46 protein-coding genes and 1 tRNA gene (1 of these 47 running past the window's edge) are annotated in these 48,582 nt (G+C 39.7%); 21 read left to right on the top strand and 26 right to left on the bottom strand.

The genetic code is table 11. From position 1 onward, the window contains the following. Positions 1-103 precede the first annotated feature (103 nt). Together ybeY and ruvX are read right to left on the bottom strand one after the other, a co-directional pair. Positions 104-532: an rRNA maturation RNase YbeY gene (gene ybeY / locus B3C94_RS06250; protein WP_293900643.1), complete on the bottom strand. Its 429-nt coding sequence runs from the start codon at positions 530-532 to the stop codon at positions 104-106. A gap of 48 nt (positions 533-580) precedes the next feature. Beyond that, on the bottom strand, positions 581-994 hold the full coding sequence (gene ruvX, locus B3C94_RS06245; protein ID WP_293900640.1) for a Holliday junction resolvase RuvX: 414 nt from the start codon (positions 992-994) through the stop codon (positions 581-583). 321 nt (positions 995-1,315) lie between these two features. Here ruvX and def point away from each other — a divergent pair, with 321 nt between their 5' ends. After that, positions 1,316-2,542 (top strand): peptide deformylase, encoded by a 1,227-nt coding sequence (gene def / locus B3C94_RS06240; RefSeq protein ID WP_293900637.1) that lies wholly within the window; start codon positions 1,316-1,318, stop codon positions 2,540-2,542. 120 nt (positions 2,543-2,662) lie between these two features. On the opposite strand, the gene B3C94_RS06235 is transcribed toward def, so the two are convergent. Continuing rightward, positions 2,663-3,652, bottom strand: a complete 990-nt coding sequence (locus B3C94_RS06235; protein ID WP_088163260.1) for an aspartate-semialdehyde dehydrogenase — start codon at positions 3,650-3,652, stop codon at positions 2,663-2,665. Between the two features lie 577 nt (positions 3,653-4,229). Between B3C94_RS06235 and B3C94_RS06230 the strand changes: the two genes are divergently transcribed. The 10 genes from B3C94_RS06230 (at position 4,230) to B3C94_RS06185 (ending at position 13,376) form a co-directional block, all read left to right on the top strand. Further along, complete coding sequence (locus B3C94_RS06230) at positions 4,230-5,177, top strand: NAD-dependent epimerase/dehydratase family protein (RefSeq protein WP_293900630.1); 948 nt, start codon at positions 4,230-4,232, stop codon at positions 5,175-5,177. Positions 5,178-5,179: 2 nt separating this feature from the next. Continuing rightward, positions 5,180-5,905, top strand: coding sequence for a YebC/PmpR family DNA-binding transcriptional regulator (locus B3C94_RS06225; protein WP_293900627.1), 726 nt, complete (start codon positions 5,180-5,182; stop codon positions 5,903-5,905). A gap of 121 nt (positions 5,906-6,026) precedes the next feature. Continuing rightward, positions 6,027-7,235: a hypothetical protein gene (locus tag B3C94_RS06220; protein WP_293900624.1), complete on the top strand. Its 1,209-nt coding sequence runs from the start codon at positions 6,027-6,029 to the stop codon at positions 7,233-7,235. A gap of 66 nt (positions 7,236-7,301) precedes the next feature. Beyond that, positions 7,302-8,045, top strand: coding sequence for a DeoR/GlpR family DNA-binding transcription regulator (locus B3C94_RS06215; protein ID WP_046673148.1), 744 nt, complete (start codon positions 7,302-7,304; stop codon positions 8,043-8,045). Between the two features lie 23 nt (positions 8,046-8,068). Next, complete coding sequence (locus B3C94_RS06210; RefSeq protein WP_293900621.1) at positions 8,069-9,529, top strand: lipopolysaccharide biosynthesis protein; 1,461 nt, start codon at positions 8,069-8,071, stop codon at positions 9,527-9,529. Further along, positions 9,530-10,402, top strand: coding sequence for a glycosyltransferase family 2 protein (locus tag B3C94_RS06205; RefSeq protein WP_293900618.1), 873 nt, complete (start codon positions 9,530-9,532; stop codon positions 10,400-10,402). A gap of 3 nt (positions 10,403-10,405) precedes the next feature. Continuing rightward, positions 10,406-11,320, top strand: a complete 915-nt coding sequence (locus B3C94_RS06200) for a glycosyltransferase (protein ID WP_293900615.1) — start codon at positions 10,406-10,408, stop codon at positions 11,318-11,320. A gap of 3 nt (positions 11,321-11,323) precedes the next feature. After that, on the top strand, positions 11,324-12,079 hold the full coding sequence (locus B3C94_RS06195; protein ID WP_293900612.1) for a glycosyltransferase family 2 protein: 756 nt from the start codon (positions 11,324-11,326) through the stop codon (positions 12,077-12,079). Continuing rightward, positions 12,079-12,294 (top strand): DUF3820 family protein, encoded by a 216-nt coding sequence (locus B3C94_RS06190; protein ID WP_293900609.1) that lies wholly within the window; start codon positions 12,079-12,081, stop codon positions 12,292-12,294. The genes B3C94_RS06195 and B3C94_RS06190 overlap by 1 nt, the downstream gene beginning before the upstream one ends. 95 nt (positions 12,295-12,389) lie before the next feature. Next, a complete protein-coding gene (locus B3C94_RS06185; RefSeq protein ID WP_293900606.1) occupies positions 12,390-13,376 on the top strand; it encodes a rhodanese-related sulfurtransferase in 987 nt (328 codons plus the stop codon). 126 nt (positions 13,377-13,502) lie between these two features. On the opposite strand, the gene B3C94_RS06180 is transcribed toward B3C94_RS06185, so the two are convergent. The 5 genes from B3C94_RS06180 to trmB all read right to left on the bottom strand — a co-directional run bounded on the left by B3C94_RS06180 (position 13,503) and on the right by trmB (position 22,005). Next, positions 13,503-14,198 (bottom strand): DUF937 domain-containing protein, encoded by a 696-nt coding sequence (locus B3C94_RS06180; protein WP_293900603.1) that lies wholly within the window; start codon positions 14,196-14,198, stop codon positions 13,503-13,505. Positions 14,199-14,322: 124 nt separating this feature from the next. After that, positions 14,323-15,849 (bottom strand): DUF5689 domain-containing protein, encoded by a 1,527-nt coding sequence (locus B3C94_RS06175; RefSeq protein ID WP_293900600.1) that lies wholly within the window; start codon positions 15,847-15,849, stop codon positions 14,323-14,325. A 28-nt stretch (positions 15,850-15,877) separates the two neighbouring features. Beyond that, positions 15,878-17,422: a SusD/RagB family nutrient-binding outer membrane lipoprotein gene (locus tag B3C94_RS06170; protein WP_293900597.1), complete on the bottom strand. Its 1,545-nt coding sequence runs from the start codon at positions 17,420-17,422 to the stop codon at positions 15,878-15,880. Between the two features lie 12 nt (positions 17,423-17,434). After that, positions 17,435-20,701 (bottom strand): SusC/RagA family TonB-linked outer membrane protein, encoded by a 3,267-nt coding sequence (locus B3C94_RS06165; RefSeq protein ID WP_293900594.1) that lies wholly within the window; start codon positions 20,699-20,701, stop codon positions 17,435-17,437. A 647-nt stretch (positions 20,702-21,348) separates the two neighbouring features. Then, entirely contained in the window at positions 21,349-22,005 is a 657-nt protein-coding gene (trmB, locus tag B3C94_RS06160) for a tRNA (guanosine(46)-N7)-methyltransferase TrmB (protein ID WP_293900591.1), read from the bottom strand. Between the two features lie 201 nt (positions 22,006-22,206). Here trmB and fcl point away from each other — a divergent pair, with 201 nt between their 5' ends. After that, positions 22,207-23,148, top strand: coding sequence for a GDP-L-fucose synthase (gene fcl, locus B3C94_RS06155; RefSeq protein ID WP_293900588.1), 942 nt, complete (start codon positions 22,207-22,209; stop codon positions 23,146-23,148). Between the two features lie 16 nt (positions 23,149-23,164). Here fcl and B3C94_RS06150 read toward each other — a convergent pair whose 3' ends face one another. The 3 genes from B3C94_RS06150 to B3C94_RS06140 all read right to left on the bottom strand — a co-directional run bounded on the left by B3C94_RS06150 (position 23,165) and on the right by B3C94_RS06140 (position 24,529). Then, positions 23,165-23,665 carry a hypothetical protein gene (locus tag B3C94_RS06150; protein ID WP_293900585.1) on the bottom strand — a complete coding sequence of 167 codons (501 nt, stop codon included), beginning with the start codon at positions 23,663-23,665 and terminating at the stop codon, positions 23,165-23,167. Continuing rightward, positions 23,655-24,074 (bottom strand): hypothetical protein, encoded by a 420-nt coding sequence (locus B3C94_RS06145; protein ID WP_293900582.1) that lies wholly within the window; start codon positions 24,072-24,074, stop codon positions 23,655-23,657. The genes B3C94_RS06150 and B3C94_RS06145 overlap by 11 nt, the downstream gene beginning before the upstream one ends. Positions 24,075-24,259: 185 nt before the next feature. Beyond that, positions 24,260-24,529: a YtxH domain-containing protein gene (locus tag B3C94_RS06140; RefSeq protein ID WP_075990249.1), complete on the bottom strand. Its 270-nt coding sequence runs from the start codon at positions 24,527-24,529 to the stop codon at positions 24,260-24,262. A gap of 235 nt (positions 24,530-24,764) precedes the next feature. Here B3C94_RS06140 and B3C94_RS06135 point away from each other — a divergent pair, with 235 nt between their 5' ends. Continuing rightward, entirely contained in the window at positions 24,765-26,309 is a 1,545-nt protein-coding gene (locus tag B3C94_RS06135) for a YifB family Mg chelatase-like AAA ATPase (protein WP_293900578.1), read from the top strand. Here the strand turns inward: B3C94_RS06135 and B3C94_RS06130 are convergent. From B3C94_RS06130 to rsfS, 4 genes are read right to left on the bottom strand one after another with little or no spacing between them, the layout of a single operon-like run. After that, positions 26,306-26,929 (bottom strand): rhomboid family intramembrane serine protease, encoded by a 624-nt coding sequence (locus B3C94_RS06130; RefSeq protein ID WP_293900575.1) that lies wholly within the window; start codon positions 26,927-26,929, stop codon positions 26,306-26,308. The two genes, B3C94_RS06135 and B3C94_RS06130, sit on opposite strands and share 4 nt — an antisense overlap. 7 nt (positions 26,930-26,936) lie before the next feature. Further along, a complete protein-coding gene (locus tag B3C94_RS06125; protein WP_293900572.1) occupies positions 26,937-27,584 on the bottom strand; it encodes a LutC/YkgG family protein in 648 nt (215 codons plus the stop codon). Between the two features lie 55 nt (positions 27,585-27,639). Continuing rightward, a complete protein-coding gene (ftsH, locus tag B3C94_RS06120) occupies positions 27,640-29,721 on the bottom strand; it encodes an ATP-dependent zinc metalloprotease FtsH (RefSeq protein ID WP_293900569.1) in 2,082 nt (693 codons plus the stop codon). A 43-nt stretch (positions 29,722-29,764) separates the two neighbouring features. Then, positions 29,765-30,139: a ribosome silencing factor gene (rsfS, locus tag B3C94_RS06115; RefSeq protein ID WP_293900566.1), complete on the bottom strand. Its 375-nt coding sequence runs from the start codon at positions 30,137-30,139 to the stop codon at positions 29,765-29,767. Positions 30,140-30,186: 47 nt separating this feature from the next. Between rsfS and B3C94_RS06110 the strand changes: the two genes are divergently transcribed. From B3C94_RS06110 to pfkA, 4 genes are all read left to right on the top strand, one after another. Further along, positions 30,187-30,957 (top strand): biotin--[acetyl-CoA-carboxylase] ligase, encoded by a 771-nt coding sequence (locus B3C94_RS06110; RefSeq protein ID WP_293900563.1) that lies wholly within the window; start codon positions 30,187-30,189, stop codon positions 30,955-30,957. 155 nt (positions 30,958-31,112) lie between these two features. Continuing rightward, positions 31,113-31,562 carry a protein-disulfide reductase DsbD domain-containing protein gene (locus B3C94_RS06105; protein ID WP_075990253.1) on the top strand — a complete coding sequence of 150 codons (450 nt, stop codon included), beginning with the start codon at positions 31,113-31,115 and terminating at the stop codon, positions 31,560-31,562. 86 nt (positions 31,563-31,648) lie between these two features. Further along, complete coding sequence (locus tag B3C94_RS06100; protein ID WP_293900556.1) at positions 31,649-33,355, top strand: protein-disulfide reductase DsbD family protein; 1,707 nt, start codon at positions 31,649-31,651, stop codon at positions 33,353-33,355. A gap of 193 nt (positions 33,356-33,548) precedes the next feature. Then, positions 33,549-34,523: a 6-phosphofructokinase gene (gene pfkA / locus B3C94_RS06095; protein WP_293900553.1), complete on the top strand. Its 975-nt coding sequence runs from the start codon at positions 33,549-33,551 to the stop codon at positions 34,521-34,523. A 107-nt stretch (positions 34,524-34,630) separates the two neighbouring features. On the opposite strand, the gene B3C94_RS06090 is transcribed toward pfkA, so the two are convergent. The 5 genes from B3C94_RS06090 to B3C94_RS06070 form a co-directional block, all read right to left on the bottom strand. Further along, the gene (locus tag B3C94_RS06090; protein WP_293900550.1) at positions 34,631-35,077 is read right to left on the bottom strand and encodes a hypothetical protein; all 447 of its coding nucleotides are present in this window, start codon (positions 35,075-35,077) and stop codon (positions 34,631-34,633) included. 300 nt (positions 35,078-35,377) lie between these two features. Then, the gene (locus B3C94_RS06085) at positions 35,378-36,517 is read right to left on the bottom strand and encodes a TlpA disulfide reductase family protein (protein ID WP_293900547.1); all 1,140 of its coding nucleotides are present in this window, start codon (positions 36,515-36,517) and stop codon (positions 35,378-35,380) included. 74 nt (positions 36,518-36,591) lie between these two features. Beyond that, entirely contained in the window at positions 36,592-37,347 is a 756-nt protein-coding gene (locus B3C94_RS06080) for a TPM domain-containing protein (protein ID WP_414712643.1), read from the bottom strand. A 212-nt stretch (positions 37,348-37,559) separates the two neighbouring features. Continuing rightward, positions 37,560-37,988 carry a TPM domain-containing protein gene (locus tag B3C94_RS06075; protein ID WP_293900544.1) on the bottom strand — a complete coding sequence of 143 codons (429 nt, stop codon included), beginning with the start codon at positions 37,986-37,988 and terminating at the stop codon, positions 37,560-37,562. A gap of 153 nt (positions 37,989-38,141) precedes the next feature. Continuing rightward, complete coding sequence (locus tag B3C94_RS06070) at positions 38,142-38,720, bottom strand: LemA family protein (protein WP_046673163.1); 579 nt, start codon at positions 38,718-38,720, stop codon at positions 38,142-38,144. 165 nt (positions 38,721-38,885) lie between these two features. Between B3C94_RS06070 and B3C94_RS06065 the strand changes: the two genes are divergently transcribed. Further along, the gene (locus B3C94_RS06065) at positions 38,886-40,430 is read left to right on the top strand and encodes an NAD(P)/FAD-dependent oxidoreductase (RefSeq protein ID WP_293900541.1); all 1,545 of its coding nucleotides are present in this window, start codon (positions 38,886-38,888) and stop codon (positions 40,428-40,430) included. Positions 40,431-40,489: 59 nt separating this feature from the next. Then, positions 40,490-40,562, top strand: a tRNA-Gly gene (locus B3C94_RS06060). 47 nt (positions 40,563-40,609) lie between these two features. Here B3C94_RS06060 and B3C94_RS06055 read toward each other — a convergent pair. The 4 genes from B3C94_RS06055 to sufB all read right to left on the bottom strand — a co-directional run bounded on the left by B3C94_RS06055 (position 40,610) and on the right by sufB (position 45,829). Continuing rightward, a complete protein-coding gene (locus B3C94_RS06055) occupies positions 40,610-41,833 on the bottom strand; it encodes an MFS transporter (RefSeq protein WP_293900538.1) in 1,224 nt (407 codons plus the stop codon). 359 nt (positions 41,834-42,192) lie between these two features. After that, the gene (gene sufD / locus B3C94_RS06050) at positions 42,193-43,500 is read right to left on the bottom strand and encodes a Fe-S cluster assembly protein SufD (RefSeq protein ID WP_293900535.1); all 1,308 of its coding nucleotides are present in this window, start codon (positions 43,498-43,500) and stop codon (positions 42,193-42,195) included. Positions 43,501-43,559: 59 nt separating this feature from the next. Next, positions 43,560-44,318 (bottom strand): Fe-S cluster assembly ATPase SufC, encoded by a 759-nt coding sequence (gene sufC / locus B3C94_RS06045; RefSeq protein WP_104383566.1) that lies wholly within the window; start codon positions 44,316-44,318, stop codon positions 43,560-43,562. A 59-nt stretch (positions 44,319-44,377) separates the two neighbouring features. Then, the gene (gene sufB / locus B3C94_RS06040; protein WP_293900526.1) at positions 44,378-45,829 is read right to left on the bottom strand and encodes a Fe-S cluster assembly protein SufB; all 1,452 of its coding nucleotides are present in this window, start codon (positions 45,827-45,829) and stop codon (positions 44,378-44,380) included. 332 nt (positions 45,830-46,161) lie between these two features. On the opposite strand from sufB, the gene B3C94_RS06035 reads away from it, so the two are divergent. Then, positions 46,162-46,632 (top strand): Lrp/AsnC family transcriptional regulator, encoded by a 471-nt coding sequence (locus B3C94_RS06035; protein ID WP_046673117.1) that lies wholly within the window; start codon positions 46,162-46,164, stop codon positions 46,630-46,632. 149 nt (positions 46,633-46,781) lie between these two features. Here B3C94_RS06035 and ung read toward each other — a convergent pair whose 3' ends face one another. Beyond that, positions 46,782-47,456: a uracil-DNA glycosylase gene (ung, locus tag B3C94_RS06030; RefSeq protein ID WP_293900523.1), complete on the bottom strand. Its 675-nt coding sequence runs from the start codon at positions 47,454-47,456 to the stop codon at positions 46,782-46,784. Positions 47,457-47,655: 199 nt separating this feature from the next. Here ung and B3C94_RS06025 point away from each other — a divergent pair, with 199 nt between their 5' ends. Continuing rightward, positions 47,656-48,195 carry a DUF2892 domain-containing protein gene (locus B3C94_RS06025; protein ID WP_293900520.1) on the top strand — a complete coding sequence of 180 codons (540 nt, stop codon included), beginning with the start codon at positions 47,656-47,658 and terminating at the stop codon, positions 48,193-48,195. A 70-nt stretch (positions 48,196-48,265) separates the two neighbouring features. Here B3C94_RS06025 and B3C94_RS06020 read toward each other — a convergent pair whose 3' ends face one another. Continuing rightward, positions 48,266-48,582 carry the 3' portion of a hypothetical protein gene (locus tag B3C94_RS06020; RefSeq protein ID WP_293900517.1) on the bottom strand. The gene runs 148 nt beyond the window's last position, so 317 of the gene's 465 nt are visible here — the last part of the coding sequence; the start codon falls outside the window, past its right edge; the stop codon is at positions 48,266-48,268.

Below are 48,582 nucleotides of genomic sequence, written 5' to 3'. Positions count from 1 at the left end.
TGTAAAGCGCTTTTTTTATGTATTGTTTCCTTCTCTCGAGTAAAATAGAACCTTCAGCCGGCTCACCGAACTGTGGGCCCTAATGAGTATACGAAGGAGTATGTTAAAAGTTTCTTTTACCGAGATACTCATCCTCCTTGGCGGTCATCTTGGCTTTATCTGCCGGTTTTTTATCGGGATAACCGCACAGGTGCATGACACCATGAATAATAACCCGATGAAGCTCGTCACGCACATCAACCTTAAATTTTTCGGCATTCTCCTGAATACGTTCCACACTGATAAAAATATCGCCGGCAATGGTGTCATCATCTTCGGAGGAATCAAAAGTAACGATATCCGTATAGGTGTCGTGATTTAAATATTGCTTATTGATTTCAAGTAAGTAAGCATCCGAGCAAAGGATAAAGCTCAATTCGCCTACACGTTTAAATCCTTCGCCTTTGATGGCATCAGCAATCCATTGACGGATTTTCCCCTTTTCTTTTAATTTGAAATCCGTATCCTCAGTAAAAAATAATATGCTCTTCATCCTTCTATTTTTTATTCATTCTTGTTTGAAGTATTAGTCGTTGTGTATCTAAAAATTACGGCTATCCATGTAGCTTTGCAAAATGATCGTTGCAGACACAGTATCAATCAATCCCTTTTGTTGGCGATCCTTTTTCTTTTTTCCGCTTTGCGCAATCGCTGCCGAAGCCATTTTAGACGTAAAACGCTCATCAATCTCTGCCACAGCAATTGCAGGATAAGTCTTTTTCAGCTTCCGAACAAAACCGACAACATGCTGTGCGGATTCAGAGTCGGTACCATCCAGCTGACGCGGCTTGCCGACAACAAAAGTTTCTACCTGCTCTGTCTGTAAATACTCTGCTAGAAATGTCCAGATATCCTGTGGGTGTACCGTCGTCAATGCCGTCGCAATAATTTGCATTGGATCGGTCACCGCAACCCCTATTCGTTTTGTACCATAATCGAAGGCCATCAATCTCATGGATATGCTTTTTTTCACAAAAGTACAAAGTACGACTGAGTATTACATAGGAAGATTTAATATTTAAGTTGGGCTGCGCTTTGTAATACATTCAATTCTCGTTTTTGATCTATTAATTTTGATCTTTTAGCCAAAAAAACTATAACTTTGATAGACTATTTAACAACAGCAAGCTAACTTGCTTTTTGGGCAATAGATCACCGAGTTCGCCCCGATCATAGCGGGACTATGGGCCTATCCTTTGGACAAACGGCTCAAAACAATACCAAAAGCGTTGTGGCATTTGGTTGTGTGAAATCGGGCAAATAAATATTTAAACAAATGAAAAAAACACTTGTCGCCAGTTTCCTGTTGGCCTTATGCTTGAATACGCATGCACAAACTAAATACGAGCAACAAATTACCACTCTTCGTGAAGAAAAAGCCGCTGAATTGGCGAAAGAACAATATGGCCCATTGAAATCAGATCAAGTGGCATTTTTGGATTACTTTCCAGTAGACGCAAGTTATAAAGTCAAAGCAAAAATTGAAATTTTGTTTGATGAACCCGTGTTCCGTATGCCGACCTACGACGGCACAAGCAATGAATACAAAAGATACGGAATTATAACATTTGTCCTTCACGGTAAAGAGCGTATACTGAATGTCTACCAAAGCGTCGCATTATTTCAAAATCCTGCATACAAAAAACATTTATTTTTGCCATTTTTAGATTTAACAAATGGCCAGGAAAGTTATAGTGGTGGCCGATATATTGATCTATCCACAGATGATATAAAAGGGGACAACGTTGAGATAGATTTTAACAAAGCATATAACCCCTATTGCGCTTATAGTAACGGTTACCGTTGTCCGGTTCCCCCAGTTGAAAACAATTTAGAAACAAAAATTATGGCAGGAGAAAAAGCATTTCATAAGTCAAAAAACGAAAGACCGGTCAATCTTAATGCGGGTCAGGAGTTTAGTGCTGCTGACAAAAAAATCATTTCATCAGGCGGTGAAAATGCAATTCTTCGTGTATTGCAGACAACGGACGAAAAAGATCTGAAAGTTTTAAAAGCGACAAGCAGTGATGTCAAATACAACGATCCATTGATTGAGTCACTTTCTAAAAGAATGTTTGCGACGGTACGTGATCCCAATCACCCGGGTGTAGGCATCGCAGCGCCACAAATTGGTATAAATAAAAATCTAATCTGGGTACAGCGATTTGACAAACCAGATCAGCCATTTGAATTCTATGTAAATCCTAAAATTCTATGGCGCTCCAAACTGAAACGAAAAGGTGCCGAAGGCTGTCTTTCTATCCCTAATCGTAAAGAGGATGTTTTACGGAGTTATGCGATCCGCCTGCAATACATCAATACAGAAGGGAAAGTTATCGAAGAAAATATCGAGGGTTTTACTGCTGTTATTTTTCAGCACGAAACCGATCATCTTTTCGGCATTCTATTTCCAGATCGGCTGGAAGAGCAAAGCAAAGAAGTATATGCACCGTTGAATGATAAGATTGAATTCGCCATCCAGCCCAAAACCTTGACTCCCTAATTTCTTCGAGATAACCTGTATACCTGGCAACCCATATAACTCAATGAGAATCTCTTCGGATAAAAAAAGAGCCCCCATGAACGAATTCATGGGGGCTCAATATTATGGAATCTACTTGAGTTAGATCAATCCTTTTTCAGCCAATAACTCCGCTACCTGAACTGCGTTTGTTGCAGCACCCTTACGTAAGTTATCTGCTACTACCCACATGTTAAGGGTATTTGGCTGAGATTCATCACGACGGATACGTCCTACAAAAACCTCATCTCTACCGTGCGCATCCTTTGGCATCGGATATTGTAGTGACGCGGGATCGTCCACAACAATACAGCCACTTTGCGCTGCTAAAGCTGCACGTACATCATTCAAATCAAAGTCATTCTCAAATTCGATATTCAATGACTCAGAGTGTCCGCCCATAACAGGAATACGCACTGTGGTTGCAGTAACTTTAATAGAATCATCACGCATGATTTTATTTGTTTCCAAAATCATCTTCATCTCTTCTTTTGTGTATCCATTTTCTTGGAAAACATCAATATGAGGAATAACGTTCAAATCAATCTGATAAGGATAAGCTTTTTCACCATCTTTTCCGGCACGTTCATCCATCAATTGGTTAACGGCCTTAACACCAGTACCCGTTACCGATTGGTAGGTAGAAACTACAACACGTTTGATTTTATATTTATCATGTAATGGCTTTAAAGCCACCACCATTTGTATGGTTGAACAATTCGGGTTCGCAATAATCTTATCTTCAGCAGATAACACATCACCATTTACTTCTGGAACAACCAACTTTTTCGTTGGGTCCATACGCCATGCCGAAGAATTGTCAATCACTGTAATTCCAGCTTCAGCAAATTTAGGGGCGAATTCTTTCGAGGTATCACCGCCAGCAGAAAATAACGCAACATCAGGTTTCAAAGCAATAGCCTCAGATGGTGTAACCACCTTATACTTCTTTCCCTTGAATTCAATTTCCTTACCCTTGCTACGCTCTGAAGCTACTGGAATTAATTCTGTTACTGGGAAATTTCGCGCCGCCAACACGGTTAGCATCTCAGTACCTACAAGGCCTGTTGCGCCGACTACTGCCACTTTCATTTTTGTCTGTGTTTAAATTGTGTATATAAAATTTGTTATTTGATTTTGTTTTTAGTTGATTCTCGAAGAATGAATTCTTCAAATTTAAAAAATATTCCCCAATTCCACTATTAAAATAACAAAATATTACTCCCTCTGCTAAAAATGTCACAACATTTGGAATTTTTCGTCAATAATTACTAAAAAAGGAATCTCCGCATCTTATAGCTGTTGCTAAAAATTAGGATTAAGGCAATTCAAAAAAAATAAAAATTTTCACTGCTTATTCAAAAAAAAAGAACAAACGATTGAAACAGTTTAAAATCTCATAAAAACAGCCCCAAGAGTCTAAAAATTAACGTTTTTTCCTTGCTCTCTTCAAGACGGCAAAGTTGTTAGATACTGAAAAGCCTTTATATTTGCATCATAAACCGCCATGGTTGAAATTTCATTTTTCATTACATGATGAAACGTAAATTATGTCAGGCTAGATCCTATCCTATCGATAGGAAGAAACGAGCGAAGCGATTCATTTATATTCTTGAGCATGGACACTCATTATAGTGAAAGCAGGAGCTTCATAAAATAAAACTTACAAATGAAAGAAAGCATTATTATCATTGGTGCAAATGGCCAGATCGGCACAGAATTAGCTATCGCCTTGCGCAAAAAATTTGGTGCAGAGAATGTTGTAACCACTGACATTAGAGAACCACAGATTAAAAGCCCTGACGAAAATTTTGAAATCGCTAATGTTCTTGACAAAAATGGACTTGAGGCATTATTTCAACAATATAAACCTACTCAAGTATACCTACTGGCTGCCATGCTTTCGGCTACCGGTGAAAAATATCCTGAAAAGGCCTGGGAATTGAATATGAATGGTCTATTGAATGTTCTTGACCTGGCTGTTAACTATAAAGTTTCAAAGATATTTTGGCCAAGCTCAATCGCTGTTTTTGGCCCTCACTCCCCAAAAACTAATACCGAGCAATATTGCGTAATGGATCCAAACACCATTTATGGTATCAGCAAACTTGCTGGTGAGCGTCTTATCGAATGGTATCAGGAACACCGTGGCTTGGATATTCGCAGTGTCCGTTACCCAGGTATCATCTCATGGAAAACTGAACCGGGAGGCGGAACGACGGATTATGCTGTCGATATTTTTTATGAAGCATTGAAAACCGGGACTTACGCCTGCTTCTTATCTGAAAACACAGCATTACCCATGTTATATATGGAGGATGCCATCCGTGGTACGCTTGAACTAATGGATGCACCTAAAGAAAGTTTAAGCATTCACCACAGTTATAACCTTGGCGGTATTACATTTACTCCGAAAGAACTTGCACAAGAAATTAAAAAAATTCTTCCTAATTTTGCAATCTCTTACATCGAGAACGATCCGAGACAACAGATTGCCGATTCATGGCCTGCTAGTCTAGATGATTCTTATGCAAGAAAAGACTGGAACTGGACGCCAGAATTTGACATCCAGAAGATGACAGTCGACATGATTGAAAATCTTAAAAACAAAATATAACAATGGGAAGAGCTTTCGAATTCAGAAAAGAGCGGAAATTCAAACGCTGGGCCAAAATGGCCGTTCAATTTACACGTTTAGGTAAAGAAATCGCCATGGCGGTTAAAGAAAGCGGCCCGCACCCTGAAACTAACTCGAGACTTCGTACAGCAATACACAATGCCAAGGCAGTAAATATGCCTAAGGATCGTATTGAAGCCGCCATCAAACGTGCTTCAGAAAAAGATTCAAAAGGTTACGAAGAATATGTATACGAAGGCTATGGCCCTCATGGTGTCCCTGTTTTAATTGAAACAGCAACGGATAACACCAACCGCACAGTAGGAAATATCCGCAGCTATTTTACAAAAGCTGGTGGTTCATTGGGCAAAACAGGATCATTGGATTTTATTTTCAACCGCAAGTCCATTTTCCGTTTTGCCGCAACAGATGAACTGGACTTGGAGGAACTTGAATTAGAGTTGATCGATGGGGGCTTAGAAGAATTATACGTGGAATCTGATGAAGAGGGCAATGATGTTGCTGTCGTTCAAACTTCCTTTGAAGACTTTGGTAATATGCAAAAATTACTAGAAGAAAAGGGTATTGAAGTCACATCTGCAAAATTGGAACGTATTGCTTTATCGCATTCAGATATTACAGAAGAACAAGCTGCTGATGTATTGAAGATGATCGATAAAATCGAAGAAGATGACGATGTTCAAGCTGTATACCATAACATGGCTTAAGCTGTTGAATTTATCAAATAATAAAAAAGAGCGCTAGTCGCTCTTTTTTATTTAAAACGCCGCCCAGCGCCGTCAGAAAAATTACTACATTTGTAATAGACTAAATCAAACTCGTATCAGAATGACTTTTGAAGAATTTTTCATAAAAAAGAAAATTGATTTAAAAGCTTTAAAAGCTGCAGATGGACCTTTATTTGAAGAGTTCAAAGCACATTATTCTGCTATGGGAGAAAAAAGCTTTGACCACAGCAAAAAGTTCTGGTTCAATAAGCTTCGAAAAAGCTTCCATCTGAAAGAGGAAGAAACTCCAGCCGCAAAACCTGCAGTAAAACAGGCGGTCATTGATACGCCAACGGATACTTCCGGTGCTGAGGCGACAAAACCAGCAGGCTTTAAACCACGATTCAAAGCTGCAATTACACCTGCAGTGGATGAGGCTAAAACCACCGAAGCACCTGATTCTGCTAAAACTGAGACTGACTCTGCTCCTACAGGATTTAAGCCGAGATTCAAGGCCGGAGTCACTAAAGCTCCTGACGCAGCAGCAACTACTCCTGCATCCGAAGAAACAACGGAAGAAACTGCTCCATCGGCGCCAAAACCAACAGGATTTAAGCCGCGATTTAAAGCCGGAGTCACTAAAGCTCCTGACGTAGCAGCAACTACTCCTGCATCCGAAGAAGCGACTGACGAAACTACTCCATCGGCGCCAAAACCAACAGGATTTAAGCCGCGATTTAAAGCCGGAGTCACTAAAGCTCCCGACACAGCAGCAACTACTCCTGCATCCGAAGAAGCGACTGACGAAACTACTCCATCGGCGCCAAAACCAACAGGATTTAAGCCGCGATTCAAAGCCGGAGTCACTAAAGCTCCTAACACAGCAGCAAGTACTCCTGCATCCGAAGAAGCGACTGACGAAACTGCTCCATCGGCGCCAAAACCAACAGGCTTCAAACCACGGTTTAAAGCAGGGGTGACGAAAACAGAAACTTCCGAACAAGTGCCGCAGGCCGCACCAATAGAAAAAATCAGTTCAGAAACAACTATAAACGCTGAACCAGAAAATAACAATCCAGAAACACAGGAAGCCGCGGCCAGTAAACCTATGGGCTTCAAACCGAGATTCAAAGCTGGAATAACAAAAACGGAAACTGCTGAACAGACACAGCTGCCCGACACGAAAGACGAAGTTAGTCCAGATGCGAACGTAAACGCTGAACCAGAAAATAACAATTCGGATACCCAAGAACCTGTTGCCAACAAACCTACAGGCTTCAAACCACGGTTCAAAGCGGGCATCACAAAAATTGATAAAAAGGAAGAATAATTTTCACTACATTTAAACTGAGTTTTTTCAATTAATTTTTAAATTCCGATTAAAAACCACAAACCAATGTTAAAGGAAGAAAGACAAGCATTCATTATACATCAGATTAACCTACATAACAAAGTTTTATCTTCTGATCTAAGTGTTCAGCTGAATGTATCTGAAGATACAATTAGACGCGACTTAAATGAACTCGCCGAGAACGGTAAAGTGTTAAAAGTTTATGGTGGGGCATTATCAAAATCTTTTCAATTCCCCTTCCAGGATGGGAACGTGTATGCCAAAGAGGCAAAAAAAGAAATTGCCAAGAAAGCAAGCACTTTAATCTCAAACGGTATGACTGTTTTGGTCGGAGGTGGAACAACCTTAATTGAATTGGCAAGAACAATACCTGATCATCTGCAGTGTACATTTTTCACTATAAGTCCATTAGTTGCACTAGAATTGGCCGAAAAACCAAATCTTGAAGTCATTTTAGTTGGCGGAAAACTTTCGCGTAACACAAACATTGTGTCTGGTGCCCAAGTAGCCAATGAATTGGCAGATCTTAAAGTCGATCTTTGTCTGCTGGGAACAAACTCGCTTTCGGTAGAAGATGGGGTGACGGATTCCGATTGGGAGGTGGTACAAATCAAACGTGCCATGATTAAATGCTCAAAAAAAGTAGCTATTCTGAGTATTGCGGAAAAACTTAATTCAGTTCAAAAAATGAAAGTCGTACCGTTACGTGATATCTCATATTTGATTACCGATGTCAATCCAACTGATGTTTCCCTAAAAGAATTTGCGAATACAATTGCAATACTTTAATATTGCCGCTCATTTAATTTAGCATGTCATCGCAAACGAAAAATGACTCTTTAAAATCAAAAACAACAAAAGGACTGCTATGGGGTGGTATGGCCAGTATCATCCAGCAGTTTTTGGGCTTTGGGTTCGGCATCCTACTAAACCGTAAGCTAACAGCAGAAGATTATGGTTTAGTAGCTATGATCACCATCTTTTCTGTTCTCGCTTCTGCTTTCCAAGAAAGTGGGTTTGTGTATGGGATTGTTAACAAAAAAGAAGTTGAACATAAAGATTATAACGCGGTATTCTGGACAAGCGTAGGAATTGGAACATTTATTTATATTGTTTTATTTTTGGCAGCTCCTCTTATTGCCTTATATTATAATCAACCAGTACTTGTAGAGCTAAGCCGGTTTACCTTTTTATCCTTTTGGTTAGGCAGCTTTGGGATTGCACACAACGCTTACCTATTCCGGAATTTAAAAATCAAAGAAAGAGTCATCACAGGTACGTTTGCTCTGATTGCATCCAATATAGTCGGAGTTTATTTAGCCTATAAGGACTATGCCTATTGGGCATACGCGATCCAAATTGTCTCCTATAGTGGTTTCAATATGCTCGGATTCTGGTATTTTTCCAAATTCAGGCCAACTTTCCGGTTCGATTTTAGACCTATTCGTGACATTTTAGGATTTAGCAGTAAAATACTAGTCACCAATATTTTTATCAACATCAACAAAAATATATATGCAGCGATCCTAGGCCGGCATTATACCGCTGAAGAGTTGGGGTATACTGTAAATCCAAATCGTTGGAGCATCATGGCCCAAAATATATTGACGAATATGGTCAATAATGTGACTCAACCCATTTTAAAGGAAATAGAAGATGATAAGGATAGACAAGTTCGGGTTTTTCGCAAACTAATTTCCTTTACAGCCTTTTTAGCCTTTCCGATGTTATTTGGTTTAACAACTGTAGCACAAGATTTCATTACTATTGCAATTACAGACAAATGGGCACAAAGCGCCATATTTCTCCAAATATTTTGTATTGGAGCCGCATTCGACTCAGTTAGCAATGTTTTTTCCAACTTAATTATTAGCAAAGGAAAGCCCGAAGTTTATATGCGGAATATCATCGTATTTGGTCTGCTCCAAATCGCTATTCTTTTCTTTGGCAAATCACTAGGCTTAGAACTACTCATAGGATTAACTTCGGCTTTAAATGCCCTCTGGATATTCGTTTGGTATGCTTCCGCTAAACCCTATATGAACTATTCATTTCGTTATCTTTTAACAGATATTTTTGCTTATGCGCTATTGGCAGCTATAAGCTGCTTATCAGCCCATTATGCCACCGCAGCTATCGCTAACCTCTACCTTCGATTTGCAAGTACAATTGGGGCAGCAGTTTGTATCTACATCATCGTTAATAGAATCTTTAAACCCAGCATTTTGTTGGAATTATTCCACTATTTCCTAACAGTTATCCGAAAAAAATAGATGGCCAGGATTCTCACCATAATCGTCTCTTATAATTTTGAGCCTTGGATCCACAAGTGCTTACCCAGCCTTTTGGAATCGAGTTATCCAACAGATATTTTAGTTGTCGACAACAATTCGGGAGACAATACTACACAGATCATAAAAGAAACATATCCGACAGTAAGACTAATAGAAAGTTCCGAAAATTTGGGTTTTGGAAAGGCCAACAACATCGGACTTGACATCGTTTTGAAGGAAGAGTATGATTACGCATTTTTGGTCAATCAGGACGCCTGGCTGGATCGGGACTGTATTGCCAATTTAATGAAAGTTAACGCGGAAAATATCGGAATTATCTCGCCTATTCACTACGATGGAACCGAAACAACATTGGACCATGGTTTTGCTGTATACACCAAACAGGCCCGTACCGAAGATTCCTATCGGATTTGTTCATTCGTAAATGCCGCATTCTGGTTTATGCCCAATCCTGTCATCCGAAAAGTAGGCGGTTTTGCTCCAATCTTTTTTCATTATGGGGAAGACAAGGACTACGCTAACCGCATCAACTACTATGGTTTAAACATTGTTCTGGCCGAAGAAGCCAAGGCCTATCACGATAGGCAGCAGCGCAAAACAGACCGCAAAGCTTTTCTGAAAAGCGAATTTGTCTATCATCTGACTGAATATTGCAATATCAATTATACTTTTGTAAAAGCTTTTACGATGGCGGTACTGGCAAGTCTAAAAAAAATGTGCTCTTCACTTTTGAAAGGCCATACTTTTGAAGCAAAAAGCTACTTCAGCATTGCCTTTAGACTGCTGGTTAAAACAAGCGCTGTTTATCGCACTCGACAAGCCAACAAAAAAGCATTCAACAAAATATTTTGACACATGAACAGTATTGCTCCAGTCATACTTTTTGTCTATAATCGTCCCAATCATACGATAAGAACGCTTACAGCCTTAGAAAAAAATAAACAGGCAGACCAAACGACACTTTACATCTATTCGGACGCAGCGAAAAACGAAAACTCCATCGACGCAGTTGCCGAAGTCCGGAAAATTATCCATAAACCCTGGAACTTCAAGCAGGTTGTCATCGTAGAACGAGCGGAAAATTGGGGTCTCGCCGCCAATGTGATCGATGGTGTTACAAAAGTGGTCAATGAACATGGGAGGATTATTGTTTTAGAAGATGACCTGGAAACTGCTGTGTTTGCCCTGGATTACTTCAATCAAGCACTCACGCATTATAAAGATGAAGATCAAGTCATGGAGATCAGTGGATACGGTTACCCATTGAAGGACTTAAATAAGCTGCCTGAAACATTCTTTTTTCGGGTCGCCAATAGTTGGGGCTGGGCAACCTGGGATCGTGCATGGAAACATTTCAATCCTAATATTGATGAACTCGTGTCAGACTTTACAGCAGAACAAATTCATCAATTTAGTATCGAAGGAAAAGAAAACTTCTGGAAGCAGGTCCAAGAATTTAAAGCCGGAAAAATCAATTCTTGGGCGATACGCTGGTATGCTTCAGTATTCAAAAAAAATGGCTTAGTTTTGTATCCGAGGAATTCGATGACACAAAATATCGGCAATGACGGCTCAGGCACACATACCGCTTCTGAATCGACTTATCAGGTCAAATTAGCGGAAAATCCGGTAAGTTATTTTCCAGCGGAAATTTCGGAAAACAAACAAGCTTACGAAGCCATCAAGTATTTCTATGCACACCGGAAAGGATCTTTATTCAATCGTGGCATCCGATTCCTCAAAAAGAAAATTAACGAATTCAACAAATAAAGTATGTCTGCTCATCCTAAATTTTCGATTATAACTGTCGTTTACAACAATGTGCGTGACATAGAACACACCCTGAAATCGGTTGTCAATCAAAGCTATGATCATATAGAATATATTGTCATTGATGGACAATCAACTGATGGAACATTAGAGATCATCCAAAAATACAGGGATAAAATCACCGTTCTACTCTCCGAAAAGGATAAGGGGATCTATGATGCAATGAATAAGGGATTAGCATTAGCAACAGGTGATTATGTTCTTTTTTTAAATTCCGGAGATGAGATTTATGATCTGAATAGCATTGAGAACCTCGCCAAACTGAGCGATAATGCCGATATTCTTTACGGCGAAACGATCCTCGTAGACGACAATCGGAATATTATTGGTGAACGGCGGCATAAAGTTCCGGCTCATTTCGACTGGAAAAGCTTTCGCTATGGTATGAATATATGCCATCAGGCCATCTATATCAAGCGTGAAATTGCCGAGCCATACGATCTCAATTATAAATTATGTGCTGATATTGACTGGGTTATTCGTTGTGCCAAAAAGGCAAAAAAAACGATCAATGCACAGCAATATGTAGCCCGGTATCTTGTGGGCGGGATGTCAAAACAAAGACATAAGGAATCCCTGAAAGAGCGCTTTGCTATTTTCAAACACTACTATGGGACCATTCCCAATTTATTCAATCATGGCATCATCGCACTAAAAGCGGTTTGGCACCGTCTTAATTATGGAAAACCTCAAGACTAATGTTGAATCCTGAAATTTTAACCGAGCTTGTTACAGTCAAGATGCCATTTGGCAAATACCAGGGATACACCTTATGTAATCTTCCTGAGCCTTATCTTTTGTGGTATAACCAAAAAGGCTTTCCAAAGGGAAAACTAGGCCAGCAGCTAGCGACACTCTATGAAATAAAGCTTAATGGCTTGGAATACCTCCTCGAACCTTTGAAGAAAAGGTGACGAAGGTCATTTTATTCCACTTATTATTTTTTGTAGCTTTGCACTAAATTTATTTTTAGCATTAAACGCCGTTTGCAGCGGTATCAATGAATATCATGACACAATATCAAACTTTGCTGTACTATTGTTACAGCCCTATCGAGGATGCCGAAAAATTTGCATCAGATCACTTAGAATTTTGTAAATCACTGGACTTAGTCGGTCGTATCATTGTAGCCGACGAGGGTCTAAATGGTACTGTTTCGGGCACTGTTGAGGCTTGTAAAAGCTATATGGATGCCATTTATGCCGATGGTCGTTTCAATAAAACAGAGTTCAAAATTGACGCTGTAGATGAACCATCCTTCATTAAAATGCATTGCCGTTACAAAGCCGAAATCGTTCACTCTGGCTTGAGAGATCCAAAAGAAATTGACCCCAACCGTCAAACCGGTGTGCACCTTGAACCCAAAGATTTCTTAGCGATGAAAGATCAGGAGGATGTGGTTGTATTGGATGTACGCTCAAATTACGAGCACAATGTTGGTCATTTTAAAAATGCCGTTACTCTAGATATTGACAATTTCCGCGAGTTCCCAGAGAAAATCAAAGAGCTTGAACAATATAAAGGAAAAAAAATATTGACGTACTGCACAGGCGGTATCAAATGTGAGAAAGCTTCTGCTCTTTTGTTAAAAGAAGGCTTCGAGGATGTATATCAGCTACATGGCGGAATTATTAAATACGGGAAAGAAGCAGGTGGAGAAGATTTCGAAGGTCAATGCTACGTCTTCGACAATCGTGTTACTGTCGATGTAAATTCGGTCAACCCATCCGTGGTATCGACTTGTTTTAACTGTGGCAAGCAAACCACCAAAATGATCAATTGCGCCAACCCAACTTGTAATGAACATTTCACACAATGTGATGAGTGTGGCTGGGAGATGGATGGATGCTGTTCGCCAGCATGTAAAGAAAATCCCAATAAACGTGAATATGACGGTACAGGATATTATGTTAAAGTTCCTCAACCTGTCAATATTGATAAAATCAGCAAAAGAAAACATAAAAATTTTCCTCCGAAAGTATCGGTTGAAGATTAATAAGAATTGGACAAAAAGTATGAGGTCGGAAGTGTAGAACTTCCGACCTCATACTTTTTAGAATCTGTATCATCTCCGCTTAAGCTCATGCTCGCTTTTCCAAAACAAATAATAGCTTAACACAGCTTATTTTCCAAACATACCGGCGATTGAATCAAGAATATTGCCCTTCGCCTGTCCATCGTTATTTTTATCAAAAAAACTGCCTGCTAGTCCACCCAACATGTCCGTAATGCTACCTCCCGCTGTGGGCTGCTCCGTTGTTTGCGCTTGTTCTTCTTGACCACCGCCCAAAAAAGAGCCTAAAATACCCCCCAACATACCGCCACCTGCATTCTGTTGTGTTCCACCTCCTAGCACAGAACCGATCAGATCGCCAATACCACCGCCACTTGAAGCCTGCTTTTGTTGCCCTAAATATCCCATTACGATAGGAGCCAGTGTGGCCAGTACCCCTGTTACCTGTGAAGAACTCAAGCCTGCTTTATCCGCAATATTCTGGGTTACTACTTCGGTATTTTGACCAAACATATGGTTGACAATCTTATTCCCGTCTTCAGAACCGGCTTGATCAGCTCCTCCCTGTCCAAATAGATCGCCAATTTTATCGAGTATACCACTGTTACTATGCTGATCAATAGCATTGTCAATATTTTCCGCTTGCCCTTTGTTTTTCGCATTGTAATTTAATGCTGCAATCATCAAAGGAACTGCTGCCGCTACAATCCATTTTGCCTTAGATTCACTGACACCAGTAATTTTTGAAATAGTCTCTATCGCTTTAGAGCCTACTCCACCTGTAACTAAATCTGTTAAGTTCATAAGTCTTCGTTTATAGTTATATAATGAAGATAATAAAAATATGTTTTAGCTTTACCAATTTTTGGAGACCGACATACCATCAATATAATCAATAAAGGGGCCGCAGCCCCTTTATTGATATAATCTATTGTTCAATTTTCGTTGATAATTCATTTTCGATTTCGCTCAGCGTAGAAGCCTTGGTCATCTCGATATTATTCTGGGATCGAGCAGAAGTCCATCGTGCTAAAGATGTGTTATAGACACCTCCTAAACTAACAAAATAACCTACGTCAGCTGTATTATATTTTAAGAAGATATTATTGGTTCCCGCCATAAAAAAAGGTTGTGACTTTAAGGATAGTGGATCGATAACGTCATAAAAATCATTGTTTGTAATACGGTAACCTTTCGTTCCATCTGTCAATGCACCGCCACCAGAGATATACATAACATCCACAGGTTTTGTTGCTTCTGTCACGGCCGTCGTATTAAATACCGCTATTCCAAATGCGTTACCACTATTAGCCATGAGTCCGCCTGTTTTGGTCCCAATACCATCGAAACCATCCTTGGCAACATAATCATAATTTACGACCCAATTTGCATTCGAAATATCTGTTGAACTCGATCCATTGATCAATTTATATTTTCCGCCTACATAGAAATACTGGCCTTTTGTAACAGTTCCAGAAGTAATATTCAGCTTATAAGTTCGCATTCCACCTGTCGCCCAGCCTTTCGCAGGAACACCTGTTGGCGTAGATGCATTCGCATTATTACTAACAATAACAGCATAAGGAGTTTTTGAAAAATCGATATCTTCAATGGCTAAAAGTTGAATATATTCATAGTTTCCATCCCCACCTTTTACATCGCTGGCAAAACCAGAAATAGCCACAGGGGTGTGCTCAATCACCGAACTCAATTCCTGAATATCCGATTCTTTACGCAAAACCTCATAAGGGATAAGTTTTCCCTCTGAATCCTGTTTGTTAAAGATCACCCCAAAATAATTTGCCAAAACACTTAGATTTCTCTTAGCAAACTTTGCCGATGATTTGGTCTCCAAATTTAAATTACCAAACCCATCATTCAGGGTTTTCTGTCCCTCTAAAATGTCTCCAGCAGCAGGCAATGGATTAAAACCACCTTTTACGATCGCAACCAACGTACTTTCATATTTATCTGGATTTGCCAAAATATCTTTTGCAGTCACACGATTATTGGGGATTGGCTTATCTGAAGCGATCTTTACGATATTTGATTCAGCGACGTTTTTCAGCTGAAGAATGCCATTTTCCCTTGTTAGTTCGCTACCAACAATATTGATTTCCAACGAATCCCCTATCACGTAATTTTCAGCAGCCTTTCCCAAAGGTATTGTTATACCACGCAGCTGGTTCAAGCGCCTACGATCTTGGATGACTAAGTATCCCTCAGGAAAGTTTCCTTCGCGATGATCGGAAACAACGACACCAGCAATTGTTGTAGATCCATCCAGATTATCTTTACTAATTTGTACAGGCTGTCCTTTATAAATGTTCCTGACGTCAAAAACACCAATATATGAACTAACTACACCCCCAGGATAATTTCCTTCCTTGCTACAAGAAACAAGTGCTAGCGAGCCCATGAATCCTGCTATTATATAAAAAATATATTTTTTCATTATCTACGCGTTAAAATTAAGAACCGAATTATGGTCTTTGCCACCAAACTTTCGTACTAATGACATCCTGACCTTGTGCTTGCACAGCCAACTTATAATTCGTTGGATTTGCCGACTGAACATAAATCGGATAATTTAGTCTTGCCGGCATCTCACCATTATTTTTCAAACCTGTTCCCTTAGGCAATTTCGGATAGCCAGTTCTTCTAAATTCAAACCATTGCTGACAGTCTACAAATAATAAGGCATAATACTTCTGTAAATGAATCATTTCCATCTTTTTCTCAAAACTGTAGCTGTCGTCCCAATTTATATCGCCATTATTTAAGTAATCTTCAACAGATTCGGTATAAGTAGGCAGCCAAGTTGTGATCCCTTTCACCACCCCGTCTTTATAGAGATCTCCTGGTTTATCCGTATAGAAACCTTTTAAAGCCAACTCAGCTTTAATAAATTGCACCTCTGCACAGTTCATAATCATACCTGTCAAAGGCTCATTCATCATCGTTCTAACCGCAATATTATTGACGGTTTGATCGTAAGAATAAAAGTAAGATTGTTTTTCCCATCCCTCACCAGGAGCATATCCACTTGGAACCCCTACAAAATTTCCACTCACAGGGGCAATACCCAGTCGATTGACACCATTAGAGCCGTAAGTAGGAATATTTATACGCGGATCATTCCATGCAACCAGATTATCAATAAAGAAACTCCCTAAAGAAGGTGTTCTAAAATCCTGTGCTCGCACATCCATAAATGGAGAAACAAAAGGAATAGTTCCGGTCCATCTCAATATAGCCGAATCATCGTTACTTGTCATAATCGGATAAGTAGATGCATTATCAACTAAAATATCGGAAATTTTGGCTTTCACATAGTTAGCTACTTCGGCATCCTGTTTCCCCGATACCCGTAGTAATAGCCTTAAGAAAAGTGAATTGCCAAACTTCCGCCATTTACTGATATTGCCTGCATAAATAGGATCATATTCTCCCTTTATACCCGTATTTTTAGTCAAAAGCGCATTCGCAGAGTCAAGCTGCCTGAAGAGATCCATGTAAATGTCTTTCTGAGCATCGAATTTTGGCTCAAGAATATCATCACTCTGCCCCTTTAATGCTTCACTATAAGGTATATCGCCGTAAGTATCCGTCAATATAGAGAATATCCATGTTTTCATGATCAATGCAATCCCCCGATAGGAAGCATTATCATTCATTCCACCATCCGCAAGCTTATAAATTTCGTTGATATTGTTCAGCTCTGGATATAGTGAATTCCAAGGGCCATCTGCAACAGTATTTCTAATATCATAACGAAAAATACGATATTCTCCATCGCCAATATTCACGGTAACCTGCATCAATTCATTATTAAATGAACGATTTCGTGACATATTTGAGGCTACCGCATCCCTAAATGCTGCCTGCATAAATTGATAGGGATAGGCATTTATACTATTGTTGGGGTTTGTATTGATTTCCTGAAAGTTCTTATCACAAGAATGCAGTAATACTGTTAATGAAAGGAAAAGAATACCTAATCCAAGAAGTTTTATAGTTGATTTCATAATGAATTAATATTAAAATCCAACGACTAAATTAACACCGTAAGTTCGTGTAGAAGGGAATTGAGCTATTTCAAAGCCCTTCACAATATCTGTCCCAGATAATGTTCCAAACTCAGGATCAAAGTTTGGCCAATTAGACCAGATGACCAGATTTCGTCCGTATACCCCAACAGATGCTTTTTGCAGTTTTAAACGATTGACAAAAGTTTTGGAAAAAGAGTAATCAAATCGGGCTTCTCTAAATTTGATAAAATTTGTGGAAAAGGTACTACCTTCAGCGTTATCCTGTCCATAATGTGAACGGTAGTACTCGTCGATATCCGTCGCAATAACATCGTTTTTCCGATAAGTTCCATCTGCATTTTGAACGACACCATTTCCTATAATTCCACTATAACGTCCGGGCAGCGTATTCTTTGTTTTTCCCTGCTCAGCTAATTTGTAATGGGTCAAAGAATGTGAAACACCACCAAATTGCGCATCAAACAACAAGTTCAATCGGAAACCTTTATATCTAAATTCATGACCTAAACTTACTTTTCCTTTTGGAATGGTATTTCCAAGATAGACAACTTCATCAGTCAATAATGCAACACCAGTATTTGCGTCATAAACGATTTGTCCATCTGGCGATCGCTTATATCCAATGCCATACAAATCGCCCATGGATCCACCAACTTTAGCAACAAGCTGTCCTCCGGCAACAGGTCCAGTTTGCAGGATCATTGAAGAGTCCGCTAAAGACATAATTTTATTCTGATTCATGGAAAATGTAGCAAAAACCTTCCAGCTGAATCCATCTTTAATCTTAATCGGCATACCATCTACCGCGAGTTCAATCCCTCTATTTCGTACCTCACCGGCATTCACCATCTTATATCTCGCGCCTGTAGATGCATCAACTACGCGTTGTAGTTGCTGATTAGAAGTATTACTTTGATAAACTGCCAAATCAAAACCAAAACGATCTCTAAACATCCGAACCTCCGTACCCAATTCGACTGAACGAGTTCGTAGGGGTTGCAAATAGGGATTTACAATAACCGAAGGTATCTGTAAACCACCTGGATACTGTGGCCCTGAAGTTTCATAGGATGCATCAATCATATAAGGTTTATTTCCCCCATTTCCAACACCTGATACGGAACCTCTCAATTTTGCATAATTAATAATACGAGGTAATTTCCATACTTCAGAAGCTATAAAACTTGCATTTAGAGAAGGGTATGTAAAATAAGTCCTTTTATCTGGAGCAAGCGCCGAAGCCAATGTACTTGCCCAGTCAACCCTATAAGTCCCATCCACAAATAGAAAATTTTTATAGGCAGCGGTAAATAAACCATAAAAACCATTTCGTTGTTCGTGGCTCCTATAGGGTAGGCTAAGCACCTGACCTTTTGCATTCGCCATGGTATAAACACCGGGGTAGGTTAACGAATCGGCTCGCATCTCATCTTTATTGTAGCGATTATCGTTCGTACTACCACCAACTGTTGCTGAAACCTTCCAATCTTTATTGATTTCTTTATCATATTTCAGTAAGAAATCTAATGTCGTCTCATGGGAAAATATCGACTGTGTACGGTAGCTACCGAAAGGCATTTTTGCACCGGCATCATAAGGTCGCTTTTGTTCTCTGTTCTCGTAGGCCATATCCATGGAACTACGCAACATTAAATTCCAATTCTTATTAAACTGATAGCTTGCCTGAACATTCCCTGTGATTCCATGCCTATTCATCCCATTGATAAATTCTCTAGATATCGCGAACGGATTTTCAGGATAAGAAGAAAATGGATATTTAATCTTCTGTCCTTCTGAACCTTGCACCCAATAATCTTTTAACCAATTCATATCCGCATTGGGTTGCCAAAAAATAAACCAATACATTAGCGACTGATTTCCATATCCAGCCCCGGGTAAATTGTCAGACCATTTATTGGTATAATTTACTTTCGCATTAATTTGCAACTTATCACTGACCTTAGAGTTTACCGACAAAGCCACTGTGTTACGTTTATATCCTGTATTGGGAACGATCCAAGTATTATTTACATTTGTTGCCGAGAACCGAGCTGATGTCTTATCCGTTCCACCATCGATACTGACTGAATTAGTAAATGTTTTACCAACATCAAAGAAAGTTTTCAAGTTATCATACGGCTGCCAAAGTGTTCGTTCCGTTCCAACTTTCTGTGTAGCGGGGTCATATTGATAGAAATATTGTCCATCAAATTTAGGTCCATAGGCCGAACTAGTTCCAGATGTACTAGCACCATCTTCTGTTGTACCGTAAGAGTAATAATTCGAGCCTGCTAATCCTTGCCCATACTCATATTGCAAGTCAGGCATACGGTTAATTGCTTCCAATGAAGTATTCGAATTCACCGTAACACCTATTCCCTTTTTCCCTTTTGCTCCAGACTTCGTCGTAATCATAATAGCACCATTTGCCCCACGCTGTCCATACAAAGCTGCCGCACTCGCCCCTTTTAGTACAGTCACATTTTCTATATCCTCCGGATTGATATCGTCAATGCCCGAACCGTAATCAGCGGGCATATTGTCAGATCCTGTTCCATAGGTGCTTTCACCCTGATTAGCCGTTCTACGACCGCTACCATCATTTACAACAACTCCATCTACAACAATCAGAGCTCCTTTATCGCCATTAAGATCAGCTTCCCCTCTCAAGATAATCTTGGTCGAACCAGTCGGACCCGCATTTGAGCGCATGAGATTCAATCCCGCTACTTTTCCCGATAACGCATCACTCCAGTTGTTGGAAAGTGCATCGGTTAATTGTTCTCCTTTTACAACAGTAGTCGCATATCCTAACTCTTTCTCTTGTCGTTTAATCCCCAATGCAGTAACAACGACCTCATCAAGCGCTTCAGATGTCGGATTTAACCCAATATGAACGTTGGCTTGAGTGGCCTCGTAAGTCTTTGTTTGAGCCTCATAACCAATCATCTGAAAGCGAATTTTCCCGCCGACTTCGATATCTACTTCAAAATTTCCGTTCCGATCCGTAGAACCCTTCGTCACTCCGCCTGAAAGTATCGATACTGAAGCCAGTGGCTCCTTGGTTTTATTATCTACAACTTTTCCTTTGATTTTAATCTTCCCTTGATTAAAATAATGAAAAACGCCGTGGCCCTGTTCTAATGGAACCGATGCCCCAGCTACATCCATATTGCAGGCAATCAATAATGCTGCAAATAGCACTTTCGAGGAGGAGTGCCGCAGATTAATTTGGATAGGGTTAATACTAAACATAGTTATTGGTGTAAATTGTTAATTTTCAATTTGGCACAAAAATATATCCCTAACAAAAAGTTTGCTTTAACTTAATGTTTTCTTTTTGTTAACAATTATTTCGAATAGTATTTCTTTTCATCACACTATTACGGTTTCAAATTTTAATAAAATGCTTAGAAGCCCACTTTGGCGGGAATTTCATGCATTAGGCACGCTTTTAAGCGACATCTCCTTGGTTATTTTTTATTTTCAAATCGAAAATAATTAATAATATTAAAAAAACGAAATAAATCGAAATTATTTAAAAGTGCATATTAAAATAAAAAAACGAGAGTAAACACATCCTAAAAGACACCTAATAGCGATAGAAAGACCGCTAAACCGAGGGATTCAAAAGGAAGTTTTAAGGAAATCACTTAGTTCATCAAGCACCTATTTAGTATTTCACATGGATACTGTATCCACACTGCAACAATACGACAACAATACTGGAAGCATATGACAACTTCCTCGCATAACTAAAACAAAAGAATAGCTATTAATAGGCATCGTTGCCAAGCTAAGCTTAAAATCGAGCGATCAAAGCTTTAGTATCCCCACCTGCTAAAAAACAAATGAGCCCAAACTTTCGTTTGGGCTCATTGCTAAGACAAAAATTTTGACACTTAGGCCTGTTCGAAGCTCCACTTCACATAGTTAATGTTCTTGTCATGCGCCAGATACTTCCGTTCGTAGTATGTTTTAATAGACAAAACGTTATCAACCAAGTCTGAATGATAAAGATCGGTTGTCTCTTTATATTTCTTTAAATTCTGTATCCCAATCTGCTCCAGTGTGTAGGCATAGAAACCATCATTATCTGTTTTCAAATTCATCATTCCCTCAGGCTTCATAATGATTTTATAACGGTCCAAAAACTTCGGCCCAGTCAATCGTTTCTTCTCCCGGCTATCCTGTGGTTGTGGATCCGGAAAGGTTATCCAGATTTCATCAATTTCATTTTCAGCAAAATGTTCAAGAATAGTCTCAATTTGTATCCGAAGAAAAGCAACATTTCGAATTCCATCCTCCAAAGCTGTTTTGGCACCACGCCAAATACGATTACCTTTAAAATCGATACCGATGAAATTTTTCTCTGGAAACAATCTCGCTAGATTAACAGTATACTCACCTTTACCACAAGCAAGCTCTAAAACAACTGGATTATTGTTACCAAATTGCTTCTCAGCCCATTTTCCTTTATATTCTTTGCCTGCGTCGAGTTGGATTACATTTTCAAAAGTAGCAACTTCAGCAAATTTACGTAGTTTGTCCTTTCCCATTTTTTAATAAATATCCCGCAAAAATAACCTTATATTCCCGCTAAAAAAAATAAATCTGAAGGACAGCACCAATACCGTCTGTTACGGAACAATCCGAAGTCCAATAGCACACATATGAATGAATAAATAGCATTCATAAGGGCGAATTATATTGCATATAAAAAGCAATTTATCTAAGTTTGCAGGAATCAATAACTTATCGTGGAGAAAGACGCTAAAATTTATATAGCTGGCCATCGTGGAATGGTAGGATCAGCGATACATCGCAAATTATCGGAGCTTGGGTACGACAATATTGTCACACGCACATCCTCCGAATTAGATTTACGTAACCAGCAGGCGGTCGCTGACTTTTTCGATCAGGAAAAACCGGACTATGTTTTCTTAGCCGCAGCCAAAGTTGGAGGGATCATGGCGAACAATACCTATCGCGCTGATTTTATCTATGAGAATATGGCTATACAGAATAACGTCATCAAATCTTCTTACGATAATAAGGTTAAAAAATTAATGTTTTTAGGTTCAAGCTGTATCTATCCAAAAATGGCACCACAACCTTTGAACGAAGATTTGCTACTTACCGGCACACTTGAGCCAACAAACGAACCTTATGCGATTGCCAAAATTGCAGGGATAAAAATGGCAGAAGCTTTTCGTGATCAATATGGTTGCAACTATATTTCCGTTATGCCGACGAATCTTTACGGAATAAACGACAACTACCATCCACAGAATTCACATGTCTTACCAGCATTGATCAGGAGATTTCATGAAGCAAAAGTCAATCAGCTTCCTGAGGTTGTTATCTGGGGGACAGGGACTCCCTTAAGGGAATTTCTTTTTTCCGACGATTTGGCAGATGCCTGCGTCTTTTTAATGAATAATTATGACGAGAAACAATTTGTCAACATAGGCATTGGCGAAGATTTAAGCATTAAGGACCTTGCCGAATTGATTAAGGACGTCATTGGTTATAAAGGAGCAATCTCATTCGACAGCTCCAAACCCGACGGAACACCGCGAAAACTCATGGATGTAACAAAATTACATGCATTGGGCTGGAAGCATAAAGTTAATCTCCGCGAAGGTATTCAATTAGCTTACGAGGATTTTTTGAAAAAAGAAGCAAGTGCTGCTGACTGAACTTAATAGGACAAGATTAATAGGTTTCGCTATAGGAAGGAATTCCATATTCATTTACCTCGTCCTTTATAATAGCAGCTTCAGTTTGTGCACCTTTATTCTTCTTCTTTTTGGGCCGAATAAAGCTTGTCAGCTTACTGATTAGGCCGCTAATTTTATCTTGATTGATTTGACCAACAGCGCGTTCCGACAAGAGTAACATTAATGCCTTCTTGAGAACTCCGGTATTTTTTAAAAACAGTCTATTCATAATAAAAGGCACACCAATACGTAAAGTCTTCGTCAGCCAATCAGAATCTGGATTGTTACTTTTGGAGAATAGCTGTTGAATAATATTTACCCCCGGGATATTGTCTTTTAATGAATTAAAAAATCGAATTGGAGCCTCAATTTTATTATTTAACAACGTAAATTGGGTCTTAAGGTATACTTCCTGTTCATTCTTAAGCGCCTTTAAACGGGATATTTCAGCTTTCAGCTCCTGGAGATTACGTATTTTAGTCTGTTTATTGTTCATTTGTAGCCCTTTCTCTATCAAGTTTGTCCTTATGCAATTCTTCTTCTTCCTCCTCGATCTCATCGTTCCATTTAGCCAAAAAACGACGAATAGAAAGATCCATAAATTTGGATTCCAGCATAGGTTCAAATACCCGTATTAAGATAATAATCACTAAAAAAATACCTGCTGTTGCCAAAAAGCCCAATGAGTAGCTTCCTAATAACTCGCCGAGCCAAAAGCCCAGAGCCAAACATAAAAAAAACAGGACAAATAAAGTGAATATCAATTTTGTCGCATCAACGACAAGACTTGCTATCAATCGAGACGATCGTTCGATTGTCTTTAATTTGACAAGTTTAAATTGGGAGTCAATGTACTCTTTGGTTTTTTGAAAAGTACCGCTAAGTGAAAATTTTTCTTCTTCCATGCATCTTAAAATTATTCAGGCTATTTCAACGTTTAGCTTAAAAACGAACTATATTGCAGCTTAATGCCCACATCTCTCCACACTCAAAATTATAAGGAGAGATCAATTATCGTAAAACAGCTATACCTAGAAATAGCCTGATGATATGTATTCTACACCAATTACTCATCTGAATAATCTGCGAACTATGCATGTTCGATGATATCATCATCAAGCACTTCTTCGGTCTGATTTAATTTTCCTTTCAATGTAGAAACAATCTTCTCTTTAAAATCATTCAATTGATCGAACTGTTCTTCCGCTCTCTCACGAATAGCATCACTCAAATCGCTTAACGAATCATTGATTTTATCTCTCGTATCCGACCCCTTGTCTGGAGCAAATAAAACTCCTAGAGCTGCACCTGCAGCAAGACCCGCTAACAACGCCAAAGCTACTTTACTTGTGTCATTCATTTCTTTTTCGTTTTAATTTCTAATTCTATTACGATGAATCTAGCCCTCGTTAATAATACAATTAACAAAGCAAATCGTTTGCCAAATACTGCATTTAATCTATTATTTACGAGAAACTACATCTTACAATATAATCATTTTTTGACAAACTTCGATTGACTCTCAATAATTCACCAAACGATTATTAACCCATCGGTTTTTTTTAGTATCTTTAAATCAACCTATTATAAGAATTATGCTTAATAAAACCTATTGCAGCGCTGTTTATGGAATCAATGCATGTACAATTACCGTTGAGGTGATCGTGTCCACAGGTCTGCATTATTATATTGTAGGACTCCCTGACAATGCCGTAAAAGAAAGCCTAAGACGTGTCGAAAGTGCCATTACTTCCTGTCAGCTTCACATGCCACGCCAAAAAATTGTTGTCAACTTGGCACCTGCAGACATGCGAAAGGAGGGCTCCAGTTATGACTTATCAATTGCAATAGGCATATTAGCCTCCTCCGGACAAGTAACGAGCAAACACCTGGAAGATTACCTTATTTTGGGGGAATTATCGTTAGATGGAAGCATTAAGCCGATACGCGGGGTTTTACCGATCACCTTACAAGCCCGCAAGGAGGGCTTTAAAGGGCTCATACTGCCCCAAGAAAATGCAAAAGAGGCCGCTATTGTAACGGATATCGATGTGATCGGCGTAGAAAATCTGGCCCAAGTGATTGCATTCCTAAACGACACAACGACAATTCAGCCAACAAAAGTTGATATCCAATCCTATTTTCAGGCCGATGCCATTAGCTATGATGTCGATTTCTCCGATGTCCAGGGACAGGAAAACATTAAAAGAGCGCTGGAAATTGCGGCTGCAGGCGGTCATAACCTGATCTTGATAGGCCCTCCAGGAGCAGGGAAAACTATGTTAGCAAAAAGGTTACCCACCATACTGCCCCCGCTCAACATGAGCGAATCATTGGAAACCACCAAAATACACTCGGTATCCGGCAACCTGAAAGCTAAAGATTCCTTGCTGACTACACGCCCATTTCGTGCTCCGCACCATACACTATCGGATGTAGCTATGGTAGGTGGGGGTTCCAATCCTTTACCAGGTGAGATTTCTTTATCCCATCATGGTGTATTATTTCTTGATGAATTGCCAGAATTTAAGAGAAGTGTTCTTGAGGTCATGCGACAGCCACTTGAATCACGCCAGATTACTATCTCGAGAGCAAAACTTACAGTAGACTATCCAGCAAGTTTTATGCTTGTAGCCGCCATGAACCCATGTCCTTGTGGTTATTTCAACCATCCCGAAAAAGAATGTATCTGTGGAAGCAATACTGTGCAACGCTATTTAAGCAGAATATCAGGACCACTTTTAGACCGTATCGACCTGCACGTCGAAGTCACTCCAGTACCATTTGACGAGCTGAGCACCAAGCGTATGGCCGAAGATAGCAGCACTGTACGAAGACGGGTCATTCAAACACGTGAAATTCAGAAAGAACGTTTTAATTCCTTTCCCGACATTCATTGCAACGCGCAAATGAGCACACAATTAACAAGAGAAATATGTCAAATTGATGCCTCTGGAAGAAAGTTGCTTAAAACGGCTATCGAACGCCTGAGCCTATCCGCAAGAGCGTACGACAGAATATTAAAAGTAGCACGCACAATCGCCGATATGGAACAGAGTGAAACCATCGCAAATCACCATATCGCAGAAGCAATCCAATACAGGAATTTAGATAGGGAAACTTGGGGCGGAAAATTTTAGAACTGCGCCAAACAGTGTTTAATAACCCAAGGAAAACAGATAATCGTCAAAATTAGTCCCGATAAAGCGCCAAAGAAATGGGCATCATGGTTTATACCATCTTGTCCTTTTTTGGATGCCCAGATGCAATAGCCTAAGAATAAAAATGCAAACAGGTAAGCTGGCATAGGTATAATCATCATCACTCCAATAGTCACTTTCGGATCAAAAAGGATATAGCTAAACAAAACAGCACAGATAGCACCGGAGGCGCCTAAACTGTAATAGCCGTGATTATTCTTCTGCTGAATAATTGTTGGTATATCACTCAATATTAAACTACCTATATAGATGACGGCAAATAAGAGATGTCCATAGGGACTTGCCTCAGCGAGTATACGCTCCAAACCAAATGCAAAATAATAGAAGGTCAGCATATTAAACAACAGATGCCCCCAATCCTTGTGAACAAAACCACTGGTCAGTATGGTATATACATTCCGTTTACGCACAATACTATAAGGGTGCAGCATCAGTTTGCCGAAAAGTTGCTCATGTGAAAATGTATAGATACTAGTAGCGAGGGTAAGGACGAAAATAATACTCGCCACAGGCATGTGTTGTAAATAAAATAATAACATAAGTGTTCTAGAATCTATCTTCTAAAAGTAAAACGTAAAATTCTTTTGGCCCATGTGCACCCAAGACTAACCTTTTCTCAATATCTGCTGTCCGAGACGGACCTGTAATCGTAGAGATCATTGTCGGGATTTCTTGACCATAGCGCTTTTGCATGTAAGCTAGAGCATCTTTGAGATCCCAAACCAATTGAGAAGCTTTAGCAATGACAATATGGATTGGAGGATATATACTTAGCCTACGTCCAGAAGCATTTGCATTACTCACCATCACGCTGCCATTGCGAGCAATTAATGCCTCGCATGATGTGATGCTAGCATTTGCCAATTCAAAATCTTTCTCCGTTTTCAAAAAAGGAAAACCATATGGACTGAGCAGATTTTGTACACCTTGCTCCCAAGCGTATATATTTTTAATATCATTTTCCTCAGTCAGTGAAATCAAATTTTCTATCAGACCGATCTCACCATCGCAATACAGGAACTTGCCACCCGCAGCAGTCAGTTCGCGAACAAAAACAATATCCACCAATTCATCCTCTTCTTTATAAAGGGGTGATTCTTTGAAATTGGGATGTGGATTATCATTCTTTTGCAGTAATGCCTGACGTACCCGTTTTAACATTACCTCCTTCGCAGTTGCGTTCTTCACGTTCATGGCGCAATAGTATATAAATGCAGCGCTAGAAGGCTCTAGCGCTGCAACATTCAAATTAATTCAAATTATTTGACGGATTTTCTGAACTATGACCTTCACTGGATCTCGCTTCGTCGGGGTGAACATCCAACGGCAGATCAGTCTGAGGTACACCGCCACCATCAGCACCATTCACAAATTCCTCGTAAGTAGTTTTCGTTTCAAATGGTCTTTTACCTAATATCTCTTCCAGATCGGATTGAAAAAGAATTTCTTTCTCCAACAGCTTTTCAGCTATTTTGATCAGTCCTTCGCGTTTATCCAACAATAACTGTTTGGTACGTGCATAGACATCGTTGATCAAATTACGAACTTCAGCATCAATTAACTCTGCCGTTTTGTCAGAATATGGTTTTTGGAAAGATGCTTCAGAGCTATCTCTAAAAGAAACGTTTCCCACCTTATCATTCATACCATAGATGGCAATCATCGCGTAAGAAAGCTGTGTGATACGCTCCAAGTCATTTTGAGCACCTGTTGATATTCTTCCGAAAGTAATATCTTCAGCTACACGACCACCCATCGTCATACATAAGCTGTCTATAAGCTGCTCAGTAGTATATAAGAACTGCTCACGGGGAAGATATTGTGCATATCCCAAAGCAGCAACGCCACGAGGCACAATAGACACTTTCACCAATGGATCAGCATGCTCTAAAAACCAGCCGGCAATAGCGTGCCCAGCCTCATGATAAGCAACAATACGTTTTTCTTCTGGAGAGATGATCTTATTCTTTTTCTCAAGACCTCCGATCACACGGTCAACCGCATCCTGAAAATCCTGCATATCAATTTCCGGTTTATTTTTACGAGCCGCTATAAGCGCCGCCTCATTACATACGTTTGCTATTTCCGCACCGGCAAAACCAGGAGTCTGTGCAGATAATTTTTTTGCATCGACTTCAGCAGATAACTTCAATGGTTTTAAATGCACTTTAAAAATTTGCTCACGGCCAATCAAATCCGGTTTATCAATAGAAATTTGACGGTCGAAACGTCCAGGACGCAATAGCGCTGTATCCAATACATCGATACGGTTTGTCGCAGCTAAAATAATAACTCCTGAATCAGTACCAAAACCATCCATTTCAACCAATAGCTGGTTTAATGTATTTTCGCGTTCATCATTTCCTCCCATCATCGAGTTTTTACCACGAGCACGACCAATAGCATCGATCTCATCGATAAAAATGATACACGGAGCTTTCTCTTTAGCTTGTTTAAACAAATCACGAACACGAGATGCCCCCACCCCGACAAACATCTCTACAAAGTCAGATCCGGATAGTGAGAAAAACGGCACTTGAGCTTCACCAGCTACAGCTTTAGCCAATAAAGTTTTACCTGTTCCCGGAGGCCCAACAAGTAAAGCGCCCTTCGGAATTTTACCGCCCAAATTTGTATACTTACGTGGATTCTTTAAGAAATCCACAATTTCCATAACTTCTTGTTTTGCCTCTTCAAGACCGGCGACATCATTAAATGTGATATTGATCTGGGATTCTTTATCAAACAATTGAGCTTTTGATTTACCAATATTAAAAATCGCACCGCCGCCGCCGCCGGCACCACCGCCCATACGACGCATCAAGAAAATCCAGATTGCAGCCAACACCAACAATGGCAGCATAAACGTAACAAACCAACTCGCCCACGGGTTAGAGCGGTCATCATAGGTCAATTGAACCTTTGGTGTTCCGGGAGCCAACTCCGCTTGCGACGCAGCTAATTTCTTTTCTAAAACGTCAGGAGAAGCATCCTTAAAAATATATTGCGGCCCCTTCTCCTCCTGTCCTGATAGACTTGGAAGAGGATCAGCGGTTTTTGTAGCATCTTTAAAACTTGGGTTATCTTTCCAGCCCTTTTTTAGATAAACCTCCACCTCCACAAGATCATTCTTCTTGTAGGCGACAAGGCGCTCTACAGAGCCTGTATTCAACATGCGCGTTTCAAAATCACTATAGCTAACTTCCTTAGCTGGGTTTTCTCCAAAAACGTATTGTAAGGCAAAAAAACCTAAAAACATGGCAATCATAAGCCACACAAAATTAAATTTTGGCGGTTTCGGGCTTACCTTACTACTCGGGATTTTTTTCATTATATCGTAATTATATTTCTTTATAAATTTTTAATTGAGGCAATTAAGCGCTTTGAAAATGCTGTATCTCTGCATCTCCCCATAAATCCTCTATACCGTAGTGCGCTCTTTTTTCGGTCTTAAAGATATGTACAACCACATCCACAAAATCCAAAATCAACCATTCTCCATTTGATTGTCCTTCTTTAAATTGGGGTTCTTGACCAAACGCCTTATAGACTTCTTCTTCGACACTCTTTGCTATCGCATTGACCTGAATGTTAGAATCGGCATGACAAATCACAAAATAATCAGAAACAGAACTGTGAAGATCTCTTAAATCCAAGCGAACGATTTCGTTTGCTTTCTTTTCCTGCATACCGTAAACGATAATTTCTGTTAGACGTTGGGACAATTCTGAACTTTTATTTTTACTCATTAAAAAATGTGATAGTTTTGACTTAATATTTATTTAATACTTTCAGTTTGCAAAATAACAATATTTCGGGACTTATCATCGGTCAAAATACAATATATCTTGACAAAGTCGCCTCTACAAACGATTATCTTAGAGAATTATTGTCAAATTTCAAGCCACTAGCAGAAGGGACTGCCATTTTAGCAGAAGAACAATTCCAAGGCAAGGGGCAACGAGGGAGCACCTGGATCAGCGAACCCGAAAAAAACCTGACGACTTCCATTCTCTTAAAACCTCATTTTCTGCCGATTGCACAACAATTTGCGCTTTCCGCCACAATCGCCATTGCAACCGTCAATTGGCTGAAAAGCAAAACCGAGCAGCCTGTAGCCGTAAAATGGCCCAATGATATTTACGTCAATTCAAAGAAAATCACAGGCATTTTAATAGAAAATAAATTAAAAGGCAGTAAAATAGACCACGCTATTATCGGCATTGGTGTAAATATTAATCAAATTAATTTTGACACAGCAACAACAATAACCTCGCTTGCCTGTCTGACCGATCGACAAGATTACAACATCAAGGAGCTTTCACAGGAATTGTTCCAATTCATCCAACAGGAGTACCTGACCCTGTATAAAGAGGGCGCTCAACAACAGTTAAACCGCTACAACGAACTTTTGTTTTGGAAAGGGGAAGAAAAACCATTTCTCATCGATGGTATCCGGAAAATCGGAATCATTCAACAGGTATCTAGTGAGGGGAAACTATGCATTCTCCTTGAAGACACCCTTCGCGAATTTGATATCAAAGAAATTACACATCTTATTACTTAATCTTTACAAAAAAAGGATAGCCCATTTTAGAATTGTCAAACCTTTGTTCTAAATTTGTCAACGGCGTGATTAAACCTTTATTTACGCGAAGAATCAAAGACAATAACACACTGCAATCATTGTAGCGGAAAAAGGAAAGAATAAATTAAATTCGGATGAAAAAGTTAATACTGTTAATGACTGCAGTAATTTTCGCAGTTACGGGAGCATTCGCTCAGATTCACAAACCTGTAAAATGGACTGTGGCCAGCAAAAAGTTAAATAACAAAGAAGCTGTAGTTTATGTAAAAGCTACAATCCAAAATGGATGGCACATTTATTCACAAAATGTGAAAGATGGCGGGCCAATTCCAACTTCTTTTACATTCGCTAAAGCTGCCGATTATGCACTGGTCGGTAAAACTGCAGAGCCAAAACCAAAAGTAAAACACGAGGATGTATTTAAGATGGATGTTGGTTATTTTACAAACGAGGTAATTTTTCAGCAAAAAGTGACTTTAAATAAAGGAACAGCTACAGTTAAAGGTACTGTCGAATGGCAAGCATGTGATGCCTCACAATGTCTTCCTCCTGACGAATATGCTTTTGCTGTGACAATCAAATAGTAAAAATGATTCTACACGGATAAATAAATAAGGCGATTCTCATCGCCTTTTTTTATTTTTGACCATAACATCAGAAATTCATACGCATGTTAAAAAACACATTCATTCTACTTCTAATTGCTTTTTTCAGTCTTTCTTTAACGACAACAACTTTTGCATCTGTACAAGATAGCTTAATGAGTACGGAAGGACTTCAATTTGAATCCTCACCCGACACTTCAACAGCTGCTGAAGCAATTCCCGAGGACCTAAATTTTACCGCTTCCCCCGACACAACAATCAGTCAAGACAGCAGCAAAATAGCTCCAGCTAAAACAGCGCTATCTTCCGATAGTCAAGAAGCTGGCAAAAAGTCACTTTGGAGCATTTTTATTGCCGGATTAGTCGGCGGTTTTGCTGCGCTACTGATGCCTTGTATATTCCCAATGCTTCCCCTTACAGTGAGCTATTTTACAAAACAGGCTGGAAGCCGAGCAAGTGGAATTAGTAAAGCTCTCCTCTATGGTCTCTTCATTATCGTGATTTATGTCGCTTTAGGGATGATCATTACGATTGCCTTCGGCTCGGACGCCTTAAATGCATTATCAACGAATGGGATATTTAATTTCCTCTTCTTCCTGTTGTTGGTTGTTTTTGCTGCGTCCTTTTTTGGTGCTTTTGAAATCACGTTACCGAGTTCTTTCGTCAATAAAATGGATGCCAAATCCGACAAAGGCGGTCTTGTAGGACTTTTCTTTATGGCATTCAGCCTTTCACTGGTCTCGTTCTCTTGTACTGGCCCCATTATTGGCACCTTATTGGTCGAAGCGGCCTCAAAAGGAGAACGATTAGGTCCAGCAGTTGGTATGCTCGGCTTTTCGATCGCACTTGCGATTCCTTTCGGATTATTTGCCATGTTCCCTTCGATGCTAAAATCTCTACCAAAATCTGGCGGATGGCTAAACTCGGTAAAGGTAGTACTTGGCTTCTTAGAACTTGCACTTGCACTAAAATTCCTGTCGAATGTAGATTTGGCTTACCACTGGAATTGGCTGGATCGAGAAGTGTTCTTATCGCTATGGATTGCCATCTTTAGCATGATGGGCTTATATCTTATTGGAAAGATTAAGTTTTCACATGACAGCGAATTAAAATTCCTCTCCGTACCAAGAACCATTCTAGCTATCATTGTATTCTCGTTCGTTGTCTATATGGTACCGGGACTATGGGGGGCTCCCCTAAAATCTATTTCAGCGTTCTTGCCACCTTCGGCAACACAGGACTTTGACCTGTCGGCTGGAATAGCAGCTGCTCCTACACATACTGATGGTAAAGTCAAAAAATACGCCGAAATTTTTCACGAACGCGGTACACCAAAAGGATTTGATCCATACTACGATTATGAAGAGGCCCTTGCCGCTTCTAAAGAACAAAATAAACCAGTATTGATAGATTTCACCGGCTGGAACTGTGTAAACTGCCGGAAAATGGAAGCAAATGTCTGGACTGACCCTGCCGTTGCCAAACTATTGAAAGAAGAATTTATTATGGCTGAATTATTTGTTGATGATAAAACAGAATTACCTGCAAACGAACAATTTGTTTCAAAATATAGTGGAAAAAAAATCAAAACTATTGGGAATAAAAACAGTGATTTTCAAGCCTCAGCTTTCGACAGCAATTCACAACCTCTATATGTCATTGTAGATGCATCAGGGGCAGTTTTAGTTCCAAAAACAGGTGCAAATTATAACGTTTCAGAGTATACCAGTTTTTTGCAAAGTGGAATTGATGCTTTTAAGGCAAAGAAATAGTCCACCTACAATAAATAGCTATTCAGGCGCAACGATAAATAAGGCGATTATTAAATTTGCATTATCTTTTATGCAAGCTTAGATGAATTGCACTATAAAAAGCTATTGCTTATTTGTAATCACGTTATTCGCGATTTCTAATAACGGAAATATAATTGTATATACGCTTAAAAATAGCTAAGTTTGAGTACGTATGAGTAACATTAAAAAAATTGCTGTTTTGACATCTGGAGGAGATGCTCCAGGAATGAATGCTGGTATCCGCGCTGTTGTTAGAGCGGGCATCTACAATAATCTTGAGGTATTTGGGGTACGCAGAGGCTATGATGGTCTAGTTAATGGTGAGATTATCCCTATGGATGCTAAATCTGTAGCCAATATCATACAACGTGGTGGTACCATCTTAAAAACTGCCCGTAGCGAGGCCTTCAAAACTATTGAAGGACGTAAACAGGCGTATGAAAATTTACGCAGCCACGGTATTGATGCCATGGTTGTCATCGGTGGCGATGGTACATTTACCGGAGCATCCAAATTTATCGAAGAATTCGATTTTCCCATCATCGGCCTTCCAGGTACAATTGACAACGATTTGGCCGGTACAGACTTTACGATCGGTTATGATACCGCCATTAATACAGTTATTCAAGCCGTAGACAAAATCCGTGATACAGCAGAATCTCATGACCGACTTTTTGTGATTGAAGTAATGGGCCGTGACTCTGGTCTTATCGCAGTCCGTTCAGGTATTAGTACCGGCGCGGAAGCTGTTCTGGTTCCTGAGTTTGAGGTCGACTATGATGCCATCATGAAAAGGCTTGACAAAACACGTAAAAATAAATCTTCCCGTATCATCATTGTCGCTGAAGGTGACAAGGAAGGCGGAATGGTTGTTTCGGAAAAAATCAAGGAAAATTTCCCGCATTATGACGTTAGATTATCTATCTTAGGTCACATTCAGCGTGGTGGAAGTCCAACATGTATGGATCGTGTATTGGCGAGCAGACTTGGCGTTGCAGCAGTAGAAGCACTACTTAAAGGTCGCAGGGGGGAAATGGCAGGACTCATCTGCAGTGAAGTAAGATTCACTCCTTTCAAAAGTGCCATTAAACATAATGTAAAAATGAATGAAGATTTACTCCGTATCATTGAGATACTCTCTTTGTAAATCACATATACCTACTTCAGGTAATAATAAAAACGAGTATACACCGCAATGTATACTCGTTTTTTTATTTGAGAAACTAACATGCTCTCCGATAAACTGTCAAAATATTATTTAAGCAAATTTTTCAGGTATTCTTCAGATACCGGTGGCAATTGAATAACCTGTCCCGTTTTTGCCATTGAATCAGCAAAATGATTCGTGCTACTGATAGCCTGCTCATAGGCTTTGATTACCGGTTCAGATATATGCAGCACTTTAGGATCCTTAAGATCAACACGATATTGATTGTTTTCCAATCTAACATGCTGGTAAAAACGATATGCTGCAGCTTTCAATAAACCTAGTTCTTCCTGCGACAATTCATCGATTCTGGCATTAGGTGGGAGTGTAACATCAATAAAGGTCGTATCCATAGCCAATTTATCAATAGAATGGTCCAAAGGAACCGCATGCAGTGCCTCCAAGTTGACAACAGGAATTCCTTTATTCCGATCGCCACGACAAGAAATAAGCATAGTTCCCAAAAATACACTCCAAATTATTGTTTTATTCATCGCTAAAATTTATAATTGTCCTCGCTTCAAAAATGGATACCCTTCCATGCTTCTACAGACAAAAAACCTCAAATACCCTATATTTCTGTGCTAAATAAGCTGGAAAGATTCATCAGTTCTCCCTTTGTCATAAATGAAGATAAAGTTAGCAAATTCGTCCTACTTTACCGTCAATAACGACAATATACAATGGTAAAAGCTATAATAGGAAAAACCAAAAAGAGCCCCTAAAATATAAGCTCAATTTACATTTGCTTAGATTTAGGGGCTATCCAAGTGCCTAAAGGCAAAAAAAATAGTTTATTTTAGCAATTCAGCTAATTTTGCTTCCAAAGCTTCACCTCTTAAGTTTGAAGCGACAATTTTACCTGACGGATCAATTAAGAAATTTTGGGGAATACCACGCACCTCATATAATTTCACCGGGGCCGATTTCCAGCCTTGTAAATCCGAAACATGAGGCCACTGTTGCAAGTTATCATCATGGATGGCTTTAATCCAAGCATCTTTTTTACCTGGATTGTCTAAAGAAACGCCAAACACGGTAAATCCTTTATCTTTGAACTTATTGAATGCGGCAACGACATTAGGGTTCTCATGACGGCAAGGACCACACCAGCTTGCCCAAAAATCCAATAGAACATACTTACCTCTCAAAGAAGATAAAGAAATATTCTTACCTGTTGTATCTGGCAACGTAAAGTCTGGTGCGACCGAACCAACAGCAACCGCTTTGAGTTTCTGAATACGCTCCGCCAGCTCTTTCCCTTTTTCAGAGTTTTTCAATTCAGGAGACAACTTTTCAAAGGAAGTCACATATTCATTGACGTTCTCACCACTAACATTCTCTGATAGCAAATCCAAGGTATACCAGCTCTTTGGATTTTTGTTGATAAACTCAGCATCTGCTTTTTCCATTTTTTCGGAAATCTCACCAGCCTGTTTCTGCAAGCCTTCAATGAATTTAGGATCCTGTTTTTGAGCTTCCGAAGCAGCGTAATATTGTTGGTTCAAAGCTTCGAATGCATCCGTATGAGGCTTTACAAATGCCTTATACTGCGTCAGATCATCATTGAGAGCCGTACCCGATATCGTTGCATTTTTGAACCCTTTGGTTGCATCAACTTTGATAACTCCTTTAGAAAGATACAACTGTGCAGTTTCAGGTTGTTTTTGACTATTTCTAAGTTCGGCAAAAGATAAACCCTCTGGCGAATAGATCATCATACCTTTAGTTGGTGAAGCCACCTGCCCGTTGAACTTAAACTCACCTTTTACGACCGTTGCAGAATCTGTTTGACGAGTTCCATTAGCGGCATATTGCATAAACACTTTAGCTTTGTCCGAAGTTGTGCTTACTTTTCCTGTAACTGTGTAGCTTTCTTGCGCCATTAATAAGGCTGGTAAAAAGCTTAAACCCATAAATATTCCCTTTTTCATAATTATATACTTCCCATAAATGTAAAACATTTCCGTTTTACTGTCGTCCTATTTAACATTATTTAGCAAAGTTGTTACCAACGTCCAGAAGCACCGCCACCGCCAAAATCGCCACCGCCGAAGCCACCAAATCCACCGCCAGAACCACCACCGAAGCCGCCGCCGCCACCTCGGCCGCCACCGCCACCAAGACCATTCAACAATGTCCACCAAAAGATATCAGAAGCACCACGGCCATTCATCACACGGCCGCCACCGCCACCACCTCGGCCGCCGCGATTGGAAAAAATAACAATCAAGACTATCACAATAATAATGACAAACATGACCGAACCGGATCCTTTTCCATTCGGTTGTTTTGGATCGGCTTTGTATTCGCCCTTTGTATAAGAAATTAAGGAATTAGTAGCATCGTCTACGCCTTTATAATAATCTCCCTGACGGAAGGCCGGTTTAATATCATTCTCAATAATGCGATAGGCTATGGCGTCGGGAACTGCTCCTTCTATACCATACCCTGTTTGAATAGTCACTGCACGATCTCCCAGGGCTACTAACAATAAAATACCGTTATTATACTTTTTATTACCAATACCCCACTTCTTCGCTAAACGGACCGCATAGTCGGAAATATCATAGCCCCCGGTAGAATTCATCATGACCACGGCAATTTGCGTCGACGCAGAATCCTCAAATGCAACTAGCTTCTGTTCCAACAATTGCTTTTGGCTTGCTGTCAAGGTATTTGTATAGTCATTGACAAGCTTATTTGACGTTTCTGGGAAATCTTGTCCTAATACTGTGGCTACGGACAGTATACAAAGCAACATAGCCATAGCAGGGATTCGAATCCGAGAAAATAATTTCAATATAAATTTCATCCTATTATTTTCTTTTATTCATTTTTTACGCGCCTTTAGCAGTCTAAACGCTGTTTCCGGCGACCGATGATTACCCGAGCTCGTGTTTTCATCAGTATTTTATCAATTAATCAGTGAAACAGTCAAAAGCAATCCAAGCTGTTTCTAGTTAGGCTTTCGCATTAACGGTCTCCAAAAACAATATCATTGGGAAGCTCATTAATATCATCATGTTCCCGTGGAAAGAATTTGGCCAGCTGTTTGCCGGCATGTTCGATCCCTTTGACCAAGCCCTCAACGATACGGTCTATCCTAAATTCGGCAACCATAAGATCTTTGGTACTATTCCAAAAATCACTTTCTACACGCTGATGAATACCTTTATCGCCAATAATAGAGAATTTATGATCTTCCAGCGCGATATAGATAAGAACGCCATTTTTTAATGCTGTCTTGTGCATTCCTAACTTAGCGAAATAATAGGTTGCACGATCGTGTACCTCGTCGGGACAGTGGTTTTCTATGACCACACGAATTTCACCAGACGTCTCATTTTCAGCCACATTAATGGCATGAACTATTTTCTCTTGTTCTTCAGAATTTAAAGCCATAGTTGATATACGTTTACACTCAAAGATCGGATCAGCAAAATTTACTCGGCATCCAAAATACCTGATGAATTAAAAACCCGATAAAAAAATGGATGATGAGCTTATACGCAAGCCGCATCATCCATCATCCCATTCATTGCTAACAAACTGCTATTAGAATGATACAGTTGGCGCTTTATCCGAACCTGGGGCCGCAGTAAATGTACCTTTTGCCTTAAATCCAAACATACCCGCCATTAAATTATTCGGGAAGCTACGTACAGTGGTATTATATTGCTGTACAGCTTCATTGTAAGATCTGCGTTCTGTTGAAATACGATTTTCAGTACCTTCCAACTGTGCTTGTAATTCCAAAAAGTTCTGATTTGCCTTCAAATCAGGATAAGCTTCAACCGAGGCCAAAAGACGACTCAATGAACCGCTGAATTCATCCTGAACTTTTTGAAACTTGGCAATATTCTCCTCAGACAAATCATCGGCATTAATCGTCACCGAAGTTGCTTTAGCTCTTGCCTCTACGACTGCCGTTAACGTGCTTTCTTCATGTTTTGCCGCTCCTTTTACAGTATTGACCAAATTTGGAACTAGATCTGCACGACGTTGATAAGCATTTTCAACTTGTGCCCATTTTCCTTTAACGTTCTCATCCTGTGAGACCATTGTATTGTAGCCACATGAGTTTAATGATACTAATGCAAACAAACCACATAGGGCGACCAAAAATCTTTTAATTTTCATTGTTCAAAGAATTAAATACTATTCAAATTATACGGTTACACTATCAAAGCATATACCAAGCTCTTACTAAGATAAGAATATTTTTATTTCCAAATCTCCAAATAACCAATATTCATTAACTTTGTCTCGGTTTTGGGATAAAAACCCAGCCCTCATACTATGCAAAAAGAAATTGAAATTGCAATACTTCCAGAAAGAATTGAGGACGATCAGTATATTCTACAGCAAGGGATCAAAGCCCTGAAAGTCCAACCTCGACAAGTCAAAGGTTATAAAATCCGTAAACGTTCCATTGATGCACGTAGTAAACAGGTTGTCTATCGAGCTCGGGTTATTTACTACATTGACGAACTGCCTGTTCCGGAAATCTACGAAAATAATTTTAAGTCCGTTAAAGACGGAAAACCTGTTATTATTATTGGCGCGGGCCCTGCCGGCCTATTTGCGGCTATCCGCTGTATTGAACGTGGGCTCAAACCAATTGTAATCGAACGCGGTAAAAAGGTCCAAGACCGTAGACGCGATCTAGCAAAGCTAAACCGGGAAGGCATCGTAAATCCCGAATCAAACTACTGTTTTGGTGAAGGCGGAGCCGGAACTTACTCCGATGGGAAACTATATACACGTTCTAATAAGAGAGGTGATGTAGACAAAGTGCTCAATCTTTTTGTCTCCCACGGTGCTACGACAGATATCCTGGTCAATGCACGACCACATATTGGCACAAATAAACTGCCACATATTATTGAAGCCATGCGTGAGAGTGTCCTTGAATTTGGGGGCGAATTCCATTTTGACCAACGTGTCGACGATATTTTAGAATCTTTCGGTCAAGTGCGCGGTGTCAAGTTAGCCAGCGGAGAAGAAATTAAGGCCGATCACGTCATCGTCGCAACAGGACACTCTGCACGGGACATGTTTGAACTTTTTCACCGTAATAACTGGCTGATCGAAGCCAAAGCCTTTGCTTTAGGTGTCCGCATCGAACATCCGCAGTCAATCATTGATCAGGCGCAATACCATTGCCAGGTAAGAAGCGAACATTTGCCGCCGGCATATTATAGTTTGGTTGAACAGGTTAATGACCGTGGGGTATTTTCATTCTGCATGTGCCCAGGTGGAGTTATTGCTCCCTGTGCAACAGATTTAGATGAAATCGTTGTCAACGGATGGTCCCCATCCAAACGAAATAATCCGCACGCCAATTCAGGCACCGTTATTCAGATTAACCTCGAGGACGTTGCCAACGCACATAAGGATCCATTTGCATTGCTTAATTTTCAGAAAGAGATCGAGCGAACGGCCTTTGCCGTAGGTGGCGGAAAACTCGTTGCTCCGGCGCAACGCATGGTCGACTTTGTCGAAGGACGTGTGTCTATGGATCTGCCGGAAAACTCGTACAAACCGGGAACGGCCTCTGCAGATCTCACCGAAGTACTACCTGCTTTTGTTCACGATGCATTACGCGGTGCATTGCCAATCTTTGGCAAAAAGATGAAAGGGTACTATACCAATGAAGCCATTTTAGTTGGTGTAGAGTCACGTACATCTTCACCGATTCGGATCCCTAGAAATAAAGAAGATTTACAACACCCTCAGGTCAAAGGACTTTACCCTTGTGGTGAAGGTGCAGGGTATGCTGGAGGTATCATTTCAGCGGCTATAGACGGTATTAATTGTGTCGATGCGATCAATTTAAGTTAACATTTTTTGCTTTTTCTCTTGCAGAATACGAATAAATGCCTTACTTTTGTAGCATCAACGCGAAAGTAGCTCAGTTGGTAGAGCACAACCTTGCCAAGGTTGGGGTCGCGAGTTCGAATCTCGTCTTTCGCTCAAAAAAAGCTTCCAAAATTTGGAAGCTTTTTCTTTTTAAATCAAGATCATGCTTTCTTTCTTTCCAGTGCCATAACGGACCCATTGAAAAAAGACAGCAATCCGACGAGTACCACAATAAATCCTGCTATAATAAAAGCTGTAGCAACACCGATAGCATCTGCAATAAACCCTGTAAAAAGAAGACCTATCATACTTGGTAAAATTGCTATGCTAAAATAGAGCGAAAATACCCGTCCCAACATCTCTGCAGACACTTGCTCCTGGATAATCGCCATAAAAGATGCCGAGAAAATAGACATTGAGACTCCACCGATTCCCGTCATAATAACAAATGGAATAAACCAACTTGAGGGAAACCAGCCGGATATCGCAAAGGTAACTCCCAAGGCAATATGCATGCTATTGACCAGTACGACTTTCGAAACAGATACCTTTGCCAGCCCCAAAAAGCTTCCGCCGACCAGCATCCCGACGCCCCAGATAATTTCAATCACACTCATTTCCCATTTCCCTCCTCCGTAATGACCGATTGTCAGCAAAGAAAACATAATGGCAACGGGCATAATACAAAATGTTGCTACCATAGCATATAAAAAGAGCATCCCCAGGCCTTTATTTTGATAAATAGCGTTCATCCCTTCTTTAAGTTCCTTTAAGACCACAGGGATGGAAGGCTTGTTACCAGATGTTGGCAGATGCGGAATCGTCACAAAAAACAAAGAAGCAATGGCCACAACAGCCCCCACAACGTCTAGGTACAAAACACGTGCGATGGGAAAATAAGTAATTGCCAAGGTACCCAAGGCCGGTCCCGCGATGCTGCTTACCGACTGGAGCATCTGGTTTATCCCCGATACCCGCAACAGCTTGTCCTCAGGCACCAAAAGCGGTGCGATAGCTTGCATTGCTGGTGTATGGAATGCTGATCCAATGGATCGGCAGGCCATCAATAAATAGATGAGAAACATATTGGTACCGTCACTTTTCAATACAAATGTCATTCCCAGTGTACAAAGTGCAATAAAACCGTCTGCAAAGATCATCACTTTCATTCTATTCCAGCGATCAATGAATACTCCCGCAAAAGGGCCAATAATTGCTTGGGGCAGTAAACCTGCAATAGCGGCAAAAGCCAATACCTCCGCAGATTTATGTGTCAAACTCAACCATATCATAATTGAAAAATTGACAGCAGAACTGGACAACAGGGAAATAAATTGTCCTATCCATATATAACTATAGGTACGAAACCAGTTATTCTTTTCCATGAAATTTTAATTAAATACAACCTGCAACTGGCTATGAACAACCAGCACATTATTATAAAGTTCGCAAAACAGCGCTATTCAATAAAAAGAATATAAACATGAAACCGAAGGTAATATAGAAAAATAAATACCCGATATCAGGAAAAACTCCTGTTATTTAAATAGACAAACTTGACTAGAAAAAAGCGAGCACGCTATAAAACCCAAGGTTTATAAGCGTAAGTTGTATATAGAGATTTGTACATCGTATTACAAACCTACAAAATATCCTGTGAATCCCTATTGTTGATGTAAAAAAATATGGCGTTTACCTCATCGATAAACGCCATATTTAAAAAGCTATATAATCCAATATGGATTTAATTTGTTCTTAGGCTTTCCTCTACAAGCTCTTCAACATATTTGCGAACAACTTCATTAGAGAAACGTGTAGTTACGTCAAATGCAAATGCGTGTACCAACAAGATACGGGCAGATTCTTCACCAATTCCTCTTGCTCTCAAATAAAATAGTGCTTCATTATCAAACTGACCGATGGTACATCCGTGGGAACATTTTACGTCATCCGCAAAAATCTCCAATTGCGGTTTGGTATAGACCGCCGAATTGTCCGACATCAACATATTATTGTTCTGTTGAAAAGCATTCGTTTTTTGAGCATCCTCGCGCACAAAGATTTTTCCATTGAAAACCGCAACGGACTTGTCCTGTGTAATATTTTTATACCATTCGTAAGACTCACAATGTGGCTTAAGGTGGTCTACGATGGTATGATTATCAACCAATTGATCAGCAGCCGTTAAGTTGATTCCATATAAATGGCTTTCCACATGCTCTGCATCCAGGCGAACATTGATATTGTTACGGATAAACGAAGCGCCAGGAAAATTACAGTTGTAATTATTGTAAAGGCTATATTTTTCTTGGTATACCTCTGTATGATTAAAGTAACGGCTTACAGATTCTGCGAGCTGCAAATAATAATGTTGTACTTTAGCGTTCTCTTTGACGATAATCTCAGAAACCTTATTGTGTACATTATTTGCGGTACCTTCTGCAGTGATAAAACTTTCGATCAATTCAAGTTCTGCATTTGGCTCGACAACAATCAAATTACGTGTTTGTGCAAAGAAATCCTCTTTCCCTGTAGCGACATGAATAATCTGTATTGGTTTATCAAGTACAACTCCCTTTTTCAAATGGATAAAAACACCATTGGTAAAAGCAGCCGTATTCAATGCGACCATAATATTGTCTGACTTATCCGCATATTTAGCAAAATGGGCCTCAAATGCCGGCTCTGAATCAGCTTCATCCATTGGAATAACCGACAGTCCCTTCACATTTTCTAATTCACTTACTGCTAATACATACTGACCATTCACCAAGATAATGCGGTAGGCATCCAACTGAGGAATTTCACCTGCACTAAAGTCTAAGCCTTCGATATCCACATCGACATCAAGCGCATAAGGCTTATTGATAATACTGTGGATGTTTGTATATTTCCATTCTTCATTCTTAACGGTGGGAAAGCCTGCTGCTTCGAAACGCTCGAATGCAAGTTGGCGGGCTTCCACGAAAAACGAAGGTTCGCCTGACACGCCTTGCTCTTTGAAAGCTCCCAACACTTGTTGAAGTAATGATTCTGAAACTAATGTACTCATGTTATTTTTTAATCAAATCGCCAAAATTCTCTTCTAATCCTATTTACTCAGATAAAAGATTAGGCGTTTTGTGTATCATATTCTTTTAACCAATCGTATCCTTTTTCTTCAAGCTCCAAAGCCAATTCTTTAGGTCCCGATTTCACGATACGGCCATTGTACAATACGTGAACAAAATCTGGAACGATATAATCCAACAAACGTTGGTAGTGTGTAATAACAATAAAAGCATTGTCTTTAGAACGTAATTCATTCACACCATTGGCAACGATACGAAGTGCATCGATATCCAAACCAGAATCTGTCTCATCCAAAATAGATAATTTCGGGTTCAACATCGCCAATTGAAAAATTTCGTTACGCTTTTTCTCACCACCGGAGAATCCTTCATTTAAGGAACGGTTCGCCAAATTAGCTGAAAACTCAACTAATTTTTGCTTGTCTTTCACCATCTGTAAAAATTCCTTCGCTTCCATTGGCGGAAGGCCTTTATACTCACGAATATCATTTACAGCTGTTTTCAAGAAATTGATATTCGATACGCCCGGAATCTCAACAGGATATTGAAAAGCCAAAAACAGCCCTTCACGTGCGCGGTCCTCAGGGGAAAGATCCAATAAATCTACACCGTCCAATAATGCAGAACCTTCACTTACTTCATATGATTCACGTCCTGCCAATACATTACCTAATGTACTTTTACCAGCACCATTCGGTCCCATAATCGCATGAACTTCTCCAGCTTTTACTTCTAGGTTTAACCCTTTTAATATTTGTTTGTCTTCTACAGACGCATGTAAATTTTTAATGCTTAACATTTTATTCGTATTGAGTATGGTGTAATGTAGCGTCTGCTACATTCCCAATGATTTTTTATCTATCCTACTGAACCTTCTAATGAAATTGCCAATAATTTTTGAGCTTCTACTGCAAACTCCATTGGCAATTGATTTAATACTTCTTTTGCATAACCGTTGACAATTAAACCAACAGCTTTCTCAGAATCTATACCACGTTGATTCAAATAGAACACTTGGTCCTCACCGATTTTGGAAGTAGTCGCCTCATGCTCTAATTTGGCCGTCTTATTTCTATTTTCGATATAAGGGAATGTATGTGCCCCACATTTATCACCGATCAATAAGGAGTCACATTGCGTAAAGTTACGTGAGTTGTCGGCATTTGGACCGATTTTCACTAAACCTCTATAACTGTTATGGCTCTTACCAGCAGAGATACCTTTAGAAATAATTTTAGATTTCGTGTTTTTACCCAAATGCACCATCTTAGTTCCTGTATCAGCTACCTGATGATTACGCGTCATGGCTACAGAATAAAACTCGCCAATAGAGTTATCACCCTTTAAAATCACACCCGGGTATTTCCATGTAATTGCAGAGCCCGTTTCTACTTGGGTCCAGGAGATTTTACTGTTATCGCCCTTACAGATTCCACGCTTCGTTACAAAGTTATATATCCCACCTTTCCCATCTTTATCACCAGGGTACCAGTTTTGAACGGTAGAATATTTAATATCAGCATCGCGTTCAGCAATCAATTCAACCACTGCAGCATGCAGCTGGTTTTCATCACGCATAGGTGCAGTACATCCCTCCAAATAAGAAACATAAGCCCCCTCATCCGCAATGATCAACGTGCGTTCGAATTGCCCTGTATTCTGTGCATTGATACGGAAATAGGTAGACAATTCCATTGGACATCTAACGCCTTTTGGAACGTAAACAAAGGATCCATCCGAAAACACTGCAGAATTTAATGCTGCATAAATGTTATCTGTCTGCGGAACCACTGTGCCCAAATATTTTTTCACCAGGTCAGGATGCTCTTGCACAGCCTCACCAAATGAACAGAAAATAACTCCTTGCTCTTTTAATTTCTCACGAAACGTTGTTTTTACAGATACCGAATCGAAGACAGCATCTACAGCCACAACTCCCGCCAATATTTTTTGCTCATCCAAAGGAATCCCCAATTTTTCAAAGGTAGCAATCAACTCCGGGTCAACCTCATCCATCGAATTAAGCTGTGGTTTTGCTTTTGGGGCTGCATAGTAAGAAATCTCTTGAAAATCAATTTCAGGAGCCTTAAAATTTTGCCAAGTAGGCATTCTCAACGTCAAGAAATGACGAAAAGCTTTCAATCTCCATTCCAATAGCCATTCAGGTTCATTCTTTTTGGCCGAAATAAAACGAACCGTATCCTCAGTAAGGCCTTTGGCTGCAATTTCCATTTCGATATCTGTCGTGAACCCGTATTTATATTCTTCGAGCTCCAGCTCTTTTAACAAATCGTCGTCTTTAGTACTCATATTGCGCTCTCACGGTTTAACTAATTTGGGAGGGCTTTACCTCCGCTACTATCGAACTGCAAAGTTACAATTTCAAAGCCAATAAAACAGCATTTTATATAGCCTTACGAAGCTATTTTTAATAAAAAAATGACATTTATCACTCCATTTCATTAAAATGAGCACATTTCAATCGATTATGACAGTCAAATGATTTTAAATCGATTAAATTTATAATAAAGCTCATTCAATATAAACAAAATCTATTAATCATCAATAATTTTGTATATTTTTAAATTTCCAAATATAATTTTGTATATTTACAAATACTATTGATTATTAAGACTTAAGATATGCCCTTTGCACCGGACAAAACAGATTTAAAAATTCTTAAACTATTACAAGAGAATGGTCGTATAACTAATTTGCAGCTTGCATCTAGCATCGGACTATCTCCCGCACCGACTTTAGAACGTGTGCGTAAACTGGAAAACTCAGGCTTTATAAAAAGTTACCATGCTTTTGTTGACGAGGAAAAACTGGGTCTTGGAATCAAATCATTCATCCAAATCTCACTTGACTTCCATACACATAATGCAATCCCTGAGTTTGTCGCAGCCGTAAAAATGATACCTGAGGTAACCGAGTGCCATCACGTAACTGGAAATTGCGATTTCATCCTCAAAGTTTATGTAAAAGACATCAAAGCTTATGAAGGTGTTATCATGGAAAAAATCTCCAAAATACCTTTTGTGAAGACTTTCCAAACCATGATGATTATGTCAACAAGCAAAAAAGAGCCTATTATTCCATTAGAATACTAAGCGCGAAAATAGGCCGAATTAAAAACATCACTTTTTACCAGGATCTTACTTTGGAGCATCCTCGTTCAAGGAGAAAATCTCTGGTAATGATGTTTTACCTAGAACCACCGCCCCGACTCTACTCTAAGTTAAAATAAGTCATCACGAGCTCAGACCAAACGCCAATCGATTGGGGTTTTATCATGAGCTATTAAGTATTGGTTTGCACGTGAGAAATGCTTACTACCAAAGAAACCACGATAGACAGACAGCGGCGAAGGATGCACTGCTGTTAAAATAAGATGTTTCTTTGCATCAATGAGCGCACTTTTCTTTTGCGCGTAACTTCCCCACAATAGAAACACCACGTGCTCGCAACGCTCCGAAATCGCATGAATAATGCTGTCCGTAAAAATCTCCCAACCTCTTTTCTGATGCGAACCTGCCAAATGCGCCCGTACAGTCAATGTTGCGTTTAGCAACAACACCCCCTGTTTGGCCCAGGAGGTCAAATCACCAGAACGCGGCTCGACAAACCCGGGGATATCGTCTTGTAACTCCTTAAAAATATTTTTCAAAGATGGTGGCAGTGCAATCCCTTCCGGCACAGAGAATGACAGACCGTGTGCCTGCCCATCATTGTGGTAAGGATCCTGCCCTAGGATGACTACTTTGACCTGATCCAACGGTGTCAGCTTAAAAGCGTTCATCACCAGATTTGCCGACGGAAACACTTTCGTCTGTTGTCGCTCTTCCTGTACAAAAGTAGACAGCTGTTTCATATAAGGCTGACCGAACAAAGGCTTTAACACAGGAGCCCAAGAATCATCGTATTGTTTTTCCATAATTCAAACATAGATAAAGTTGGGTATAAAGACAAAGTGTACAAAAAGAAAATTAGGAGAACCGCTCCCCTGCATAAGCACATCCAGCTTTCGGAAAAACACATTTTTACAAAATAAGCACTTGAACCTTTGCTTAAACGGTGAAATTAACGGATATTTGCAGAATCAAATTGAATACAAATATTTTAAACAAAGATTTATGTCAAATCTCGTTAGAATCATTATTTGCAGTGCATTGCTTATCGGAACAGTTGCCTTATTCTGGACTGGGAATTGGGGATGGGGAATCTTAGGTATCTTGATCACGATCTTAGGTTTTGTCACTGTATTTTTTCATGAATATATGCTGATTGCGCAATGGTATATGCGCAAACAAAATATGGCCGCAGCTGAAAAATGGCTGGGCAAAATCACGAACTACGAAAAGCAATTGATCCCACAGCAACACGGTTACTACAACATGCTGATCGGACTGATCGAATCGCAACGTGCTCCTATGCAATCTGAAAAATATTTCAAGAAAGCATTGGCATTGGGTTTACACATGGACCACAACATCGCTCTGGCAAAATTAAGCCTAGCAGGCGTAGCAATGGCAAAGCGCAATAAGCGGGAAGCGGAGAAACTTCTTCAAGAAGCAAAAAAAGCAGATAAGAATAAATTATTAGCTGATCAGATCAAAATGATGAAAGATCAGATGGGAATGATGGACAAACAACAGATCCGATATAATCGATAATAGCTATAAAGGAAAAAAAGGTCGTTGGAATTATCACCCAACGACCTTTTTTGTCTTAACCGCAACGTATTTATTTCTTTAATGGAATTGACACTTCCTGAAATTCACCCTCTTCCGCACTACTTTCGAATACAAGCTTAATCATCGCCGGCTTATCAGATTTCTTCCAATCCTTTACCACGACCTGTATATCGACTGGCTTATCTTCTTCTAGCAAATAGTGCAGATAATTCTGTTTATCTGCAAATTTAACCAAAACATTTCCCATCTGAATCGTTGAAAAAAAATGGGACTGTTTCTTCTGATCCAACACTTGTGTAGAGAAGGTATTCATTTTATATTCCCGAGGATCGGTACTATAAGATATAGCAAACAAATTGATCACCA

The organism is Sphingobacterium sp. UBA5670 (genome assembly GCF_002420705.1).
GTDB lineage: Bacteria > Bacteroidota > Bacteroidia > Sphingobacteriales > Sphingobacteriaceae > Sphingobacterium.
This window is presented reverse-complemented; position numbering and strand designations above follow the sequence as displayed.

Bases quoted from the DNA above. Each gene is read 5' to 3' on its own strand.
- B3C94_RS06140 (WP_075990249.1), bottom strand. From the start codon at position 24,529: ATGAATGACACAAGTAAAGTAGCTTTGGCGTTGTTAGCGGGTCTTGCT.
- B3C94_RS06210 (WP_293900621.1), top strand. From the start codon at position 8,069: ATGTCATCGCAAACGAAAAATGACTCTTTAAAATCAAAAACAACAAAA.
- B3C94_RS06090 (WP_293900550.1), bottom strand. From the start codon at position 35,077: ATGAATAAAACAATAATTTGGAGTGTATTTTTGGGAACTATGCTTATT.
- B3C94_RS06175 (WP_293900600.1), bottom strand. From the start codon at position 15,849: ATGAAAAAATATATTTTTTATATAATAGCAGGATTCATGGGCTCGCTA.
- B3C94_RS06135 (WP_293900578.1), top strand. From the start codon at position 24,765: ATGCTTAATAAAACCTATTGCAGCGCTGTTTATGGAATCAATGCATGT.
- rsfS (WP_293900566.1), bottom strand. From the start codon at position 30,139: ATGAGTAAAAATAAAAGTTCAGAATTGTCCCAACGTCTAACAGAAATT.
- B3C94_RS06025 (WP_293900520.1), top strand. From the start codon at position 47,656: ATGTCAAATCTCGTTAGAATCATTATTTGCAGTGCATTGCTTATCGGA.
- sufC (WP_104383566.1), bottom strand. From the start codon at position 44,318: ATGTTAAGCATTAAAAATTTACATGCGTCTGTAGAAGACAAACAAATA.
- trmB (WP_293900591.1), bottom strand. From the start codon at position 22,005: ATGGGAAAGGACAAACTACGTAAATTTGCTGAAGTTGCTACTTTTGAA.
- B3C94_RS06075 (WP_293900544.1), bottom strand. From the start codon at position 37,988: ATGGCTTTAAATTCTGAAGAACAAGAGAAAATAGTTCATGCCATTAAT.
- B3C94_RS06105 (WP_075990253.1), top strand. From the start codon at position 31,113: ATGAAAAAGTTAATACTGTTAATGACTGCAGTAATTTTCGCAGTTACG.
- B3C94_RS06150 (WP_293900585.1), bottom strand. From the start codon at position 23,665: ATGAACAATAAACAGACTAAAATACGTAATCTCCAGGAGCTGAAAGCT.
- B3C94_RS06100 (WP_293900556.1), top strand. From the start codon at position 31,649: ATGTTAAAAAACACATTCATTCTACTTCTAATTGCTTTTTTCAGTCTT.
- B3C94_RS06065 (WP_293900541.1), top strand. From the start codon at position 38,886: ATGCAAAAAGAAATTGAAATTGCAATACTTCCAGAAAGAATTGAGGAC.
- B3C94_RS06180 (WP_293900603.1), bottom strand. From the start codon at position 14,198: ATGAACTTAACAGATTTAGTTACAGGTGGAGTAGGCTCTAAAGCGATA.
- B3C94_RS06225 (WP_293900627.1), top strand. From the start codon at position 5,180: ATGGGAAGAGCTTTCGAATTCAGAAAAGAGCGGAAATTCAAACGCTGG.
- B3C94_RS06230 (WP_293900630.1), top strand. From the start codon at position 4,230: ATGAAAGAAAGCATTATTATCATTGGTGCAAATGGCCAGATCGGCACA.
- ftsH (WP_293900569.1), bottom strand. From the start codon at position 29,721: ATGAAAAAAATCCCGAGTAGTAAGGTAAGCCCGAAACCGCCAAAATTT.
- ruvX (WP_293900640.1), bottom strand. From the start codon at position 994: ATGAGATTGATGGCCTTCGATTATGGTACAAAACGAATAGGGGTTGCG.
- sufD (WP_293900535.1), bottom strand. From the start codon at position 43,500: ATGAGTACATTAGTTTCAGAATCATTACTTCAACAAGTGTTGGGAGCT.
- B3C94_RS06085 (WP_293900547.1), bottom strand. From the start codon at position 36,517: ATGAAAAAGGGAATATTTATGGGTTTAAGCTTTTTACCAGCCTTATTA.
- ung (WP_293900523.1), bottom strand. From the start codon at position 47,456: ATGGAAAAACAATACGATGATTCTTGGGCTCCTGTGTTAAAGCCTTTG.
- B3C94_RS06200 (WP_293900615.1), top strand. From the start codon at position 10,406: ATGAACAGTATTGCTCCAGTCATACTTTTTGTCTATAATCGTCCCAAT.
- B3C94_RS06165 (WP_293900594.1), bottom strand. From the start codon at position 20,701: ATGTTTAGTATTAACCCTATCCAAATTAATCTGCGGCACTCCTCCTCG.
- pfkA (WP_293900553.1), top strand. From the start codon at position 33,549: ATGAGTAACATTAAAAAAATTGCTGTTTTGACATCTGGAGGAGATGCT.
- B3C94_RS06145 (WP_293900582.1), bottom strand. From the start codon at position 24,074: ATGGAAGAAGAAAAATTTTCACTTAGCGGTACTTTTCAAAAAACCAAA.
- B3C94_RS06190 (WP_293900609.1), top strand. From the start codon at position 12,079: ATGTTGAATCCTGAAATTTTAACCGAGCTTGTTACAGTCAAGATGCCA.
- B3C94_RS06185 (WP_293900606.1), top strand. From the start codon at position 12,390: ATGACACAATATCAAACTTTGCTGTACTATTGTTACAGCCCTATCGAG.
- B3C94_RS06055 (WP_293900538.1), bottom strand. From the start codon at position 41,833: ATGGAAAAGAATAACTGGTTTCGTACCTATAGTTATATATGGATAGGA.
- B3C94_RS06125 (WP_293900572.1), bottom strand. From the start codon at position 27,584: ATGAACGTGAAGAACGCAACTGCGAAGGAGGTAATGTTAAAACGGGTA.
- ybeY (WP_293900643.1), bottom strand. From the start codon at position 532: ATGAAGAGCATATTATTTTTTACTGAGGATACGGATTTCAAATTAAAA.
- B3C94_RS06215 (WP_046673148.1), top strand. From the start codon at position 7,302: ATGTTAAAGGAAGAAAGACAAGCATTCATTATACATCAGATTAACCTA.
- B3C94_RS06220 (WP_293900624.1), top strand. From the start codon at position 6,027: ATGACTTTTGAAGAATTTTTCATAAAAAAGAAAATTGATTTAAAAGCT.
- B3C94_RS06035 (WP_046673117.1), top strand. From the start codon at position 46,162: ATGCCCTTTGCACCGGACAAAACAGATTTAAAAATTCTTAAACTATTA.
- B3C94_RS06205 (WP_293900618.1), top strand. From the start codon at position 9,530: ATGGCCAGGATTCTCACCATAATCGTCTCTTATAATTTTGAGCCTTGG.
- B3C94_RS06235 (WP_088163260.1), bottom strand. From the start codon at position 3,652: ATGAAAGTGGCAGTAGTCGGCGCAACAGGCCTTGTAGGTACTGAGATG.
- B3C94_RS06080 (WP_414712643.1), bottom strand. From the start codon at position 37,347: ATGTTGCTTTGTATACTGTCCGTAGCCACAGTATTAGGACAAGATTTC.
- B3C94_RS06130 (WP_293900575.1), bottom strand. From the start codon at position 26,929: ATGTTATTATTTTATTTACAACACATGCCTGTGGCGAGTATTATTTTC.
- def (WP_293900637.1), top strand. From the start codon at position 1,316: ATGAAAAAAACACTTGTCGCCAGTTTCCTGTTGGCCTTATGCTTGAAT.
- sufB (WP_293900526.1), bottom strand. From the start codon at position 45,829: ATGAGTACTAAAGACGACGATTTGTTAAAAGAGCTGGAGCTCGAAGAA.
- B3C94_RS06195 (WP_293900612.1), top strand. From the start codon at position 11,324: ATGTCTGCTCATCCTAAATTTTCGATTATAACTGTCGTTTACAACAAT.
- B3C94_RS06170 (WP_293900597.1), bottom strand. From the start codon at position 17,422: ATGAAATCAACTATAAAACTTCTTGGATTAGGTATTCTTTTCCTTTCA.